The organism is Aminobacter sp. 01T433, from assembly GCF_056398585.1.
This window is the reverse complement of sequence record NZ_JBFTPR010000001.1, coordinates 221439-276554: the sequence shown is the minus strand read 5'-3', so window position 1 is coordinate 276554 and position 55116 is coordinate 221439. Positions and strand designations below refer to the sequence as shown.

Here is a 55116-nt window from a genome sequence, read left to right as displayed (position 1 = left end):
GTGGCGCCGCCCCTCATCCGGCCCTGCGGGCCACCTTCTCCCCGTGAACGGGGAGAAGGAAGAGAGTGTTGATCGCCCGCCTCAGAGCCCGATCTTGACTGCCGGCGGTCCGGGGAAGCGGGAATAGTCCGGTGCGCCGTTGGGCGTACCGAGCAGGTCGCGGACCGCACGAACGCCCTGGTCGATCGCCGAATGGGCATAGGCGTAGGCGCCGCTGTCGGCATTGGCGATGGAGATGCGTCCCCACGGCTTGCGTGCCGCCTCGATGGGTAGCGGGCCATCTGGCCAGAAGCGATCGCCCGGGCGCATGTATTCGAAGGCGTAGCCGTGCGACCAGCGATTGCAGGTGATGGCCTCGATGTCGCGGGCGGGATCGAAGCCGCCCCCACCAAGAGCGCGGCCGAGCAGGTCGCGGATCGAGCGCTCCATCTCCTCGAAGCTCAACACCATCAGCGCCCGCCGGCCGGCCAGCGCCTGATCTCGGGGCGCGAGTCCCGGACTGGTCATCACCTTGGAGAGGTGCAGGATGACGGGATCCCCAGGCTTGTCGGCGAATTTGTAGTCGCCCATCGACACCGGAAAATCGATGTCGGCGCCGCTCCAGAAATCGCCGCGGGCCCTGAAACCGTCGATCTTGAGCTTGTCAAAAGCCTCCCAGTTGCGGAGCTGCACGTTGGTGTAGATCAGCGGCACCTTCTGCTGGTCGTTCATCGCGGCAACCTGATCCGCACCGAGCTCGCCGGTGAGATAGGGAATGACGCGGTGCCAACAGGCAAGCACGACATTGCCGGCCTTGACGCTGACGGGCTTTCCGGCTGCGTCTGCATAGGTGACGGTGACCGACTTGGCGGCATCGGGCGCGCCGTCATGGGCAACCTTGATCACTGTCGAATGCAGCCTGATGCGGACCGGACTGTCGGCCTTGTCGAGGGCGGCATAATCGACCTTTTGGGTGACGAGCTCTTCCATCGTGGAGCCGGCCAGCGCGCCGGGCACCAGCGCGCGCACCAAGGCGCGGGCGATGCCGGCATTGCCATCGGGGAAGTGGTAGATGTAGTCGTCGGGATCGGTGAAGGACAGCCGGCCCGAGGGGCTGTTGTATTTGGACACCGCTTCGCCGAGATCCATGCCGTCGAAACCGGGATTGCCGTTGGCGCGGGCGTCAAGCGCACTGGCGGCATCGATGCCAACGCCGAAGTAGCCGTTGGTGGAGGTGGCGAAATAGTCGGCCACCTGCGGGTCGACCTTGGCGTGGTCGAGCAAGAACGCCTTGTAGGTGATCTCGGACAGCTTCTCCAGGCGCTGCTCCCTGGTCATGCCGGGCAGATAGTCGCCGGGCGCATCGATCAGTGCGATCAGGTCGGCCTTGGCCTTGTCATTCAGCGGCGTCAGCGCAACCCATTCAGGCGCCTTGCCCTTTCGAATGACCAGCTTGTCTTCGCCCCATTGCTCCTTGGAGAAGAAAATAGAGCTCGAAAGCCCGCGATCCTCGGACCATTTCTGGTCGTAGAAGGTTTCGAAGCGCTTGGGATCGATGCCGATGTCTGCGAGCAGCGCGTTGACGGCGGGGCTGAAGAAGCTCGGCGTCTGCATCGACTGGCTGCCGCCATAGCCGATAAGCTTTGCGCCGTTGCTGGCGGTGAACTCGTTGCGCTTGGCATGCCCACCAAAATCCTCGAGCGGATCGATGATCAGGACACGTTTGTCCGCACCTGCCTGCTTGCGAAAGGTATGGGCCGCCGCAAGGCCCGAAATGCCGGCACCGACGACGACCAGATCATAGGTCTCACCGCTGTCTGTAACCGGGCCGGCGCTCGACCAGTAGGTGCCGTCGCGCACCGAGTGCATGACATGCTGGGCGACATCGGTTTGGCCGCGCAACCCGCTGCCGGCGGGCGGATATGCTACGGTCGCGTCTTGAGCTTGCGCAGAACCAGGCCCCATGGCGCGCAACGCCATCGCTCCGCCAATAGCCATCGCCACGCCGTCCATGAAATCGCGCCTAGATATGGGGCGGTCCATACCCAGTTTCTTGTCTTTTTCAGTCCACTTCATGATTTCCCCTCTGAAGAGTACAGACGGGAGGCTAGCCATCTTCACGGCGTCAGTAAATCGACAGAACAGTCGAAGACGCGGCGCGGCGAATAATTCGACGCTGCGGTGCAATACACGTTTGCAATGCGGGATGACTGTGGGTGGGGGTGGTGGCGAGTGTTGAGGACGCGGAAAGGCCGGTCGCCATTCGGCGTGAGGCTTGAAGAAGCTGCTTGGGGCGTTAGCGCCGCCCCTCATCCGGCCCTGCGGGCCACCTTCTCCCCGTGAACGGGGAGAAGGAAAAAGAAAACGCTAGTTATCGCCCATCTTGAGCGCCTGGATGAAGGCTTCCTGAGGGATGTCGACCTTGCCGAACTGGCGCATGCGCTTCTTGCCCTCTTTCTGCTTTTCGAGCAGCTTGCGCTTGCGGGTGACGTCGCCGCCGTAGCACTTTGCGGTGACGTCCTTGCGCAGGGCCGAAATCGTTTCGCGGGCAATGACCTTGCCGCCGATCGCCGCCTGGATCGGGATCTTGAACATGTGCTGCGGGATCAGCTCCTTCAGCTTCTCGACCATGACGCGGCCGCGTTTTTCGGCAGCCGTCCGGTGAACCAGCATGGAGAGCGCATCGACCGGCTCCTCATTGACCAGGATCGACATCTTGACGAGGTCGCCTTCCTTGTAGTCGGTGAGGTGGTAGTCGAAGGAGGCGTAGCCCTTGGAGATCGACTTCAGCCGGTCGTAGAAGTCGAACACGACTTCGTTGAGCGGCAGGTCGTAGACCAGCATGGCGCGCTTGCCGACATAGGAGAGGTCGACCTGGATGCCGCGGCGCTCCTGGCACAGCTTGAGGATCGAGCCGAGATAATCATCAGGCGTCAGGATGGTGGCGCGGATCCACGGCTCCTCGATCGAAGCGATCTTGACCACGTCGGGCATGTCGGCGGGGTTGTGCAGTTCCTTGACCGTGCCGTCGTTGAGATTCATCCGGTAAACGACTGAAGGTGCGGTGGCGATGAGGTCGAGGTTGAACTCGCGCTCGAGCCGCTCCTGGATGATCTCGAGATGCAGCAGGCCCAAAAAGCCGCAGCGGAAGCCGAAGCCGAGTGCGGCCGAGGTTTCCATTTCAAACGAGAAGCTGGCGTCGTTGAGGCGCAGCTTGCCCATGGCGGAGCGCAGGTCTTCGAAGTCGGCGGCGTCGACCGGAAACAGGCCGCAGAACACCACCGGCTGAGCCGGCTTGAAGCCCGGCAGGGCCTTGGCGGTGGGGCGCTTGTCTTCGGTGATGGTATCGCCGACGCGAGTGTCTGCCACTTCCTTGATCGAGCCGGTGAAGAAGCCGAACTCGCCAGGGCCGAGTTCGTCGACCTGGACCATCTTGGGGGTGAAGACGCCGGTACGCTCGACCAGATACTTCGCGTTGGTCTCCATCATGCGGATGGTCTGGCCCTTCTTGAGCTTGCCATCGATGATGCGCACCAGGACGATAACGCCGAGATAGGTGTCGTACCAGCTATCGACCAGCATGGCTTTCAGCGGCGCATCGATGTCGCCCTCGCGCGGGGGCGGCAGCTGGGTGACGATCGCTTCCAGCACGTCTGGGATGCCAAGGCCGGTCTTGGCCGAGATGTAGACGGCTTGTGACGCGTCGATGCCGATAACTTCTTCGACCTGCTCCTTGATGCGCTCGGGCTCGGCGGCAGGCAGGTCGATCTTGTTGAGCACGACCACGATCTCGTGGTTGTTGTCGATGGCCTGGTAGACGTTCGCCAGCGTCTGCGCCTCGACGCCCTGGGAGGCGTCGACGACGAGCAGCGAACCCTCGCAGGCCGACAGCGAACGCGACACTTCATAGGCAAAGTCGACGTGGCCGGGCGTGTCGATCAGGTTGAGGACATAATCCTCGCCATTGTTGGCGCGGTAGTTGAGCCGCACGGTCTGGGCCTTGATGGTGATGCCGCGTTCACGCTCGATGTCCATGTTGTCGAGGACCTGTTCGGTCATCTCGCGCAGTTCCAGCCCACCAGTGGACTGGATCAGCCGGTCGGCAAGCGTCGACTTGCCGTGATCGATATGGGCAACGATGGAGAAATTGCGGATGTGGTCGAGCGGTGTGGTCATAAGCGGCGCTTTAGCAGGGGCGGCAAAGCTTAACAAGCAGGGCTTTGCGCCGCGCGCTCACGCAGCGGAGGGCGCGCGGGCGGGCCGGTTGGCCGGCGCCGGCTCAAACAGCATCTTGACGAAGGCGCGGAAGGCCAGGACCTGCTGCTCGAGCCGGCGCGGATCGTCCAGAAGCTTGGACATGATGATGCCGCCATCGACGATGCACGACATCATGTCGGCGACGGTATCGATCTCGAGCGGCTCGCGCGGGGGATGGATCCTGGCGATCTCTTCGAGAGTGGCGCGGAAGCGGGCGTTCCACGATTGAACGGAACTGGTCGCGATGGCGCGGACCTCGCGGTCGTAGAGCCGCTCCTGGTAGCAAACCGAGGCGATGAGGCAGCCGGGATGGCCGTTGGGCAGGTCGGCCATGATTTCGGCCAGAAGCTTGAGGCCGATGAGGAAGGCCTGCAGCGGGTCGTCGGACAGTTGGCGGCCGCGGCCGAAGACGTCGTCGAAGAGCTGGTTGTTGGATTGGACGTAGCGCAGCAGCATGGCGCGGGCGAGTTCGTTCTTGTCGCGGAAATGGTAGAAGAAGCCGCTCTTGGTGATGGCGGCCTCGGCGATGATCTCGTCGATGGAGGTGGCGCCGAACCCCTTGGCGAGCACCGATGCCTCGGCGATCGCCAGGATGCGTTCGCGGGTTTCCAGTCCCTTGCCCATGTCCGGTCCCCAAAACACTGTACCTGAGGTACGGTTTTCGGCATCGCGACAATATCACCGATCGCGCATATGCTGCCACACGGTCCGCCAAGCCGTTGATGCCTCGTCATAATTTGCGTTTCCGCCACGACCGGACCGCGAGATTTCTAGTCTCGATCCATGAGTTGAGGCAAAAAAGCGGCATTCCCGATGCCGGGCCGTGCGGCAGGACGGGGGAGCTTGTTGGAGATTGTCATGGCCAAGTATCGCAACGACCTGCCGCAGATGAAGGGCGGCCTGTTCCTCAGCGACGGCGGCATGGAAACGACGCTCATCTTCCACGATGGTGTCGAACTGCCGCATTTTGCTTCCTTCGTGCTGCTCGACACGGCCGAGGGCCGGCAGCGGCTGAAAGGATACTACGAAAAATATCTCGATATCTCGCGTCGGCGCGGCACGGGTTTCGTGCTCGACAGCGCAACCTGGCGGGCCAATCCGGACTGGGGCGAGAAGCTCGGCTACGACCGCGCGGCACTGAAGGGGATCAATGCCGGCTCGATCCGGCTCCTCGAAGAACTGCGCGACGACTGGGAAACGCCTGAAACGCCGCTGGTGGTGAGTGGCGCGATCGGCCCGCGCGGCGACGGCTACAAGGCCGGCAACATGAGCGCCGAGGAGGCGGAGGCCTATCACGCGCCCCAGATCGCCGACTTTGCCGAGACCGGCGCCGACATGGTGGCGGCCTACACGATGAACAACATCGACGAGGCGGTTGGCATTGCGCGGGCGGCAAAGAGGCTCAGCATGCCGTGCATGATCTCGTTCACGGTAGAGACCGACGGCAGGCTGGTGACCGGGCGAACCCTGCGCGAGGCGATCGAAACGACCGACCGCGCAACCGGGGCCTATCCGCTCTACTACATGATCAACTGCGCCCATCCGAGCCACTTTGCCCCTGCTCTAGCGGCCGCTGAGCCTTGGCTGGGGCGCGTGCGCGGCGTGAAGGCCAACGCCTCGGCCAAAAGCCATGACGAACTCGACAACTCCGAGACGCTGGATCCCGGCGACCCGGCCGATCTCGGGCGGCGCTACAGGGCGCTGACGGCATCGTTTCCGACCATGCGCATCCTGGGAGGCTGCTGCGGCACCGACCATCGCCACATCGCGGCGATCTGCGAGGCCTGCCTGCCGGCGTGATGCGGATGGCCGCGGCCAACTGTTTTGGCGGATGGCCGCGGCTTACGCCGTGCCGGCAATTGGCATCAGGTGCAGATTTCGGCTTGAGCGGCGGCCGCAGGCGGCGAGCAGTGCCGAACATAGCATGTCGACGTCGGCCTCCTGGCGCGGACACCAGCCGCAGGTGCAGGCGGCGGGGCCCGAATGTGCATCCGATGTCTCGCGGTAGATCGAGCCCACTGCCTGGGCGGCAAGGCGCATGACGACCATCGGCGGCAGGCCGGTCTTGCGCATGACCTCGCAGAATTCGTTCATGATCGTGGCGCGGATATGCGCTTGCGCTTCCTCGTGACGCCGTTCGTCTTCAATCGCGTGTGCCAAGGCCAGATCTCCAGATCAATGTATGGGGTTAGCGACGGTTGAGCTGCGCGCCGCCTGCAGGGGCGATCGCCGCGGCAGCGATCCGCAAGGCTTCGCGCGCTGTTTCGAGCTGACGCATCGCCTCGAACAGCGCTTCCCTGTCGCGCCGGTGGATATCGAGCCGATCGACGAACATCGAGCTGTCGCCGACCTCAGGCTGGGGCAGTGCGTTGAGCCGGCCAAGGCTGTCATTGGCAGTGCGGCGAGCGCTGTCGACCTTTTGATTCAGCGCCTCGACACGGCCGAGAAGCGCGAGGTAGCTGCCGATGTCCGCCTCGCGGCGCTCGGTGAAACCAGCCATGGGAGCGACATGCATCATAGGTCAGCCTCCAGTTGTTGTTCGCGACCACGACCATGCATGTTTCTATGCATGGTCGTGGTGAGCTTAACCCGCCACCCAGGACGAGCAAATACAAAACTGGACTAAAAAAATCAAGTTTAAAAACACAACATTCCGACGTTCGGCAGCGGCGCGGAATGGACGCGTCGAGGTGCGCGAATGACGGCCCAAAGGGCTGTTGACTGAGGTGCCCCCGCGCGCTCCTATATGGGCGGCAGCTTGGGGTGGCTGCGCATGGGAGGAACGGTCATGGCCGAAAAGGCTGAGCATAGTGACGAGGGTTTGACCGCAGAAGCGCGCCCCGCCACCAAGGACGATGCGACCGTACTTGCCAAGCTGGTCAACATGGCCGGCCACGGGCTGCCGCTCTATCTCTGGACCAAGATGGCCAATGGCGGAGACCCGTGGGAAGTGGGCCGCCAGCGGGCGCAGCGCGAGCATGGCAGCTTTTCCTACCGTAACACGGTGGTTTTGGAGCATGGCAAGGTGCTGGCCTGCCTGGTTGGCTATCCCATCGTGCCAACCCCCGTCGATCCCGACACCCCCGCGATGTTCGTGCCGATGAACGAGCTCGAGGCGATGGCCGTGGGCAGCTGGTATGTCAATGTGGTGGCGACCATGCCCGAAGCGCGCGGCCGAGGCTTCGGCTCCAGGCTGCTCGCCATGGCCGACGTGATCGCCGAGGCGACCGGCTGCAACGGAACCAGCCTGATCGTGTCCGACGCCAACGCGAACGCGCGGCACCTCTATGACAGCGCCGGCTACCGCGAAGTGGCGACACGGCCGATGGTCAAGGAAGACTGGGACAATCCGGGCCAGAACTGGGTGCTGATGGTCAAGCCGTGAGCTGTATTTGCTAAACCCGCTCGCGCTTCGAGACCCAAATGCATGGTCCTTCAAACACGGAATATTGCGACGACACGGTGATGGGGTATGAGGCCGCCCGCCGGGTCTTCGTCCCAGGCGAGGCGCTGACATTCGACGCCGCCTACCGGCTCGCCCATCTGCCCTTGGTGGCGCCGGGCCATGCCGATGCCATAGCCAGCAAGGATGGGACCGATTATCTCAACGGAAAATATGCGGCACCGCGTCATTCGCTCGTTTTGCCAGTCGGCTCCAGGGAACTCAACAAATCTGAGGCGTTTCGACTGTTTGAGAAAGAGCTTCGCTCGTTTTCGTTCAGCGACAAGATTGAGTGGACCCTGTCTCAGGAGCGCGCATCGAAACTTCACGCGACAATCGTCAACGGCCTTGCCGAGCCAGAGTTCGCGCGTTGCGCAGACGCGGTTGCCACAACGCTCGCACCACTGGGAGAGCGTTCGGTACGGATCGGCGGACCATTTCTGGGCCAGTTCAACACCGGACGGATATATCTGCCGGTCTATCCGGAATGTCACAACGGCGAGGACATATTGGCTTTGATCCAGAGCGCGTGTGGCGCCAGGCTGACCCGCTTTTACGTGGTCGGCTATTATCATTTTGCCTCACCACTCACGCCCGCCGAAACGAAAGAGCTGGCAGGGCTGGTGGAGCGGTGGCGCCACCGCACTATTGCCCATCTGCCGGTCAAATCACTGGCCATTCAATCGACCAACGACGATCTGGCGCTTTCCGCGCGGATCGTCGCAACGATCCCGGTCGGCAGCCACCGCCGACAACCATAGAACTTGATTGCGCCAGAGCGCGGGCGCGCTTGACGCTTGGGGAGCATTCAGCGCAAATCGCGGACAGTTTCTCGGGAGCTTTTCAAAATGTCCGCCATCGGCCTTTCCCTGCTCGGTCTTTCGACCGTCATCTTCCTGATCGCGGCGATGGTGGCCAAGACCTGGGGTATCGAGCCGACGATCGGCAAGCTGGTGGTGACGCTGCTGCTTTATTCGCTGGGCAACCTGGTCATGCTGCGCCTGGTGCGCGATTTCGGCATGTCGGTGTCGTTCTCGCTCTCGGCGGTGATCCAGCTGATCGCCGTCAATCTGGTGGCAATCATCTATTTCGGCGAAAAGCTGAGCGGCATCCAGGGCATCGGCGTGGGGCTGGCGGTGGTGGCCGTGGCGCTGATCACGCTTGGGCCGGCACTGGCCGGAAAGTAGGCCAACGCATCCTTTCGATGTAGCTGCTCGCCGGACCAAGGTCTGATCTTCGCTGCGCTTTGGTCGGCAGCAGCAGCGTATGGGTCGCAGGACGCTCCACATCGGGAGAAGCCTGCGGCAGGGTGTTCCTTGCGGGAGAGCTAAGGCGTGGCACGCCTGCGCCCATAGAAGGAACCTGATGATGCGTACAAGATTCTCCCTCCACCTTACCTTGCTCATGCTGCGCGCCTCGGCTGCCTTGGCGTTGACCGCGCTCCCGCTGCACCTGAGCTTCGACGGCGCGATGCCCAAGCTGGTGGCTGCCGTTGCGATGGCCGACAATGACCATTCCGGCTCGGACAACAGCGGTAGTGGTAGCGACGATCACGGCGGCAGCGATAACGATGATGACAATGGCAGCGACGACCATGGCGGCGGCAACGACGATGGTGGCCATGACGACGACAATAGCGGGCCCGGCAACGGGCGTGATGATGATGACAGGGGCGACAACAACGACAACGACAACGACAATGATCGTGAACATGTGAACCCCGCCACCGGCGCTCGGGTCGAGGTCGGCCGCAACAGCATCGAGGTCGTTCATCGGGACGGCACCAAGGAAGAACTCGACAACGGTATCTACGAGATGAAGGACGCCAGGGGGCGCACCATCATCGAGCGCCGTGCCACGACAAGGGATATCGCCCGCATGAACAATCTCGCGAGATAAGCGGCAGCGCCAGAGCTCAGGTGACAGGCTGGAAGGGCGAAAGCCTTTCCAGCCTTCTTTTTGGGTCGTTGAGGGGCGGCGCTCTATCCGGCACGATCCTGGTAATCGCGCAGCATCATTGCCGCTTCGGTGCGGTTGCGCACGTTGAGCTTGGCCAGAACCCTGGTCATGTGGTGCTTGACGGTCTTTTCCTGCAGTTTCAGTCGGGCGGCGACCTCCTTGTTGCTCAGCCCGCCCGACACCAATCGGAGAATTTCGCCTTCGCGCTCCGTCAGCTGCCGCAGCGGCTCGGCGTTCGGCTCCGCCGACTGGATGGCCTTGAGATCGGTGATCAGCCGTGCCGACACCACCGGCGAGACATAGACCTCGCCTGCCGCGACATTGTGCAAGATCTCCGCCAGCATCTTCGAGCCCACCCCCTTCAGCACATAACCGCGAACGCCGTGATTGAGTGCCGTGGTGACATCGTCGCGGGTTTCGGAAACGGTCAGCATCACGATCTTCTGGCCTGGGCGCAGCTCGAGGATGCCTTGCACAGCGTTCAGTCCGCCGCCGGGCAGGCTGATGTCGAGCAGGAGTATCTCGGGCACCGCCTCACTGATGATGCGCAGCGCGTCCTCAGCACTTGCGCCTTCACCAACGATTTCGAAGCCGCCGTGCTCAACGAGGCTGCGCGCCACGCCCTCGCGGAACAGCGGGTGATCGTCGACGACAGCAAGGCGCAAGGGAGCGGTCATGACTGTTCTTTATCCTCGACATTGAGGGTGACGGCGACGCGGGTGCCAGCCGCTGATGAGGTCAACGAAAACTGGCCGCCAATACTTTCCACCCGCTCGCGCAAGCCAGCAAGGCCAAGCCGGTCGGCGCGCATATTGGCAACGTCGAAACCCGACCCCGCGTCGGACACCTCGACGGTAAGCTTGCCGGCATTGACCATCACGGTGACCGCCTGGCCGCGCCCGCCAGCGTGACGGAAGGCATTGTTGAGCGCTTCCTGGACGAAGCGGTAGATGCAGATCTTTTCGTATGACGCCAACGCCAGTTCCGGCTGATCGCCTGATAGCGCAACCTTGGTGCCGGTGCGCTGCTCATGGGCGGAGACGGCGAGTGTCAGCGTCCCGCACAGGCTTGCCGCTTCGATTTGCGGCAGCACCAGCCCGCTGCTGATATCTCTGATATCGCGCATCGCCTCGTCGAGCCGCGACTTGATGGCGTCGACCTCCTTGTCGCGCTCAGGCTGGGCAATGTTGGTGCCGGTGATGGCCTTGCTGTCCATCCTGAGCGAAGCAAGCGCCAAGAGCTGTGCTGGGCCATCATGCAGATCGGCGGCGATACGGCGCAGATAGCTTTCGTTGAGTGCAGTTGCGCGACGCGATGCGCCCTGCACGCGCTGGCGCAACGAAGAATTCTGAGCGAGCAGCTCCTGCAGATCGGCAACGCGCTCCTCCAGCGCCTTGCGCTGGCTGTCGATGGTCTTGCTGCCGCGGAAGACGATGCCCCACAATAGCGAAAAGATCGCAAGCGTGGTGCCGGCGACGAACAGCCAGCTCGAAACGCGCGCGGCATTCAATGTCGAGCGGAACTCATGGGCGATCTCGTAGAATTCGGACACCGCCACGACCTGGCCCGACCAGGGCTCGCGGACGGGATTGTAGATCTCCAGGAGCGGCAGGCCCGTCGCCTTTTCGGGCGCACTCTCATCGTCGTCAAGCTGGTTGAACTCGGCCACGACACGGCCGTTCCAGGCGGCTTCCAGATTGGGCGAAGGCGGAAACTTGGCGCCTATCTGGGTGGCATCCTTGGAGTAGAGGATGGTGCCGTCGCGGCGCCAGAGGCGGAACGAGACGATACGGTCGCCGAGCCCGCCCTGATCGAGCGTCTCGTCGAGCGCGCGCTTGACGGTGTCGGTCAGCGTCACGCTCCTGCGCATGTCGGGCAGGATCGGCGCGATGACGCCGTCGACATAAAGTGCGGTGGCGGTGGCGTAATTGCGGGTGACGCCGTCCTCGATGCGCGAGGTGACCCAATAGCCGGCAAGAAACATCGCAGCGAGCAGCACAGCGCCCCCGGCGATCAGAAACTGGATCGCAAGCGACTGCCCGGCCCAGGCCCGGCGAAGTCTTTCGATGGCGCGCACCCGTCCTCCTCGCTGAAGGAGATCATAGGGGTACGGCGATAGTTGTTGAATTGGGCTTCGGTCGACAAACCCTCAGACTTTCGTCCGGTAGGCGAACGAAATACGGCCGACGGGAGAGCCGCCGGCCGTATGGTCCTTAGGAAATCAGACGGCGATCTTGCCGCCGCCCTGCCTGGTGATAACGACGACCGCCGGACGCACCGGCATGTCGGGCTTGAAGTCGGGCCAACGCGTCGACAGGTCCTCATAATAGGACGGGCGGCCAAAACCTTCCCAATCCTCGCCGCCGTCGCCCGGATGCTGGACGGCGACAAAAGCGGTCTGGTCATCGGGCGTGAAGAGCGGGCCACACATTTCAGCCCCCACCGGCACACGGAAGAACAGTTTCGAGGTAGCGCGCGCCTCACCTTCGGTGTCGACCGCCCAGAGGCCGTCGGTGCGGCCGGTGGCCTTGGGCGAATTGCCATCGGTCGAGACCCAGAGGCGGCCAGCCGAATCGACGGCGCAATTGTCGGGCATGCCGAACCAGCCGTTTTCGGTGGTCGAGGTCGAGAACGACGCACCGACTTCAGCGACGGAAGGGTCGCCGCATTTCAGCAGCACTTCCCACTTGCCCTTGGTGGCGGTGAAGTCGCCACCCTCTTCGATGAGCTCGATGATGTGTCCGAAGGCGTTTGCGGCACGCGGGTTGGCGGCGTCGACCTGATCGGCCTTGCGCTTGGAGTTGTTGGTCAGCATGACATAGACCTTGCCGTTGACGGCATTGGGCTGGATGTCTTCGGGCCGGTCCATCTTGGTGGCGCCGAGCAGGTCGGCGGCGCGGCGCGTTTCGATGACCACGTCGGCCTGGCTGGCAAAGCCGGCATCAGCCGTCAGTGGGCCTTCGCCCTGGACCAGCGGCAGCCACTCGAACGAGCCGTCCTCGGCGAACTTGGCGACGTAGAGCGTGCCTTCGTCGAGCAGGTCGAGATTGGCGGCGCGGTCGTTGGGGTTGAACTTGCCCTTGGTCACGAACTTGTAGACGTAGTCGAAGCGCTCGTCGTCGCCGAGGTAGAAGACGACGCGGCCGTCCGAGGCGACGATCGATTCGGCACCTTCGTGCTTGAAGCGGCCAAGGGCCGTGCGCTTCTTCGGCAGCGAGTTCGGATCGTTGACGTCGACCTCGACGATCCAGCCGAAGCGGTTGGGTTCGTTCGGCTCCTTTGAGACGTCGAAGCGGTCGTAGAACTTCAGCCATTCATAGGTGCCTTCCGGCACGCCGAGGCGCTTGTAGTTGGCGGCTTCGGGATGATCGGCCGGCAGCTCGCCGCCGAAATAGCCGTGGAAGTTTTCCTCGGCCATGATGTAGGTGCCCCAGGGCGTGACGCCGCCGGCACAGTTGTTGAGCGTGCCGAACACCTTGGTGCCGGAAGCGTCCGCATTGGTCTTGAGGCGGTCGTGGCCGGCGGCGGGGCCGGTCAGCTGCATCTCGGTGTTGGAGGTGATGCGGCGGTTGAGCTTGCCGTCGCGCACGACCTGCCACTTGCCGCCTTCCTTGCGGATCTCGACGATCGAACCGCCATGTGCGGCCATCTCGATGTCGACACGCTTCTGGTCTGCTGCAGTCACGTCGATCTTGCCTTCGACGATCTTGACGATGCCGGGGAACATCAGATGATCGTTGGTGTATTCGTGGTTGACGACCAAAAGGCCGTGCTCAGACGAGCCGTCGAGCTCGATATAGCCGACATAGTCGTTGTTGTAGCCGAACTGCCGGTTTTGCGCTTCCGCCGTCTGGTTGAGCGGATCGAATTCGGGTGCGTCAGCAAAGATCGGATCGCCCCAACGCAGCAGGATGTCGGCGTCGTAGCCGCTAGCGACATGGTGCTTGTCGTCGATGCCTGCCTCGACCTCGTCGAAGACAAAAGCGGATGCCGTGGCGGCGCGGGCGTCGTCGGCGAGCAGGATGGCGATGGGGCTGACGGTTGCGGCAATGGCCGAAACGGCGAGCGAGCCCTGGAGGAAGCTCCGGCGGGAAAAGCGCTTGGCGATGATGTCGCCCATGGTGCGATTGTCGGTCGGGTTGTGGCCGGGGCCGTCATTTTCCTCGAGCATGCTCGTGCGGAATTTCTGATCGCCTGGTGTGTGCTGGTTCATTGTCTCGACCTCTGGCTGGTGTTCGGCTTGGGGTTCGCCGAGACCGCTAATCGGACGAGATAACAGTAGCATGACAGTTTCGCCGGAAATCGGCCTTGATTATAGAGCCCATCGGCGTTCGTCGCGATTCAGGCGGGACAAGTTCCGATTTCTTGTTTGAGCATCTTCTTTTCCCAAAAGCGCTCCCCATTTTCTCGGCGCGAACTGAGGTTCGGAACGTGCTCTCAAACACATAAGGCAAACGGCAAGACGATGCGGCAGACACTGTGGAACAGGCTTGAATTTTCGCTGCTGGCGGCGGGCATCATCATTGCCGGCGGCTTGTGGGGGTTCGTCGAACTTTCCGAAATCGCCCGCGACGCCGCCCCACACGCTTTCGACACCGACATATTGCTGGCGTTTCGCGTGGCTGGCGAGCCCAACAACCCGATCGGGCCGCTCTGGCTCGAAGAAGCGATGCGCGACATCACCGCACTCGGCAGTGCCTCGGTGCTGATCTACATCACCGCAATCACCATCATTTTCCTGGGCATGACAAAACGCTGGGGACCAGCACTGTTCGTGTTCGTTGCCGTCGCCGGCGGACAGGTGCTGTCGAGCGTGCTGAAGCTTGGCATCGACCGGCCACGTCCCGACCTCGTCTCGCATCTGGCGCAGGTCTACACGATGAGCTTTCCAAGCGGGCACGCGATGTTGTCGGCGGTGACCTACCTGACGCTGGGCGCGCTTTTGGCTCGTTTCCTACCGGGGCGCGCGACGACTGTCTTCGTTTTCGCAATTGCGGTGCTGACGACGCTGATGGTCGGCATCAGCCGTGTCTATCTCGGCGTGCACTGGCCTTCCGACGTGCTCGCCGGCTGGTGCGCAGGCTTTGCCTGGGCGACCCTGTGCTGGGTGGCCAGCCGCTACCTGCTGAAGGACGAAGGTGCCGACCACGGCATGCGGCGACAGTGAACAACTGACACGAGCTGCTCAAGGCCGATACGACGGCTAAGCGATAGAACCTGTCTGCTCCTGGTCGCCCCAGCTGACCTGCTTGTAGTCGAAGCCATATTCCAGCGTCGGCTTGACGATGCGGAAATAGGGCGACAGGTCGAAGTCGCGCGGCGTGTAGAGCGAGTGGTGGCGAATGTGCATGATCTCGCGGCGCATATAGTTCGACTGGGCCGACGCGCGGCCCGGCGCACGGGTGATCTCCGGCAGGATCGGATAGCGGATCTGGCCATAGGCCTCGGCGATCATCGTCGAGCAGATGGCGCGGGTTGGATCGCCCGAGCCGAAGGCGATCATGCGGCGGCGCCAGCGCACCGGCACCGGTGGCCTCGGCACCAGGTAGCGCAGCATGTCGAAGATGTTCTTGAGGTCATATTTCAAACCAAGGCGCTGGGTCATGAAGCTGACGACATGGTCGCGGTCCTCGGGCGACAGGCCGTTGGCCCGGCAGATGCGGGTGTTGTAGGTGCGGTATTTCGACAGCGGCACGGCAACGCAGCCCTGGCCGAGATTGACCTCGATGAGACGTGGCCGCTCGGAGCCGTCTTCGGGCAGCGGCAGCGCATCGCCGACATAAAGCGCTGAATGCGACCAGGTCGACTGGGTCAAATATTTGATGACGGCCGAAATGCGCTGGTTGCCCTCGATCAGCAGGATGTCGCCGGGCTCGAGCGTGCGGCGCAGCGTTTCGGGATCGGACGGCGTGTAGGGCTCGTAGCCGGACGATTCCACCTGCAGGCGTGAAGCAAGCCAGCGGCCGATGCGGTCGAGCAAGGGGTCGGTCTTCTCAGTCATGACGCAGAGGACGTAACATGAGGCGGACGGGCAACGCCAGTCGGCGAACTATTCGTTGCCTGGGGCCTCGGTCTCTGCGCTGAGATCGTTGGTGCACTTGCTGGCGAGCCCGCGCACCGTGCGCCTGGGCTTGTCTTCGAACAATTCGGCGGCATCGGTGAGGCACAGCTTGCGCAAGGCCCTTTCCGAGCGTTTGAGCAGACGCACCAGATGCTTCGGCTCCGCACCGTCGAAAGGCGCCTCTCTAGCCTCGATCAATGCGCGCATGACGAAGATGTCGTGCAGTTCGCCCAGGCTTTCGCCAAGGGCGTCAAGGCGCTCGCGGCGCGGCTTGACCGGCGATGGCCAGAGCTTGCGCAGCAAGGAGAGATGGTCGGCGTGCGTCTTCACCGACTTGCGCAGGTCGTGGAAATCATCAGGCTCGCCGCGCTCGCGCGCGTGACCAAGCGCCTTGCGGGCGTGCCGCAATGTGGCAAGCGCGCCATCGACGAGCACATCGGCGGCATTCTCCGGCAGATCGGGAAGTACAAGCTTTTCGAGTGCGGCAAGACATGACTGGCATTCGGCAACCGCGCTGTCGAGCGTGGTGCCGAGCCCGGTCCCGCCATAGGCGCTTTCAGTGCGATGGCGCGCCAGCATCGCGCGGATGCCGGCAAGGCCGGCGGCGTCCGCCTCATGTGGGAAATCGGCGATCAGGCGGTCGATCGTCTCGATCAAGGCCGTTGCCTGGCGCGGACCGGAGATCGATTTGGAGATGTCGCGAAAACGGGTGTTTTCGGCTTGGCAGAAGGCTTCGTCGCCCGGGCGAACGAGGCGCAGCAGCGCACGCAAAGACTTGATGCGCTTGCGGGCGCTGTGCAACGCCTTTTCGGGACTGTCGCGGGCGGTGTGCAGATGCGTGACGATCTTGCCGATCTCCTCGCCGGCGATACGGCGAACCTCTGATGTCAGCGGCCGTTGGGGATCGATGCGAAAGCTCATGCGGCGGCCTCCGGGACGTCGCTGAGGGCCAGTGACGCGTTGTAGTAGCGCGGATCGCCAGTGACCTCCTGGCCGAGCCATGCCGGCAATTCCGAATCCGGAACATCCTCCGGTGTCTCGAGTTCGGCGATGACCAAGCCGCTCAGCTCGCCGCCGAAGACGTCGATCTCATAAAGACGGCCACGATGGCTAACATGATGGCGTGTCTTCTCGATGACACGGCCGATGGCGAAATCCTGCATCTCCTCGGCATCGGACAGCGGCACAGGATATTCGAACTCGTCGCGCTCGCGGCCCCTGGAGCCGAATTTGAGCGTCAGCGTCGCCACCTCGCCATCCGAGATGCGCATACGGACCGAGCGTCCTTGGTTGGAGCCCAGATAGAACTGCCGGATTCGGATCTCGGCTTCGACAAAGCTCCGCCATTCCGGTCCCGCTACCAGGAACTTGCGTTCGATTTCCTTTGCCATGGGACCAGTAAAGCGCGGCGCACGACGCAGCGCAACATCGATCTTGACTTTAATCAATCGATTGATTAAATTTGTCGCCATGAGCAAGGCACCAATCCCGCAAACCACCTCGGCCGCCGACGCCACCCGCACGGCGCTTGTGCTTGCCGCGCTGAGGCTGTTCGGACGCCAGGGCTTCGACGGAACCTCGACCCGCGAAATCGCCACCGCCGCAAACGCCAATATCGGTTCGATCGCCTATCATTTCGGCGGCAAGGAAGGCCTGAGGCTTGCCGCCGCCGACCATATCGTCGCAACGATCCAGTCGATTGCCGGACAGACGCTCGCCGCCAACCCGCCAGGCCAGCCGCAGCCGGTTACCGCCGAAGAAGCCGAGGCCCAGATCGAAGCAGCGATAGAACGCATGGTCGGCTTCATGGTGGCGCGCCCCGAGGCCGGCGAGATCGTGCAATTCGTGCTGCGCGAGCTGTCGATGCCCACCGACGCGCTCGACCGCATCTACACCGGCGTGTTCGAACCGGTGCACCGCAGGCTCTGCCAGCTCTGGTCCGCCGCCACCGGCGATGAAGCCGAGAGCGAACGCACCCGCATCACCGTGTTCATGATGATCGGCCAGGTGCTCTACTTCCGCATCGCGCGCGCCGCCGTCCTGCGCCGCATGGGCTGGGCGGATGTCGGTCCGGCCGAGGCCGTCAAGGTGATTGGCATCGCCAAGGAAAACGTCGCAGCCATCATCGCTGCGCGGAAAGCAAGAGAGCCATGAGCATTCTTTGTTCAATCCCCTTTGCGGCTGCGCTGTTTTCTGCGTGCGCAGGCCCCACGCCGCTGGCTGTCGGTTATGTCGAGGGCGACTATGTCTTGCTTGCGCCCATCGAGGTTGCCCAGGTGAACGCGATCGCCGTCAAGCGCGGCGACCGCGTTGAAGAAGGTAAGCCCGTGGCCCTGATGGAAGCGGCCGACGCCAGCATTGCAGTGGCGCAGGCCGAAGCAGCACTGGCGCAGGCGAAGGCTTTGCTTGCCGACCTCAAGATCGGCAAGCGGCCAGAAGAGATCGCCGTGCTCGAAGCCACCGTGCGCTCTGCCCAGGCCCAGGTCGACGAGACGCAGCGCACCTTGACCCGCACACAGGATCTGACCAAGCGCGGCGTCGCGACCCAGGCGCAGCTCGACGATGCAACCACACAGCTCGAAGTCGCCCAGGCAGCCATCGGACAGGCCACGGCCAATCTTGCGGTCGGCCGCCTGCCGGCCCGCGTCGAGACGATCAACGCCGCCGAGAACGCCGTCAAGGTCGCACAGCAGCAGCTAAGCCAGGCTCAGTGGCGCCTGTCGCAACGAACCATCGCAGCACCCGCACCGGGCCGTGTCACCGACGTCATCCGAAATCCCGGCGACCTTGCCGGCCCTTCGGCGCCGGTACTGGAAATGCTGCCGGACGGTGCGGTCAAGCTGACGGTCTACATTCCCGAGACCGACTTTTCCAAGGTCAGCATCGGCACCCGGCTTGCCGTGCGCTGCGACGGTTGCCCAGACGGGCTGACGGCCAAGGTCAGCTACGTCTCGCCCGACCCCGAGTTCACCCCGCCAGTCATCTACTCGCTCGAGAACCGCCAGAAGCTTGTCTACCTTGTCGAGGCACGTCCGGAAGACGCCAACTCGGCGTTGCAGCCGGGGCAGATCGTGGATGTGGCAATTGCGAAGGGAGTGGGGGAGTAAGGCAGTAGGGCAATATGTTCGGCAGCCGCTTACTGCCTTATTGCCCTATTCCCCTACTGCCCTGCCTACGGCACCCAATGAACGCCATCGAAGTCAAAAACCTGGTCAAGCGCTTCGGCGACAAGACCGTCGTCGACCACGTCACCATGACGGTGGCCGAAGGTGAGATCGTCGGCTTTCTCGGGCCTAACGGTTCGGGCAAGACCACGACCATTCGCATCATGTGCGGGCTGCTCACGCCCGACGAGGGCGAAGGCCAGGTGCTGGGCCACGATCTGCGGACCGACAGCCTGAAGATCAAGCGCGAAGTCGGCTACATGACGCAGAAGTTCTCGTTCTACGAGGACCTGACGATCGGCGAGAATCTCGAATTCGTCGCCCGCCTCTACAAGCTCAGGCCGGTCGAGGAACATGTCGCGAAAACGCTCGAGGAGCTTGGCCTGACCAGCCGGCGCAACCAGCTCGCCGGCACGCTGTCAGGAGGCTGGAAGCAGCGCCTGGCTCTCGCCGCCTGCATCATGCACAAGCCCAAGCTCTTGCTGCTCGACGAGCCGACGGCGGGCGTCGATCCCAAGGCACGGCGCGAATTCTGGGACGAGATCCACCGCCTCGCCCGTGGCGGGCTGACCGTACTGGTGTCGACCCACTACATGGACGAGGCCGAGCGCTGCCACCGCATCAGCTACATTTCCTATGGCAAGATGCTGGCCACCGGCACTGTCGAGGACGTGGTGCGCAATGCCGGGCTGACCACCTTCGTGGTGTCGGGGCAAAGGCTCGACCAGGTCGCTTCCGCGCTCGAAGGCCGGCCAGGCATCGACCAGGTCGCGCCTTTCGGCGCCACGCTGCATGTCGTTGGCTCCGACCGCAAGAAGCTCGAAGCAGCCCTTGCCGACATACGCGGCCAAGACGGCGTGACCGTCGAGCCCGGCGAAACCAGCCTGGAAGACGTGTTCATCCAGTTCATGTCCGGCTCCAAGGACAACATGTCATGAAGAGCGTCAGCAACGGCTTCTTCTCCTTCGCCCGGCTCGGCGCATTGCTCATGAAGGAGTTCATCCAGATGCGGCGCGACCGCATCACCTTCGCCATGATGCTGGGCGTGCCCTTGATGCAGCTCGTGCTGTTCGGCTTTGCCATCAACAGCGATCCCAAGAGCCTGCCTGCGGCACTGCTTGCCATGAACAACGACCAGTACACCCACGCCATCGTCGCTGCCCTGCAGAACACCGACTACTACCGCTTCGACCATGTCGCCACGACCGCCGCGGAGGCAGAGGAACTGATGGCCAGCGGCGCGGTTGCTTTTGTCGTTACCATCCCGGCCGATTTCGGCCGCAGGGTGGCGAGCGGAAACTCGCCCCAGATCCTGATCGAAGCGGATGCCACCGACCCCTCGGCATCGAGCGGCGCGGTGTCGACGCTCAGCACGGTGGCCAGCCAGGCGCTGCTCAGGGCGCAAGGCATGCAAGCGGCGGCAGCCGAGACGGCCAAAGGCCAGCTCGAGGTCGTCGTGCACCGCCGCTACAACCCCGAGGGCATCTCGCAATACAACATCGTGCCCGGCCTGCTCGGCGTCATCCTGCAAATGACCATGGTGATGATGACCTCGATGGCGCTGACGCGCGAAACCGAGCGCGGCACGATGGAGAACCTGCTTGCCATGCCGGTGAGCCCGGCCGAGATCATGCTCGGCAAGGTGCTGCCCTATCTCGTGGTCGGCGCGGTCCAGGTCGCGGTCGTGCTGCTTGCTGCGAAACTGTTGTTTGCCGTCCCCTTCGTCGGCTCGCTGCCGCTGCTGTTGTCGGCGATCCTGGTCTTCGTGCTTTCGCTGGTGCTGCTCGGCTACACCATCTCGTCGGTTGCCCGCACACAGATGCAAGCGATGCAGCTGACCGTCTTCTTCTTCCTGCCGTCGATCCTGCTGTCGGGCTTCATGTTTCCTTATCGCGGCATGCCCGACTGGGCGCAGGCGTTGGGCGAGTTCCTGCCGCTGACGCATTTCCTGCGCATCATCCGCGCTGTCATGCTGAAGGGGGCCGAGTTCCCGGCAATCGCGACTGAAGTCGGCATCCTCGGCCTGTTCGTCATCTTCTTTGCCGGGTTGGCGCTGCTCAGGTTCCGCCGCACCTTGGACTGATCTTTTTTACGGGCAGCCGCTCTGATAGCTTGCAGCCTCCGAACGGAGAGTGAGGCATGCTTCGCGGCGGAATCGGGCTTGGAACGACGCTGTGGGTCATGGCTTTGTTGCTTGGCCCGGCGATAGCGTCCAACCTTTATACCACCCAGACCATCACCAGCGGAACGGCTCCCGAGCGCCGCGATATAGGTTTCGCCCAGTGCCTGCGTGACGTGGTGGTGAAGGTGACGGGCGACAGCCGGCTGCTCAACGACCCGCGCGTGGCGGAACAGGCCGGGCATGCCGGCGACCTCATTGCCAGCCATGCGTTTCGCGATCGGATGGGCGGCACACCTATCCACGACGAGCAAGGCAGCTACGACCGGCCGCATGACCTGACCTGCGTCTTCGACGAGGCAAAACTCGACGCCTTTTTGAAGTCGCTTGGCCGCGAGCCGTGGCTCAAGCGTCCACGGCTCGTCGCTGTCGTTGGCATTCGCGACAAGAAGGGTGTCGAGAGCATGCTTGCCGGCGACAGTTCTGGTCCGCGCGACCGGGACATGCTGACAGCGCTCGCGCGTGCCGCCGACAAGCTGGCGCTGCCGATGGTGGTGCCCAGCCAAAGGCAACTGTCGCAGGCAGGGTTGAACACCAGGACGTTGGCGACAGCCGATCCGGCGCGGCTCAACACCTTGGCAAAGATGGCCAGTGGTGACGTCGCGCTCACCGGCACCATCATTTGGAGCGACAAGGATCTCGGCTGGGTCGCCAACTGGCGGACGGAGGCCGATGGCGAAAACCAAAGCTGGGGCGTAACTGGTGTCGGCTTCGACGAAGCGTTCCGCAATGCGGTGGCTGGTGCAGCGCAAGTGCTGTCTGGGCACGGCGCGTTGTAGGGGCGCTTTCACCTTCTCCCGCAAGGGGAAAAGTATTGTGACGCTCTTCGTTCACACGCACCCCGGCCCTTCGACAAGCTCAGGGCCTCCGGGCGTTCGAGCACTTCCAAAGGTCCACCGGACCTTTGGATTCGCCTTCGGCGAACCGTGCCCTTACCCCAGCAGCGACCGTACCCGCTTCTCTCCGCCTGCCTTGCGCCAGGCGTTGAAGCGGTGGGTGGCGGCGGCGAAGGAAATCTTCATGGCGCGGGCCACCGAGTAGCGCGAATTGCCTTCGTCGAACATGCGGTAGCAGCACTCCACGCCATCCGGCGTCAGCTTGCCGTCGCCGGTCTTGTTGTGCGGGTTGGCTGGGTCGAACTGCTCAACATGCAGCTCGAGCATGCCCTTGAGGCGCTGCAAATCGGCTTCGATGCTGGCGACCAGTTCGAGCACGGGCGTGGGATCGAAGTCGGGTGTTTGTTTGGCCGCCATCGGGACATCCTTCTATCAGCTGAGATTAGGCTATATAGCTAAACATTCCGCTATAACAAGAAGCCGCGCGAGATGTGCGAACGACGCGGCAAAAAAGTCGCATGCCACGCTCACGCATTGACCTGAAAGCGCCGCGCTTCTAGTTTAGAACGATTCTAAACTGAGGGAATTTTCTCATGTTATCCCGCGTCTTCGGCTTTGGCCGCCGTGCCTTCGATTCCCTGTCCGAGCAGGAGATCCTGGCTCTCGCCATCTCGTCGGAGGAAGATGACGCCCGCATCTACCGGGCCTATGCGGACGGGCTGCGCGACGAATTTCCGCAGTCGGCCAAGGTGTTCGATGGCATGGCCGAAGAAGAAGACGGGCATCGTGCCGCGCTGATCGAAATGCACCAGGCACGGTTCGGCGAGCGCATCCCGCTGATTCGGCGCGAGCATGTGCGGGGCTATTACGAGCGCAAGCCCGACTGGCTGGTGAGGCCGCTCGGCATCGACAAAGTGCGCTACCAGGCCGAGGCGATGGAACAGCAAGCCTATCGCTTCTACATCGAGGCGATCAAGCGGACGAGCGATGCCTCGACCCGCAAGCTGCTTGGCGACCTTGCGGCGGCCGAACAGAGCCACGAGTCGCTCGCCCACAAGCTCGGCGACAAGCATGTGCCGGAGGATGTGAAGGAAGAAGAGGCGGCCGGCGAGCGCCGGCAGTTCATCCTGACCTATGTCCAGCCGGGCCTGGCCGGGCTGATGGACGGCTCGGTTTCGACGCTGGCGCCAATATTTGCCGCAGCCTTCGCCACCCAGGACACCTGGCAGACATTTCTCATCGGCCTGTCGGCTTCGGTCGGCGCCGGCATCTCGATGGGCTTCACCGAGGCCGCGCATGATGACGGCAAGCTTTCTGGTCGCGGTTCGCCGCTCAAGCGCGGCCTTGCCTCCGGCATCATGACCGCGGTCGGTGGCCTGGGCCACGCGCTGCCTTATCTGATCCCGCATTTCTGGACAGCGACGACGGTCGCAGTGATCGTCGTGTTCTTCGAGCTCTGGGCCATCGCCTTCATCCAGAACCGTTTCATGGAGACACCGTTCCTGCGTGCTGCCTTCCAGGTGGTGCTCGGCGGCGCGCTGGTGCTTGCGGCAGGCGTGCTGATCGGGAATGCGTAAATCCTTAGCGCTGCCCCTCATCCCCCTGTCGGGACCTTCTCCCCGTATAGTGACGGGGAGAAGGGACACTGCCGCAACGCTGACGCCTCCCTCTCCCCGTTCTCACGGGGAGAGGGTAAGGGTGAGGGGCCGCACTTAGCGTCTCACCCTTGCACCTTCCGACTATCCGCAGGCGCTTCGGCGCGCTCGGTCAGGCCATAGTCGCGCACGACTTGTGCGATGCGCAGCCGGTAGCCTGAGAGAACCCCTCCCCGGCCGGCCATCTGTGCCTGCCGGTGTTCTTCTGTCATACGCCAAGCCTTCACCGCTTCCTCGTCGCGCCAGAACGACAACGACAAAAGCCGCTTCGGATCGGCTAGGCTCTGAAATCGCTCAATCGATAGAAAGCCGTCCACGCTGTCGAGCAGCGGGCGCAGGTCAGCGGCGATGCCGAGATAGGCCGCGCGCTGGCCTTGTGCCGGCTCGACCTCGAAGATGACGGCGATCACGGCTGCCTTACCAGCGATGAATGCGGGCCCGACGCCAGCTTCAGGAAGATGCGGTCCTCTTTGAGGATGAACCTTTCATTCTTTGCGAACTCGTAGTTTTCGCGTCCGAGCGGATCGGCCGCGAGGCGTGCGCGATAGGCCTCGTAGGCGGCGAGATTTTCGATGTTGTAGACGCCGTAGGCGGTCGTCGCCGAGCCCTCATGCGGCGCGAAATAGCCGATCAGGTCAGCACCGCAGCGCGGGATCGCCTGGCCCCAGTTGCGGGCATATTGCTCGAACGCCGCCTTGCCGAACGGGTCGATCTCGTAGCGGATGAAACAGGTGATGGTCATCGTTGTCTCCATGATGTGTTGGCAATGGTTCGGCCGGCATCGAAGCGCCCGGCCGAAATGGTGTGTTAGCGCCAGAAGGGTTTTACGCTTTCGCGCTCTGCGTCGCGGCGGGTGAGGCCAATGTCGTCCATCTGTTCGTCGGTCAGTTCGGAAAGGTCGAGCCGTTGCAGATGGCGGTCATAGCCGCGAGCGAGGAAGCGGAGCACACGGCCAAGCGCTCCGAGGGCCAGGCGCTTCGGTGAGGTTGCGAGTTCGGTCTTCATCGTCATGGCGGGCTCCTTTCTCTGGTCGGAGAATACGCATTGCCTGACGAGAACGCTTCGACTACCATCGAACCATGGAGGTGCCATGAAGGAAGGTCCCGACATCGCCCGCATCGCCAGCCTGGTCGGCGACCCGGCGCGTGCGAACATGCTGACCGCGCTGATGGATGGCGGCGCGCTGACGGCAAGCGAACTGGCACTCGAAGCCGGCATCTCGCTGCCGACGGCCAGTTCCCATCTCGCCAAGCTGATGGACGGCAAGCTTTTGACGGTGGCGAGCCAGGGCCGGCATCGCTACTACGCGCTTGCCGGCTCCGAAGTGGCGGCGATGATCGAAGCGATCAGCGGCGTGGCCGCCCATTTGGGGCCGCAACGCGTCCGGCCGGGTCCGCGCGACAAGTCGATGCGCGAGGCCCGCGTCTGCTACGACCATCTCGCCGGCGAACACGCGGTTTCGATGTTCGACCGCTTCATTGCCGAAGAGATCATCGTGCGCGACGACGATACGGTTCGGCTCGGGCCGTCAGGTGCGAGCTTCTTTGCCGGTGTCGGCATCGACACGTCGGGGCTCAGCAATTCGCGCCGGCCGATGTGCCGTGCATGTCTCGACTGGAGCGTGCGGCGTTCGCATCTGGCGGGCTCGCTGGGCACCGCGATCCTCGACAAGATCCTCGCCGAGAAATGGGCGCGCAGGCCTGCCGGCAGCCGCGTCGTCGAGTTCACCCCGCCAGGACGCCAGGCGTTCGAGAAACTCTTCCTCTCCTGAGAGAGAATTCAGCCCTCAGGGGCCTGTTTCGACGTAACCGCCCCTGAAACCTGTGGATAGCTGCACGGCAATATGCGGATACATCCGTGGCGCAAAAGACACATATTAACCAATGTCGCCCGATCAGGCCTAAATGCCTAGAAAAGAACGCAATTCAGCCGCGATCGGGCGCATTTTCACACGAAGATTAACATCGCGTTCACCTAAGATTCACAACCGCCGACTATGATCACTTCCACGTTCGGGACGAGCCCCGAAGGGACAGGGATAAGAACAATGGCTATCTGGAACCACCTCACTCACGCCGCTGTGGCGTTTCGCGAATTCATCGCACCGACTTACCGCCCCGAGCGCCACTATATGCGTGGTCCCGGACCGGCCTGCGCGCGCCGCACCAACACGCTCCAGGCCCGCGTGACGTTCCACTGATCATGACTGTTACCGGACGTCACGAAAGCCGCATCGCGAAGCCGACCAGCGATCACCGCTCGACCACCTTGCGCGGCGAACGCCGGGCGATTGCTTCGACCCGCCTGTAAGACGGGCCAAGCCCGCCGGGGGCTCAAGCCCGGCTGCACCATCAAAAGCTGGCCTGCAACGCCCTGGAGCGCAGCTCTAGGCTCACCACATCTCGTGGCTGGCGTTGAGCTGCTTGAGCACGGCGTGCTTGCGCTGTGCTGCGCAGACGCGTTCGATGTTCGGCCAGGTCGCAGCGACCTTGCCGGCCTCGGGGTGCCAGTGGGCAAGCATCAGCAGATAGACATCGGCGATCGACATGCGCTCGCCGGCTAGCCAGTCGCGACCCTCGAGTGCGGCATCGACGATACCAAAACCGCGGTCGCTCTCCGCGATCGCCGCGACTTTCACCGCTTCGTTGCCTTGCGGGTCAACCGTATAGCGCCGCGCATAATAATAGCGCAGGAGTGCTGGATACATCACCGACGCCAGGAAGGTGAGCCAGCGCAGGAAGTCGGCGCGTCCGGGCGCTTCTGCTGCGGGCGCAAGCCGGGCATAAGGATAACGCTCGGCGATCAGCTGGCACATGGCCGCCGACTCGGTCATCGCATGGCCGTCCGGCAGGACCAGCGCCGGCACCTGGCCCAACGGGCTGATCCTGCGGAATTCCGCGTCTGGCTCGATGCCCTTGACGACCTCGATGCGCTCATATGGCACGCCCGCCAGTTCGAACGCCGCTTCGACGGCAAAGCCGCCGCTGCCGGCGCGCGTGTAAAGTCTGTACATGCATATCCCCCAAAGCCAGGTCTTCCCCGGCGGGGATATGACATGGTGCTGTCTCGCTGCTCAAGCCGGGCAAACACCCGCCAGAGCCGAATTTTCACCGGTCCAGCCAGCCATTTCCATGTGCTAGGCTCGCGCTGGCCAAAAAATTTTGCTGGCTTGTCTGAATCGGCTTTCGCCAGGCGACTTCCGTTTGGCCCGCGACATGCGGCCTGGAAACTCAGGAGACGACAATGCAGTACATGCTTCTGCTCCACCACGACGACACGCCCTTCGCATCGGCAAGCCAGGACGAGCAGGCGAAGATGAGCGCGCCTTACATGGCCTACAACGAAGCGCTGATCAAAGCCGGCGCGATGGTGGCGGGCGAGCGCCTTCGAGGCCCATCCACCGCCACCACAGTGCGTGTGCGCAACGACAAGACCGAAGTGCTCGATGGGCCCTTTGCAGCCACCAAGGAACAGCTTGGCGGTTTCTACATCATCGAAGCGCCCGATCTCGACGCAGCCATTGGCTGGGCGGCGCGGTGCCCCAGCGCCAGCTTCGGCACCGTCGAAGTGCGGCCGATCTGGCCGACGCGCTAAGACATGACCGCAGGCGCCGACCAGGCACGGGCGGCGGCGGAAGCTGCTGCCCGCCACAGCTATGGCAGGCTCGTCGCCTATCTGGCGGCGCGCACCCGCGACGTCGCGGGTGCCGAGGATGCACTCGCCGACGCCTTTGCCGCGGCTCTGTCCAGATGGCCGGAGACCGGTGTGCCCGACCACCCCGAGGCCTGGCTTTTGACGGTGGCGCGGCGGCGCTCGATCGACCAGCAGCGGCGGCGCATCACCGGCGAGGCGGGCCAGGCCCACCTCAGGCTGATCGGCGAAGAACTGGAGCAGGAGATGGCGCGCGAGAAATTTCCCGACGACCGGCTCGGCCTGATCTTCGCCTGCGCCCATCCGGCGATCGACGCGGGTGTTCGCGCGCCGCTGATCCTGCAGACAATTCTCGGCTTTGACGCCGCGACCATCGCCTCGGCCTTCCTGGTTTCGCCTTCGACCATGAGCCAGCGCCTGGTGCGGGCCAAGTCGCGCATCAAGCAGGCCGGCATTCCCTTTCGTATCCCGGAGCAGGCGGAACTTGGCGAGCGGCTGTCGGCGGTGCTGGAGGCGATCTACGCTGCCTTCGCCGAAGGCTGGAGCGATCCTGAGGGCGCGGAATCCAGAAGGCGCAACCTTGCCAGCGAAGCGATCTGGCTTGGCCGGCTGGTGGTGCAGCTGATGCCGCAGGAGCCGGAGGCGCTGGGGCTTCTGTCGCTGATGCTGCATGCCGAGGCGCGCCGCACGGCACGCCGCGATGCCGATGGCGCGTTCGTGCCACTCAGCGAACAAGACACGCTTTTGTGGAACGCCGAGATGATTTCCGAGGCTGACGCGCAACTTCAGCGCGCCGGCGCCTTTGACGGCATCGGCCGCTACCAGATCGAGGCGGCGATCCAGTCGGCACATGCGGCGCGGCGCTTTAGCGGCCGCACCGACTGGGCGGCGATCGCAACGCTTTATGCCGGCCTGATGACGATCTCGGCCTCGCCGGTCGTCGCCGTCAACCATGCCGTGGCAGTCGCCTATGCGGATGAGCCGGCCGAAGGGCTACATCTGCTCGATAAAATCGATGACGCCAGGCTCAATGAATACCAGCCCTATTGGGCGGCGCGTGCCGAACTCCTGTCGCTGGCAGGCAATGTTGCGGAAGCCGACACGGCCTATCAGCTCGCCATCGGCCTTGAGACCGACCAGGCCGTGCGCGACTTCCTCAAGCGCAAGCAAGCGGCGCTGGCTGGCAGGTGAAGAATTAGAACCTTGGCGGAAGGTCGCGCCGCCCCTCATCCGCCTGCCGGCACCTTCTCCCCGTAATGACGGGGAGAAGGAAGAAGCTTCAACGCCGACGCCCCCCTCTCCCCGTTCTTCACGGGGAGAGGGTAAGGGTGAGGGGCAGCTTTTATCTATCCCTAGTTACCCAACCCCTCGAACAGTACCGTCGAAAGGTAACGTTCGGCGAAGGACGGGATGACGACGACAATGTTCTTGCCGGCGTTTTCCGGGCGTGAGCCGACGATGACGGCGGCTTGCAGCGCTGCACCCGACGAGATGCCGACCGGGACGCCTTCGAGGCGGGCGACAAGCCGCGCATTGGCCACTGCGTCCTCGTTCGAAACCTTGACAATCTCGTCATAGACTGATGTGTCGAGCACCTTGGGGGCGAAGCCGGCACCGATGCCCTGGATCTTGTGCGGGCCGGGCTGGCCGCCCGACAGAATCGGCGAACCTTCCGGCTCGACAGCCACGACATGCAGCGAAGGCTTGCGCTTCTTGATGACCTGGCCGACGCCGGTGATGGTGCCGCCGGTGCCGATGCCGGCAACGAAGATGTCGATTGAGCCTTGCGTGTCGTTCCAGATTTCTTCGGCGGTGGTCTCGCGATGGATCTCGGGGTTGGCCGGGTTTTCGAACTGCTGCGGGATAATCGCGTTGGGGATTGTCTGCGCCAGCTCCTCAGCCTTGGCGATGGAGCCCTTCATGCCCTTGGCGCCTTCGGTCAGCACCAGTTCGGCACCGAGCAGCGCCAGCATCTTGCGGCGTTCGATCGACATCGTCTCGGGCATGGTGAGGATCAACTTGTAGCCCTTGGCGGCGGCGGCGAAGGCAAGCGCGATCCCGGTATTGCCCGAGGTCGGCTCGATCAGCGTGCTCTTGCCGGGCGTGATGCGGCCATCGGCTTCCAGTGCTTCGATCATGGCGACGCCGATGCGGTCCTTGACGCTGCCGATCGGATTGAAGAACTCGAGCTTGGCGATGAGGTTCGCCACCACGCCCTTTTCCCTGGCGAATTTGTCGAGCCGCACAAGCGGCGTATCGCCGATGGTCTCGGTGATCGAGCCATAGACGCGGCCACGGCCGGGCGCACGCGTGGAGGTAACGGGCTTGTTCATGAATTTCGCTCCCGAAATAGGCCTGAGATTTGAACTGCGAAGATAGGGTGTCGCCGGGCAAATTCCGAGTGGGCGCCTTGCTGATTAGCGGCAGTTCACGGAAACATGTTTCCGTGAACGCCAATTCGGGAGAATGAAATTCCAGCCGTCGTCGTTACTGGCGGACGGCGATCGCGGCGGCAGCACCCACCATGAAGCCAGCTGCAGTGCGGTTGAGCAGCTTGAGCGCCCGCGGCGTCTTGAGGAACCAGCGCGCCTTGGACGCCAACAGTAGATACGGCACCAGAACGATCATCAGCACCGCAACCGTGATGGCAACGAGAATGCCGTAGTCGCCAAGCGTCAGCGAATGCAGGTCGACCACCGTCGGCGTGATCGCCAGGTAGAAGATCATCGTCTTGGGATTGCCCAAAGTCACGGTTAGCCCGGCGAGGAAGCTCGCCAAAAGGCCGCCCTTGCCTTTCTTCGCCTCGACCGTCTCGGGCGTAATGCCGCTGGTCCAGAAGTTCCAGGCGAGATAGACGAGATAGGCGACACCGAGCCATTTGATCGCCAGAAACACCAAGCCGAAGGACTGGGCGACAAGCGCCAGGCCAAGCACGACGGCGGTGAGATAGGTGAGATCGCCGACCACAAGCCCAAGCGACATGGCAAGCGAGGAGCGGAAGCCCGAGCCGAGCGCGCGCGCCACGAGTGCGGTCACCCCGGGACCTGGAATGGCGGCGGCAATGGCAAGCGCGCCGCTATAGGCGAGAAATCCTGTAAGGGTCATGTGAGCTGCTCGGGGTGAGTTGGATGGGGCTGATATGACACGAAAGCCGTATCCTGGGAATGTCGCGAGGGTTGGGCCAGCGATCACATTTTGCAGAAAATGCCCTCAAGACATCGACATTCGCCGCCCCGTCGTGTAGGCGCACGGTCCGATTGCGACCCCGGTAGAAGCTCGAGGGTCGCCCACCCATGCAGAAAATTCAGGACTCAACGATGCGACCGGCTTTCGGCGGCATAGACTTCGGCACTTCCAATTCGACCGTCGGCGTTATCGAGAACGGCCGTCCGCGTCTCGTGGCACTTGAAGGCGACAGCGTCACGCTGCCCTCGGCCATCTTCTTCAATTTCGAAGACAACCAGACCGCCCTTGGCCGTCGCGCCATCGGCGAATATACCGACGGCGCAGAGGGCCGGCTGATGCGCGCGCTGAAGAGCGTGCTCGGTTCGTCGCTGGTACATGAAAAGACCCGCATCAAGGCACGCCAGATCGCCTTCACCGAGATCATCGGCATGTTCGTCGGCCATCTCAAGGATCGGCTCGAAGGCCATGTCGGCGAGCCGGTGGAAAACGTCGTGCTCGGACGCCCGGTCCAATTCGTCGATGACAATCCCGGTGCCGATGCCGCGGCCCAGAGCGAGCTTGAAAAGGCCGCGCGCGCCCAAGGCTTCAAGCATATCGACTTCCAGTTCGAGCCGATCGCCGCCGCTCTCGACTACGAGCGCACGGTGACCCGCGAAGAGCTGGCGCTGATCGTCGACATGGGCGGCGGCACGTCGGACTTTTCCATCGTTCGGGTTTCGCCTGAGCGGGCGACGTCCAGCGACCGCAAGGCCGACATCCTCGCCAATCGCGGCGTGCACATCGGCGGCACCGACTTCGACCGTTTGCTCTCGATCGCACATGTCATGCCCGAGCTCGGCTATCTCACGGCGACCAAGGACGGCAAGCGCAACCTGCCGGCAGGCTATTTCATCGACCTCGCGACGTGGCAGCGCATCAACCTGCTCTACACGCCCAAGGCCAAGCTCGATTTGCGCCAGATCCGCTTCGAGGCGGCAAGGCCCGACCTCATCGACCGGCTGATCGAGGTCGTTGACCAGCGTTTCGGCCACGCATTGGCGACCAAAGTCGAAAAGGCCAAGATCGAGCTGACCGATGCCGACCAGGCGGCTATCGACGTTTCGCTTCCGGCGGCAAAGTTCACCGCGTCGCTGACCAGGCAGGGGCTTGAAGACACCATTCGCAGCGCGGTCGACCGTGTCACGGCGACCGTCGCCGACACGTTGGCTGAAGCGCAGGTGCAAGCCCAAGACATCACTGCCGTGTTCTTGACCGGCGGCTCGACCGCCATCCCGCTGGCGCGCCAGAGCATCCTGGCGCTCGTGCCCGGGGCCAAGATCGTCCAGGGCGACGCTTTCGGCAGCGTGGGCCTTGGCCTCGCGCTCGATGCGCAGCGGAAGTTCGGCTAGGAGCCCTGTTCCATTCCGACTAGATCGGAATGGAACACTTTCTCCCTGTGCACATAGTCTCTTTTTCAGAAAACCGGTTCCACGGCCCGCCGTAACCTTCGGCTGGGATCATGTTCAAGTTGCTAATGTATTAGCCACAAGTACAACCGAGTTTTCGCAAGTCGATAGCGGTTTATTTTTCCTTAGCTTTTTCCAGCGACAGTTGTCTCGAAGATTTCATGCCGCTTCGCCGGATCGCCTGGGAATGCACAGATGCTGAAAATTCATTCGCCGACCATTTCCTATACCTCCGTCTCGGTAAAACTTCTTCAGCAGGCGAATTCAGGCGATGGGCAACAGCCCGGCGCGGCAGGCAAGAACCAGCTGCTGCCCGGCGTCAAGAACTCTCCGAGCGCCGCCGCGTCCGCCATCATGCGCATCTTGTTGCAGGCTGAAGGTTTGAAAGCCTCGGTGACTGCGACCGGCGACGCCGTTGGCATGGAAGTCGAACATTATGATTTCCGCGAGGCTATGGGGAACAACATTACTCAGGTCAGGGCATCCGGCTCCGGTAACCTTGGCGTGTCGGTCAGTTCGTCCAACGAGGACTATATCTCCGTTGGCAGCGCCGACGGCGACGATGTCATCCAGGTCCTCGGATCCCGCATCATGGGCGTTGCTGGAGAGAAGGGCAACGACAACATCATCGTCTTCGCACGTTCCGCCAGCAGATCGGATAGAAATTTTGACCACTCCGTATGGGGCGTCGACGGCGGCGAGGGCAACGACACCATCGCCGTCTTAAGCCGAGGCAGCGTGGATGTTACGAACGGCGGTGACGGCGACGACAAGCTCGTCATTGTAAGCCAAGGCGATGTGGATCGCACGAGCGGCGGTGCTGGCCGCGACAACGTTGCGATCACGACAACAGGCTCCATTTGGCACGCTGAAGGCGGCGAAGATGCCGATACCATCAAGATCGCTGCCGCCGGCAGGGTCGATAGTATCTATGGCGACGAGGGCAACGATACGATCGCAATCGCTGCGCGCAGCGTTTCCGGTGTTCACGGCGGGACTGGCGATGACGTCATGAACATATCCGCCGACAGCGCAGACAGGATCACCGGCGGCGAAGGCAACGATACCATCCGTGTCACCGCCAAATGGGAGGCGTCAGCGAACGGGGGCGACGGCAATGACGTCTTGCAGTTGTCCGGCTCCAGCGTCGGTGCGACGGGCGGCAAGGGCGACGACCTGATCAAAATCGACAGCACGGCTGGCCGCGCGGCACTTCTGCACGTCGCGGAAGGCGACGGCAACGACACCGTCGAGACGAACGCACCGCTGAGCATCCACCGCTTCAGCGAAGATGGTGCACGCAGGTCAAATCTCGACCTCGGCACGGCGACGCTTGCGCGCAATGACGACGGCACGGTCACCGTCAGGTTCGAGGGCAGCAACGACAGCATCACCGTCAAGTTCACAGGTGCCATGGCCGGCCGCGAGATCGTCGCGAAGGTCGAAAACGGTGCGCTTGTGATCGGCCCAGCCAGCAGCGAAGCCTAGTGAACGGCTAGGCCAGTCCGCGGTCAGACAATGCCACGGCGTATCAGGCGCCTGCTTTGTAGAAATCCTCGTCGAGACGCTTTTCCAGTTCGACGAGGTCGGCGGGCACCGGCAAGCCTTGCGCCCGCAATTCGGCCAGCTTCTCGCGCAGGCGCTCGTGCAGTTCGTGTTCGTCTTCGGGCTGGTTAACCATCTCCTGCAAGAGGACCGCAATCTCGGCCTTGATCTGTTCGAATGCCATTGCATCCTCCTGAGTATGACTGGGCGATTATCTCACCTGAGCATGCGCGAGATCAACTGCGCCGTATAGTCGACCATCGGCACGATGCGCGCATAATTGAGCCTTGTCGGGCCGATGACGCCGAGCGCGCCGACAACACGGGCATCCTTGTCGCGATAAGGGGCCACGACCAGCGACGAACCGGAGAGCGAAAACAGCCGGTTTTCCGATCCGATGAAGATACGCACGCCCGAGCCTTCCTCGGCGAGGTCGAGAAGCTGGATCAACCCGTCCTGGGTTTCCATGTCCTCGAACAGATGCTTGAGCAGCTCGATGTCGGCCTGGGCGGTGACGTTTTCGAGCAAATTGGCGCGCCCGCGCACGATCAGCCGCGACGGCAGGCCGCTTTCGGCTCCGGCCCAGACGGCAAGGCCCTTTTCGACGAGATCCTGCGACAGCGTATCGAGGGCTGCCTTGGTCTCGTCCTTGATGCGGGCGATCTCGATCCGGGCCTCGGCCAAGGTGCGGCCACGGATATGGGCGTTGAGGAAGTTGGACGCCTCGTGAAGCTGGGAGACGGTGACGCCGAGCGGCAGCTCGACGACGCGGTTTTCGACATCGCCATTTTGCGACACCAGCACGGCGAGAGCTTTTGTCGGTTCGAGCTGGATGAACTCGATATGCTTGAGGGCGACCTCGTTCTTGGCAGCGAGCACCAGGCCCGCACCGCGCGACATGCCCGACAGCATCTGGCTCGCCTCGGTCAGCATGTGCTCCAGCGAAGCACCCTCGCCCGAGGCCTTGACCTGGGCCTCGATGGTGCGGCGCTCCTCGTCGGAGAGGTCGCCGAGTTCCATGAAGGCGTCGACGAAAAAGCGCAGGCCCTTTTGGGTCGGTAGGCGGCCGGCGGAGATATGCGGCGCAAAGACGAGACCGAGATGCTCCAGGTCGCTCATCACATTGCGCACGGTTGCCGGCGACAGCGACGAAGGCAGCATGCGCGACAGGTTGCGCGAGCCGACCGGCTCGCCATCCCTGAGATAGGAATCGACGATGCGCCGAAAGATGTCGCGCGAGCGCATGTCGAGCGATTGCAGCGTGGGATCGGGTACCGCTTTGGTCATCTGCTTCATGGACTCCGTCCAAAATGATATAGACCGCACGGCAGCGAACACAACAGCTCCAGCAGCGGAACCGGTTTTCCTTTGCGCTGGTCCTGCCATGGAGCTACAAGCCGGCAACAATTTTCCGATTTCGCCAGAGAAAGTAGCCGTATGCGCCCCTCCAAACGCCAATTCGACGAAATGCGCGCCATCTCCTTCGAACGCAACGTGTCCAAGCACGCCGAAGGCTCGTGCCTGGTGAAGTTCGGCGACACCCATGTGCTTTGCACGGCGAGCCTGGAAGAAAAGGTGCCGGGCTGGATGCGCAATTCCGGCAAGGGCTGGGTCACAGCCGAATACGGCATGCTGCCGCGCTCGACCGGCGAACGCATGCGCCGCGAGGCTTCGGCCGGCAAGCAGGGCGGCCGCACGCAGGAAATCCAGCGGCTGATCGGCCGCAGCTTGCGCGCCGTGGTTGACATGGGCGCTCTCGGCGAGCGCCAGATCACCGTCGACTGCGACGTGATCCAGGCCGACGGCGGCACCCGCACGGCTTCGATCACCGGCGCCTGGATCGCGCTTCACGACTGCCTGCGCTGGATGGAAGCGCGCCAGATGGTCAGCGTCGACAAGGTGTTGAAAGATCATATCGCTGCGATCTCGTGCGGCATCCATGACGGCCAGCCGGTCATCGACCTCGACTATGTCGAAGACTCCTCGGCCGGCACCGACGCCAATTTCGTCATGACCGGCAAGGGCGGCATCGTCGAGATCCAGGGCACCGCCGAAGGCGTGCCGTTCTCGGAAGAGGAATTCCTGGCGCTGATGAGCCTCGCCCGCAAGGGCATCACCCGGCTGGTCGACCTGCAGAAGATGGCGGTGGGCTGAGGCATTCGCCATGCGGCTCTCGGCGATCCTCGAATCCGCGCTCTACGTCACCGACCTCGATGCCGCTGAGGCATTCTATGGCAAGGTGATGGGGCTGGAGCGGATCGCCAAGGTGCCGGGGCGGCATGTGTTCTTCCGCTGCGGCCAGGGCGTGCTGTTGTTGTTCAACGCCGAGGCGACGCGGCAGCCGCCGAAGCCCGATGCCAAGCTGCCGGTGCCGCCGCATGGCACAGCAGGCCCAGGGCATCTGTGCTTTGCCGCGACGGCTGAAGAAGTCGAGCAATGGAAGACAAGGCTAGAGGGCGAAGGCGTCGCCATCGAAGCCGATTTCGAGTGGCCGAATGGTGGCCGTTCCATCTATTTCCGCGATCCGTCAGGCAATTCGCTTGAAATCGCCGAGCCGAAACTATGGGGCCTTTGATGCGCAAGCTTGCCGACAACGAGATCGTGATCGCCAGCCACAATGCCGGCAAGCTGCGCGAATTCGCCGACCTGATGGCGCCGTTCGGCATCGCCGCCAAATCGGCCAAGGAATACGGCCTGCCCGAACCCGACGAGACCGGCACGACCTTCGAGGAAAACGCCTACATCAAGGCGCTGGCGGCGGCGACCGCCACAGGCCTTCCGGCGATGTCGGACGATTCCGGGCTGGTGGTTGACGCGCTCGACGGCGCGCCGGGTGTCTACACCGCCAACTGGGCCGAAAAGCCCGACGGCACGCGCGACTTCGCCATGGCGATGCAGCGCACCGAAGACGCCATGCAGGAGCGTGGCGCCAAGGTGGCCGACCAACGCACCGGCCGCTTCGTCGCGGTGATCTGCCTGGCCTGGCCGGACGGGCACGCCGAATATTTCCGTGGCGAGGCCGAGGGCAATCTCGTGTGGCCGCCGCGCGGCGAAAAGGGTTTCGGCTACGACCCGGTGTTTTTGCCTGAAGGTTTCGACAAGACCTTTGGCGAAATGAGTGCTGAGGAAAAGCATGGCTGGAAGCCCGGCCAGGCTGACGCGCTTTCACACCGCGCCCGCGCCTTCCAGAAATTCGCCCGCGCTATGCTCGGTTCGGCCTGATGGGCGTTACGTCGCTCAGCCGCGACCCCGGCTTCGGCGTCTATGTGCACTGGCCGTTTTGCGCGGCCAAATGCCCTTACTGCGACTTCAACAGCCATGTCCGCCACCAGCCGGTGGACCAGGAACGTTTCGCCCGCGCCTTCGCCACCGAGCTTGCCACGATGCGGGCCCGCACCGGCCCGCGCGAGGTGACGAGCGTCTTCCTCGGCGGCGGAACCCCGTCGCTGATGAAGCCCGAAACGGTGGGCGCGGTACTCGACGCGATCGCCGCCAACTGGACCATTGCTGGCAATGCCGAGATCACGCTTGAGGCCAACCCCTCGTCGGTCGAAGCCGAACGCTTTCGCGGCTATCGCGCCGCCGGCGTCAACCGCGTGTCGCTCGGCGTGCAGGCGCTGAACGATGCCGATTTGCGTTTCCTTGGCCGGCTGCACAATGTGCCGGAGGCGCTGCACGCCATCGGGCTTGCGCGCGAGATCTTTCCGCGCCTGTCATTCGACCTGATCTATGCGCGGCCGGGCCAGAAGCCCGACGCCTGGGCGAAAGAGCTTGAACAGGCGATCAGCTATGCGGTCGATCATCTGTCGCTGTACCAGCTGACGATCGAGGAAGGCACGCGCTTCTTCCAGCTCTACAATGCGGGCAAGTTCGAAATCCCCGACGGCGAACACGCAGCGGAGCTCTATGCGATCACCCAGGAGGTGACGACAGCGCACGGCTTGCCCGCCTACGAGATTTCGAACCACGCCAGGCCGGGTGCTGAAAGCAGGCACAATCTGACCTACTGGCGCTATGGCGAATATGTCGGTGTCGGCCCCGGCGCGCATGGCCGTTTCCTCGAAAACAACACCCGCATGGTGACGATCGCTGAGAAGTTGCCCGAACGCTGGGCCGATCTGGTCGAGGAGCGTGGCCACGGCATCACCGGTGGCGAGATACTGAACCGTTCGGAAGAGGCCGACGAATTCCTGCTCATGGGCCTGAGGCTCGTCGAAGGCATCGACCTCGCGCGCTACGAAGTGCTGTCGGGCAAGTCGCTGTCTTCGGCGCGGCTGTCGATCCTGCAGGACGAAGGCCTGGTGGCACCGATCGGCAATTCGCGCCTGCGCGCCACGCCCCAAGGCATGATCGTGCTCGACGCCGTCGTTGCCGATCTGGCGCGGTAAGCCGCGCTTCGGTACCAACCGCGGTAGCATTTGACCGTGGCGGCAACCGCAACTTCACGGCATGGATCCCCGGGTCTCCGCATTCGCTGCGCTCCTGCTCCGCCCGAGGATGACGAGCTTGGGTGGGCGTCACCGCCAATCGCCAGCCGTGGCGCAAAGGCCGACATTCCCTAAGTCTCGGATTTTCCGGCGCAACGTTTGTGACTAGCGGCGCGAAGCCCTCCCCCCGTCATCCTCGGGCGAAGCAGGAGCGCAGCGAATGCGAATACCCGGGGATCCATGCCGCGACAGATCGACCGGTCTCGACGGCTCAGGATGCTCCTGCATTCAGCGCCGCGCTGACAGCGCCGGTCCTTCAGCACGGTACGGACAGTACCAAGACGCCGGCGCCATGCCGGCGAATGCGCCGACCTGAAGTCCAATCGATCAGGCCGAACGCCGCATCGAAAACACGTTCGTGCCCTCGACGTCGTCTTCGATGCGTTGCCAGCCCATGCCTTCGTAATAGGCAGTCAGGTGTGGCTTGGCGCAGAGATAGACGGTCTCGAAACCTTGGCTGAACGCGGCCTCTGCCCCTGCCCGCGCAAGTGTGGTGCCGACGCCTGACTTGCGTGCGGCTTCGTCGACCCACAACGCAGCTACCCAGGGCGCGTATTGCGGGCGCGATTCAAGATCGTTGTCGATCAGATGAGCGGTGCCGAGGAAGGTGTCGCCATCATGGGCGACGAACGCCATGGGCAGTCCCGAGGAGGAAAAATTCTCGTTCACCAGTCCCTGGATGAAGTCGAGCTGGTGGCCGTCGTCGCGCCACCATGCATTCCAGATGCGATCAGCAACCGTTTCGGCAAATTCCGGCCTGTCGCGAAGATCAGAGATCGAAAACTTGTGGTCCTTGTCGTTCGTCATCATGCGGACTGCTGTGCTTTCGACTTTCGGAAAGTCGGCGATTGAAAAGGCTGAGGTAAACGTCCATTCAAAAGCCAACAAGTCCATTTCACGGAGCCAGACATGAATTCCGCCGTCGCATACTGGCAGTTCTGGGCCGTTCTTTCGGCCATCTTCGCGGCCCTGACGGCGATCTTCGCCAAGGTCGGCATCGAAAACATCAATTCCGACTTCGCCACGCTGATCCGGACGGTGGTGATCCTTTTGGTGCTGGGCGCGATCATCACCGCGACCGGGCAGTTTCAGCCGCTCGGTGAGATTTCGCGCAAGACCTATGTGTTTTTGGTGCTGTCGGGGCTTGCCACGGGGGCATCGTGGCTATGCTACTTCCGCGCGCTGAAACTCGGCAACGCGGCGCAAGTGGCGCCGATCGACAAGCTAAGCGTCGTTCTTGTCGCGGTGTTTGGCGTTATCTTCCTTGGCGAGCGACTTAGCACGGCGAACTGGCTCGGCGTCGCGCTGATCGCGGCGGGAGCGGTTCTGGTCGCCTACAAGGCGTGATGGCGGTGCCGCTTTGGTGGTTGCGTCAAGGCGGGAGATGAAGGCGTCGAAGCGATGGGACATGGCCAATACTATTGCCTCTGTTTACGAATCTCTGTGTTCCGATCCGCGGCGGCGATTTGTTTCCCGCACTGTGGCAAAGCCAAGGCAAAAGCGATCACATCCTTTTGCAACTGCTCCGTCGCCATGCCAATGAAGGGCTGAAAGCGAGGCGGCGTGCAAAACAACGAAAACAAGCGGGTCTATGTCATCGGCCAGACCGAGATCGCGGCACGGCCGCTGACGCCAGCGCTCTATCTGGTGGCGACGCCGATCGGCAATCTCGGCGACATCACGCTGCGCGCGCTCGAAACGCTGGCTGCGGCCGACCATGTCGCCTGCGAGGACACGCGGGTGACACGCGTTTTGCTCGAACGCTACGGCATCCGCCAGCGGCCGACCGCCTATCACGAGCACAATGCCAGCGAGGCCGGGCCGCGGCTGATCGAGGCTTTGGAGAACGGCCGCAGCGTGGCGCTGGTTTCGGATGCCGGCACGCCGCTGGTTTCCGATCCGGGGTTTCGGCTGGTCGGACAGGCACAGGAACGCGGCATTCGCGTCGTACCGATCCCCGGGGCTTCGGCCGTGCTCGCGGCGCTGACCGCGTCGGGCCTGCCGTCGGATGCGTTTTTCTTTGCGGGTTTCTTGCCGGTCAAGGACGGTCAGAAGCGGACGCGGCTAGAAGAGGTGAAGGCGGTACCGGGAACGCTGATCTTTTTTGAATCGCCGCGCCGGTTGGCCGACACGCTCGCCGCCATAGCCGACGTGCTCGGCGCGCGCCAGGCAGCGATCGGGCGCGAACTGACCAAGGCCTTCGAGGAGATCCGCACAGGTACCTTGGCCGAACTCGCCGCGCATTATGCCGATGCTGACACCCCCAAGGGCGAGGTCGTCATCTGCGTGGGGCCGCCCGAGGAGCGGACCGAGACGGCCGACGATGTCGACAAGCTGCTGTTGTCGCTGGCCAAGGAAATGCCGGCGTCCAAGGCCGCCGCCGAGGCCGCGCGGATGACCGGGCAGCAGAAGCCCACTCTTTACCGGCGGCTGCTGGAACTGCGCGAAGGATCAGATGACTGACCGCCTTGCCCGCCAGCAAGCACATCGCCTGGGATATCGCGGCGAGTGGCTGGCGGCATTGGCGCTGATGCTCAAGGGCTATCGGATCGTTGCCCGGCGCTACAAGACCAAGCTCGGCGAGATCGACCTGATCGCCCGGCGCGGCGACCTTGTGCTGATCGTCGAGGTGAAGGCGCGGCGCACGCTGATGGAGGCGATGGACGCGGTGGCCTACGGTTCGGAGCGGCGCATCGAAGGCGCCGCCGATCTGTGGCTGGCGCGGCAGCCGGACTATGGCCGGCTTTCGGTGCGCTTCGACATGGTGGCGGTGCTGCCAAGACGCTGGCCGGTGCATGTCGAAAACGCGTTTTACGGGCGGAATTGAGCATAGAGCGACGTGCGTCCGAATGGACGCACAAAGGCCGCTCTAAGTCTTTGAACCGACGCATCGTGCTTTCCGAAAATCGATTCCGATTTGTGGGCCGATGCGTTAGGCCTTTACGCCTGCGGCCAATGCCCTTAACAGCGCTCGCAAAGCTTGCGGCGCAGGCAAATTCGTTTGGCGCCCGCATGAACGCCTAGCACTACTGGAGATGGCAATGACCCTTCCCGACCGCCTGAGCAACGATCCGCGCAGCCCCTTTTTCAACGCCGAGGCGCTGGAGCAAGGCGTCGGCATCCTGTTCAACGGCAAGGAGCGCCAGGACGTCAGCGAATATTGCGTCAGCGAAGGCTGGATTCGCGTGCCGGCCGGCAAGTCCAAGGATCGCTTCGGCGAGCCGATCACCATCAAGCTCAAGGGCACGGTCGAGCCGTTCGCAAAGCCGTAAGGCCGACCTCGGCCAACTCCAGCAAACGTGCATCAGGGGAGCGTATTAGATCGCTTCCCTGTCAGCACCCTTCTTTTCGAAGGCAGCTTTGATGTGAGTGATGCGACCGTCGGCCTTCGAAACCGACATGATCACTAAAAGCTTGTCCTCGGCGATTCCGACGCGGAGGAGGAACGGCCTACCGCCGTAAACCCCACCGAAGTTAGGCTTCCAACTGCCCTCACCGAGTGCGGCGACTGTTCCATCTGGACTCGGCCGCAAGACGGCCGACCAGCCATTGTTCGCCGTAACGCTGAAGCCGATCCATTCCGTTCGATCGAGATGCGGCAGTCCGCGCATCTGCCGGCATTGGATGTGACTTGTTGCCATTCGCCAGGCAAAGAAACAGTTTCAGCTCTCACCTGCAGAGACCACATCACGCCGACAGCAAAAAGGAACAAGGCGAGGACGACGCGCATGACAATCTCCACAGCAGGCAAGCGTTTATCCAAGATGGACTATTAACATATCGAGTATTCGGTAGCCATCCGTCCAATATACGCGGCTCATACTTCCAGATCATTTAAAGAAATAAGCGAATTTTCCGCATCTAACTACGGCGAAGAGCGCCGACGTGGGGCAATCCTGCCTCCCAAGAACGACCACGCAACTCGGTGATGGGGCAGAACATCAGCCGGTGATGTTGAAGCCAACAGGCGCATCGGCTGGGTCGGCCGTCTCGGGCACGACGCTGCGGACATCGGCGCCGCGCGGACCTTGCCAGAAGGCGTCGAGCATCGAGGCCACCGCCTCAGCGGAGCCTGAGATCAGGGCGCTGACGGAGCCATCGGGCTCGTTGCGCACCCAACCGTTCAGGCCAAGACGCCTTGCCTCGCGCTGCGTCCAGACACGGAAGCTGACGCCCTGGACGCGGCCGGAGATGCGGACGAGAGCGGCCTTCTGATCGATCGGCATCGAAATCTCCTAGCCCGTCAAAGTGGGCGCTGCCCCTCATCCGCCTGCCGGCACCTTCTCCCCGTGAACGGGGAGAAGGAAGCTATCACCGCCGCGTCACGCGCATCGGCAGGCCGCCCTGCGGCTGGGTGGTCAGCTTCTGCACCGGCCATGGTTTGGTTTCGGCGATCGTGTCGAAGCGGTAGCGTGAGAGCAAAATGGCGAGCGCGATGATCGCTTCCTGCATGGCAAAGCTCATGCCGATGCAGACGCGCGGGCCAGCCCCAAAAGGCAGATACTGGTAGCGGTCGATCTTGTCACGGTTTTCGGGATGGAAACGCTCGGGCATGAAAGCGTCGGGCCGGTCCCACAGCTTGCGGTGGCGGTGCACCGTCCAGGGCATGACCAGCACCTGCGCCTTGCGCGGGATTTTCAAACCCTTGTATTCGTCATCGGCGATCGGTTCGCGGTTGATCGAGGGTGCGGGCGGATAGAGCCTGAGCGCTTCCTCGAAGACTGCGCGGGTGTAAGGCATGGCGTCGAGCCATTTGACAGGGTCAGGCTCGCGAGCCAGCACCGCGTCGATCTCCTGTTCGACCCGGTCGCGCTCCCAGGTCGCCTCGGCGAGACAATAGATCGTCCACCCCAAAGCCCGCGCCGTGGTTTCGTGGCCGGCGCCAATGAAGGTGATGATGTTGTCTTCGATCTCTCCCCGCGTGAGCCCGTCGGGGCCTTCGGCACGAAGCAGAAGGGTGAGAAAATCTTCCGGCGCGTTGCCGGGGTCGCGGGCCAGTTTTTCGCTGCGCATCGCCACCGTGTCGGTGACGATCTTGCGGAAATAGGACATGGTCTTGCGGCCGCGCAGGCGGGTGAAGCGCGGCAGCCATTCCGGAGCCCGCAACAGGTCGAATGGATCGACGCGGCCCATGGTCTCGAACAGCCGGTCGATCTCATGGGCAAAGCTGCCAGGCTCGCCCGCGATTTCGCCCGAAAACAGTGTCTCGGCCAGGATATCGTAGGTCAGCATGGTCATGTCCTGGGCGACATCGACCGGCTCCAAGGCATTGTCATAGCGTTTGACGAAATCGAGCGTGCAGGCAAGCATCGGCTTGGCGAAACCGAAGATGTGGCGCGGCGTGAAAACCGGCGCCATGGCCTTGCGCGAGCGCTTCCAGACATCGCCTTCGGCGGTCAAGAGCCCGTCGCGCAGGATCGGCCGCAGGATCATCTGCCGGACGGTCGCCATCTTGTAGTTCTTGGCGTTGTCGACCAGCACGTGGCGGATCAGGCCCGGATCGTTGGCGATGACCAAAGGGCCGCCAATGCCCGTCACCGAAATCCAGGGCTCGTTGTAGGATGGCTCGCCCCACAACTCGAGCGGATTGCGGTAGACGATGCGCATCATCTCCAGCGTCGAGGGCGGCTTAGTGCGCGGTATCGGTGCTGGGGGAACGAAGGGTTCTGGTCTGGTATCCATCAGATGCTCTGCCTCACAGGCCCAATGTAGGCGCAGGGGATGCAGGCGTCCATGCAGCTGGTATACCAAAGGCACTGACGCGCCGAGGTAACCAGGATGTGACCCAGTCACCAACAGGTGCCTTCTTGCCACTGGAGGGTTTCCCGCCCTATCTCCCGCCGGTCACCATTCGATACCTGCCCACCAAGGACTGAAATCTTGAAACACCAGCTCAACATCGTCGTTGCCAGCACCCGGCCTGGCCGCGTCGGCCCCGTTTTCGCCCGCTGGCTCGAAGCCTATGCGCGCGAGCACGGCAAGTTCGAACCCGTCATCACCGACATCGACGCCTTTGGCCTGCCGATCTTCGATGAACCCAAGCACCCGCGCCTGGGCCAGTACGAAAACGAACACACCAGGCAGTGGTCGGAGGCGATCAAGCCCGCCGACGCCTTCGCGTTCGTAACGCCCGAATACAACTACTTCGCCGCCCCCGCGCTGGTGAACGCCATCGACTATCTCTCACGCGAATGGAACTACAAGCCGGCCGGTTTCTTGAGCTATGGCGGCGTTTCGGCCGGCCTGCGCGCCGTGCAGTCGGAGAAGATGCTGCTGACCACGGTCAAGATCATGCCTATTCCCGAGGCGATCGCTATTCCGGCCTTCGCCCAGCATCTCGACGAGAATGGCGAGTTCAAGTCGAACGCCCTGATCGACGACAGCGCCAAGGTGATGCTCGACGAGTTGTTCCGCTGGAGCGAAGCGCTGAAGCCGATGCGGGCCGGCTGAGCCGCCCAAAGCCAAAGCAATCCGCCATCAAAAACGGCGGATTGCCGCGCTGTTGCCAAGGCTCGTGACGCGGTCGCCCGTCCCCAGCCAAAAACCCCGTAAAACTTGGAAAAACCACACTTAACGCCTATATCTAGGTGATCTATGGGCGTGCGATTCGGGGCAGATTCTGCCGCGTCCTCCCGCGGCAGTCAGACGAAAGTTTTTCATGAGCGACCAGTCCGAGAACCTTCCCGGCGCAGATGCCGAGTACGGCGCAGATTCCATCAAGGTTTTGAAGGGGTTGGACGCTGTCCGCAAGCGCCCTGGCATGTATATCGGCGACACCGACGATGGTTCGGGCCTGCACCACATGGTCTACGAAGTCGTCGACAACGCCATCGACGAGGCGCTGGCCGGCCACGCCACGCTTGTCACCGTGTCGCTCAATCCCGATGGTTCGGTGACGGTGACCGACAACGGCCGCGGCATTCCGACCGACATGCATGAAGAGGGCGTGTCGGCGGCCGAGGTCATCATGACGCAGCTGCATGCCGGCGGTAAGTTCGACCAGAATTCCTACAAGGTTTCCGGCGGCCTGCACGGCGTTGGCGTATCCGTGGTCAACGCGCTCTCGGTCTTCCTCAGACTCAAGATCCGCCGCAAGGGCAAGATCTATGAGATGAGCTTCACCCATGGTGTGGCCGACGCGCCGCTGCGCGAAACCGGCGATGCGGGCAGCGAGACCGGCACGGAAGTCACCTTCATGCCCTCGCCCGAAACCTTCACCATGGTCGAGTTCGATTATGGCACGCTGGAGCACCGGCTGCGCGAACTCGCCTTCCTCAATTCTGGCGTGCGCATCGTTTTGTCCGACAAGCGCCATGCCGACATCAAGGTCCAGGAACTGCTCTACGACGGTGGCCTGATCGAATTCGTCCGCTATCTCGACCGGGCGAAAAAACCACTCATCTCGGCGCCAATCGCCATCCGGGCAGAGCGCGACGGCATCACCGTCGAAGTGGCGATGTGGTGGAATGACAGCTACCACGAAAACGTGCTGGCCTTCACCAACAACATCCCGCAGCGCGACGGCGGCACCCATCTGGCCGGCTTCCGCGGTGCGCTGACGCGCCAGGTGACCGGCTATGCCGAAACCTCCGGCATCGCCAAGAAGGAAAAGGTCTCGATCACCGGCGACGACAGCCGCGAGGGCCTCACGGCGGTGCTTTCGGTCAAGGTTCCCGATCCGAAGTTCTCGTCGCAGACCAAGGACAAGCTGGTTTCGTCGGAAGTCCGCCCTGTCGTCGAAAGCCTGGTCAACGAGGCGCTCGGTACCTGGCTTGAGGAACATCCGGCGGAAGCCAAGACGTTGATCGCCAAGGTGGTGGAAGCGGCTGCTGCGCGCGAAGCGGCGCGCAAGGCGCGCGAGCTGACACGTCGCAAGGGGGTGCTCGACATCACCTCGCTGCCCGGCAAGCTCGCCGACTGCCAGGAACGCGATCCGGCCAAGTCCGAAATCTTCATCGTCGAGGGTGACTCGGCAGGCGGTTCCGCCAAGAGCGGGCGCTCGCGCCAGAACCAGGCGATCCTGCCGCTGCGTGGCAAGATCCTCAACGTCGAGCGCGCGCGCTTCGATCGGATGCTGGGCTCCGAGATGATCGGCACGCTGATCACCGCGCTCGGCACCTCGATCGGCAAGGACGAGTTCAACGCCGACAAATTGCGCTACCACAAGATCATCATCATGACCGACGCCGACGTCGACGGCGCCCACATTCGTACGCTGCTGTTGACGTTCTTCTTCCGCCAGATGCCGGTGCTGATCGAGCGCGGGCACCTCTATATCGCCCAGCCGCCGCTCTACAAGGTGGCGCGCGGCAAGAGCTCGCAGTACCTCAAGGATGAAGGCGCCTTTGAGGAATATCTGGTCGATGTCGGCCTCGATGAAGCGTCGCTGACCCTGACGTCGGGCGAAGTGCGGACCGGCCAGGACCTGCGCGCGGCGGTGACCGACGCGCTCGGCGTGCGCACGTTGATCGACGGCCTGCACACGCGTTATTCGCGCTCGGTGGTCGAGCAGGCGGCAATTGCCGGTGCGCTCAACCCTGATATCTTCAACGATCTCGGCCGCGCCAAGGCGATGGCCGAAACGATCGCCCAGCGCCTCGACCTGATCTCGGAAGACATCGAGCGCGGCTGGACCGGGCACATCTCGACCGACAATGACGGCACGGGCGGCTATGTCTTCGAACGCACGCTGCGCAGCGTCAAGGAGAGCGTCCATCTCGACATGGCGCTGATCAACTCGGCCGATGCGCGCGCGCTCGACCGTTATGCCGGCCGCCTCAACGAACTCTATTCCCAGCCGCCGGTGCTGCGCCGCAAGGATGTCTCGGAGACCATCGCCGGACCGATGGCGCTTCTGGCCGCGGTCTTCGCATCGGGCCGCAAGGGCCTGACCATGCAGCGCTACAAGGGTCTGGGCGAGATGAACGCCGAGCAGCTGTGGGAAACGACGCTCGACCCGAATGTGCGCACGCTGCTGCAGGTCAAGGTGAACGACGCCACCGACGCCGATGCGCTGTTCTCGCGCCTGATGGGCGACGAGGTCGAGCCGCGCCGCGACTTCATCCAGGAAAACGCGCTCAGCGTGGCCAACCTGGACGTGTAAGCAAAAAACTTTGGGCGCGCTCCAAAGGAGTGCGCCCTCCGGCTAAAGCAGGTCCGCTTCGCGCAGCCTGTAGCCGACGCCGGTTTCGGTGGTGATGTATTGCGGCTCGTCGGGCGTCTTTTCGATCTTCTGGCGCAGCTGGCGGACATAGACCCTGAGATATTGCACGTCTGCCGACCCGCCCCAGACATGCTCGAGCAGGAAGCGGTGGGTCAAAACCTTGCCGGCGTGCTGAACCAGCACGCGCAGGATGTCATATTCCTTGGGCGACAGCTTCACTTCCTGACCACCCACCCTGACGATGCGCTTGACCAGGTCGACCGACAGCTCGCCAGTCTGGAACACCGGCTTTTCGCCCTGCTGCTGCAGCCGGTGGCGAAGGGCGGTGCGAATGCGCGCGGCAAGCTCGTTCATGCCGAAGGGCTTTGAGACATAATCGTCGGCGCCAAGTTCCAGCGCCTTGACGATGCCAGCCTCGTCGGTGCGACTCGACAGGATGAGCACCGGCACCTGCAGGCCCTCGTTGCGCCAGGTGGCCAACAGGTCGTGGCCGGCGATATCGGGCAGGCCGAGGTCGAGCAGGATCAGGTCGGGCTTTTCTTCCTTGACCAGCGCCATGGCCGTCTTGCCATTCGGCGCCTCGCTGATGGCATAGCCTTGGGTGCCGAGACCGACGCGCAACAGCTTGCGGATCGGCGGCTCGTCATCGACGATCAGGATCTTCACCGCAGCGTTGGTCATGCAATTCCGTCCAGGTTTGGTCCGTCCAAGTTTGGTCCGTCGAGGTTTGGCCCGCCAAGATTTGGCCGCTCGGCCGGCACCGGCATGGTGATGGTGAAGACCGCGCCCGATCGGTCGGCCCGGTTCGAGGCGACAATGGTGCCGCCCATCGCTTCGACGAAACCACGGCAGATCGACAGGCCAAGCCCCGTGCCGGCACGGACATGGTCGCCCTTGCGGACGCGATAGAACGTATCGAAGACCCGCTCCAGATCGGCCTGCGGAATACCCGGACCCTCGTCCATGATCTGGATCGCGACCGATGCACCATCGGCCCAGCCGCGGATGCGGATGGTCGATCCCTCAGGGGCATATTTCGCGGCATTGTCGAGCAGGTTGAACAGCACCTGTTCAAACAGCACCGGGTCAAGCTTCAACATCGGCAGGTCGGCCGGCATGTCGACTTCGGTCTTGTGCTGGGCGGTGATCTTGGCGGCACGGCGCAAAGCACTGCCGACGATGTCGCCGGGGTAGTGCAGCGCATAGTTTGGCTCCATCGCGCCGGACTCGATCTTGGTCATGTCGAGCAGATTGGCGATGAAGCGGTTGAGGCGTTCGGATTCGTCGAGCACCGTCGAGACCAGCTCCGCCCTGCCCTCTTCCGGCAAGGAGGTGCCGAACTCGCGCAGGGCGCCTGCGGCGCCCATGATGCTGGCAAGCGGGGTCTTGAGGTCGTGCGAGATCGAGGTCAGCAGTGCCGAGCGCAGCCGGTCGGCTTCGACGGCAAGGCGGGCGCGGTCGACGTCCGCGACAAGCTGAATACGCTCGATGGCCACCGCCGCCTGGTCGGCGAGGGCATCGAACAAGCGTTGCTGTTCGGGCGTCAAAAGCGGGCCCTGGCGGTCATTGTCGAGACCAACGACACCGACCGCCATGCGCCCGGTGCGCAGTGGCAGATAAAGACGCTTGGCGCCCGGCAAGGTGTCAGCACCTCGGCCCGCGGCACGGTTGTGCTCCCATGCCCATTTGGCGGCGGCGATATCGGCATCGACAAGCGTGTCGTCGGGCGGATAACCGGCCTTGACGGCAATGGTGCCATCCTCGGGCAAAAGAAGCACGACTCGGACCTTGAGCATCGAGGCGATCTGGAAGGCGGTTGCCCACAAGACGTCGTCGAGCGTGCCGGTGCCGGCGAGCTTTTTCGAGAAGAGGTAGAGGTCCTCGGTCAGGCGGGCGCGCTCGCGCGCGGCGGCCGCCTGGCGCTGGACACGTCCGGTCAGATTGGAGGCGATGACCGCGACGATGAGGAAAAACAGCAGCGCAACAACGCTTTCGGGGTCGGAAATGTCGAGCGTGTAGAGCGGCGGCAGGAAGAAGAAATTATAGGCGACGGCACTGAGCAAGGAAGCGAACAATGCCGGCCACAGGCCGAACGTCACCGCCGAACTCAGCACCGCCATCAGGAAGACCAGGGCGATGTTGCGAACGTCGAGGAACTGCTGCAGCGCAATGCCGACAAAGAGCGCGCCAACGACATGGAGCGTGGTCGTCAGATAAGGCCACGGATCGAAACGCCGGCGCTGGGGAGCGGTCTTCACGCCCTGCGCCGCAAGAGCCGCATCCTGCTCGCTGCCCGTGGTGACATGGACGCTGATGTTGCCGGCCTGGCGGATCAGATCGTGGGTGATCGAGCCTTCGAAATATTCGCGCCAGCGCGGCTTGCTCGCCTTGCCGACGACGATGTGGGTAAAATTATGTGTGCTGGCATGGCGGACAATGTCTTCGGCGACCGACTGGCCGGGAATGGTGACCGCCTCGCCGCCGAGCTGTTCGGCCAGGCGCATGGTGGCGGCAAGCCGGTCCTTGTCGGCATCTGGCAGATTGGCCGAACGCGAGGTCTCGACATGGATCGCCGCCCAAGGCGCGCGCAAGCGATCGGCCTGGCGGCGGGCGTAACGAACCAGCGAGACGCTGCGCGGATCCTCGTCGACGGCGACAAGCAGGCGATCGCCGGCGGCCCAAGGCCCCTCGATGGCATGGGCCTGCATGTGGGTGAGCAGCTGCTCGTCGACGCGCTGGGCGGTGCGGCGCAGCGCAAGCTCGCGCAGCGCGGTCAAATTGCCGGGCGAAAAGTAGTTCTCGATCGCCTGGCGCGCCGTGGTCGGCACATAGACCTTGCCTTCACGCAGGCGCTTGATCAGGTCGTCGGGCGTGAGGTCGATGATTTCGACATCGTCGGCGCGGTCGATGATCGAGTCGGGAACCGTCTCGCGCACAGTGACGCGGGTGATCTGGGCGACGATGTCGTTGAGGCTCTCGACATGCTGGATATTGAGCGTGGTGTAGACGTCGATACCCTGGGTCAAAAGCTCCTGGACATCGAGATAACGCTTGGGATGGCGGCTGCCGGGCGCGTTGGTGTGGGCGAGCTCGTCAACAAGAGCAAGTGCCGGCCTGCGCGCGATGATGGCGTCGAGGTCCATCTCCTCGAGCTTGCGGCCCTTGTAGTCGACTGCCTTGCGCGGGATGACCTCGAAACCTTCGACAAGCGCCTGGGTTTCACGGCGGCCGTGTGTCTCGACCACGCCGATGACCACATCGGTATGGTCGGCGAGCCGGGCACGGCCCGACATCAGCATCTCGTAGGTCTTGCCGACGCCGGGAGCAGCACCGAGGAAGATCTTCAGCCGGCCGCGCCCTTCGCGTGCTGCCGTCTCTAGCAGCGCGTCCGGCGAAGGCCTGCCTTCCTTGTCCCTGATATCGTCTGGCATCTATTCTTTACAGTCTGCGGCGCCGGAGTTCTTGCAGAGCGAGAACTCCGGCGCGACCTTGTCAGGGTGCAATCGCTGCGTCGAGTGCCAAATTCAGCCTGAGCACATTGACCACCGGTTCGCCCATGAAGCCGAGTTCGCGTGCCTCGACATACTGGTCGACGAGGCTGCGGATGACAGCTTCGTTGGCGCCGCGCGCCTTGGCCACCCGTGCCACCTGGAAGTAGGCGGCCTCTGGCGACAGGTGCGGATCAAGGCCGCTGCCCGAAGCGGTGACCAGATCCATCGGCACCGGTGCACCCGGATCGGTCTGCTTGAGCGTGTCCGCCTCGGTCTTGATGCGTTCGATCAGCTTGGCGCTGGTCGGGCCGAGATTGGAGCCGCTGGAGCCGGCGGCATTGTAGCCATCGCCGGCGGCCGACGGACGGCCATGGAAGTAGCGCTCGCCGGTGAAGGCCTGGCCGATCAATTCGGAGCCTATGACCTTGCCGTCCTTGACGATCAGGCTGCCATTGGCCTGGTGCGGGAACAGCGCTTGCGCGATGCCGGTCATGCCCAGGGGATAGATGAGACCGGTGATCACGGTGAGTGCCACGATCATGACAAGTGCAGGTCTGAGTTGCTTCAACATGGTGAAGGTCCTTTACACGAGGCCGATGGCGTTGATCGCCATGTCGATGGCCTTGATGCCGACGAAGGGCACGATGATGCCGCCGAGCCCATAGACGAGCAGGTTGCGGCGAAGCAGCGAGCCAGCACCGATCGGCCGGTATTTGACGCCTTTCAGCGACAGCGGGATGAGGGCGACGATGATCAGCGCGTTGAAGATGATCGCCGACAAGATGGCGCTTTGCGGGGTCGCGAGACCCATGATGTTGAGCGCGCCAAGCTGCGGGTAGAAGGCCAGGAACATCGCCGGGATGATGGCGAAATACTTGGCGATGTCGTTGGCGATCGAAAAGGTGGTGAGCGCGCCACGGGTCATCAGCAACTGCTTGCCGATCTCGACGATCTCGATGAGCTTGGTCGGATCGCTGTCGAGGTCGACCATGTTGCCGGCCTCACGCGCTGCGACAGTGCCGGTGTTCATGGCGACACCGACATCCGCCTGGGCGAGCGCTGGGGCGTCGTTGGTGCCGTCGCCGCACATGGCGACCAGCTTGCCCTTGGCCTGCTCTTCGCGGATGAGGCTGAGCTTGTTCTCAGGCGTTGCCTGGGCGAGGAAATCGTCAACGCCGGCTTCGGCTGCGATAGCCGCTGCCGTCATCGGGTTGTCGCCGGTGATCATCACGGTGCGGATGCCCATGCGGCGCAGCTCGGTGAAGCGTTCCTTGATGCCGCCCTTGACGATGTCCTTGAGGTAGATGACGCCGAGCAGGCGGGCATCGCGAACGACTGCAAGCGGGGTGCCGCCGAGCTTGGCGATCTCGTCAGCTATCGCCTGGATGCCACGGACGGCTTCGGTGTCGACACGCGTGCCCGACGCCGAGGTGGCGCTTGATTTGACGTAGTTGAGCACCGAATCCACAGCGCCCTTGCGGATGGTGGAGCCGTCGAAATCGACGCCGCTCATCCGGCTCTGGGCGGTGAAGGGCACGAAATGGGCGTGCAGCGAGCCCATGTCGCGGGCACGGATGCCATAACGTTCCTTGGCGAGCACGACGATCGAGCGGCCTTCCGGCGTTTCGTCGGCGAGCGAGGCGAGCTGGGCGGCATCCGCCAGTTCCTGCTCGGTGACGCCCTTTACGGGACGGAATTCGGTCGCCTGACGGTTGCCGAGCGTGATGGTGCCGGTCTTGTCGAGCAAAAGCGTGTCGACGTCGCCGGCGGCTTCGACAGCGCGGCCCGACATGGCAAGCACATTGAAACGCACGAGACGGTCCATGCCGGCGATGCCGATAGCCGAAAGCAGCGCGCCGATCGTGGTCGGGATCAGCGTGACGAACAGCGCGACCAGCACGATGACCGGGATGTAGCCGCCGGCATAGGTGGCGAAGCTCGGGATGGTGGCAACGGCAAGCACGAAGATAAGCGTCATGCCGGCGAGCAGGATGTTGAGCGCGATTTCGTTCGGCGTCTTCTGGCGCTCGGCGCCCTCGACCAGCGAGATCATGCGGTCAAGGAAGGTCGAGCCGGCGGCAGCGGTGATGCGCACGCGGATCCAGTCGGACAGCACCTGGGTGCCACCTGTCACAGCCGAGCGGTCGCCACCCGACTCACGGATCACTGGAGCGGATTCACCCGTGATGGCGGCCTCGTTGACCGAAGCGACACCTTCGATGACTTCGCCATCGGATGGGATGATGTCGCCGGCCTCAACGAGCACGACCTGGCCGACCTTGAGGCCATTGCCGGGCACCATCTTGTAAGCAGTGCGGCTTTCGCCTTCGAGCAGCTTGGCCTGGGTTTCGGTCCGCGCCTTGCGCAGCGAGTCGGCCTGGGCCTTGCCACGGCCTTCGGCAACGGCCTCGGCGAAGTTGGCAAACAGCACCGTGAACCACAGCCACAGGATGATCTGGAACGAGAAGCCAAGGCCGCCCGCACCAGTGATCAGATCCTTGAAGAACAGCACCGTGGTCAGTGCCGAGACGACGGCGACGACGAACATGACAGGGTTCTTGGCCAGGCTGCGCGGGTCAAGCTTCTTGAACGCATCGCCTATGGCAGGGAGGAGGATACGAGCGTCGAGCAGGCTCGCAGATTTGTGGGTGCTCATGTGAGAGGCTCCAGTTCTTTTGTTTTGCGGCGCTGCATCAGAAGGTCTGGCCAACGATCATGGCGAGGTGCTCGACGATCGGGCCGACGGCGAGTGCCGGGAAGAAGGTCAGGCCGCCGACGATGACCACGACGCCGGCAAGCAGGCCGACGAACAGCGGAGAGTCGGTCGGGAAGGTGCCGACGGAAGCTGGAACCGTCTTCTTCGTCACCAGCGAACCGGCGATGGCGAGTGCCGGGATGATGACCAGGAAGCGCCCCATCAACATGGCGATGCCGATGGTGATGTTGTACCAGGGCGTGTTGCCCGTCAGGCCGCCGAAGGCCGAGCCGTTGTTGGCCGTCGCCGAGGTGTAGGCATAGAGGATCTCGGAAAAGCCGTGCGGGCCAGGCGTTCCAACCGAGGCGACAGCGCTCGGGATCAGAACCGAAATCGCAGTGAAGCCGAGCATGGAGAGCGGCAGGCACAGGATGGCGAGCATGGCCATCTTGACCTCCTTGGCCTCGATCTTCTTGCCGAGATATTCCGGCGTGCGGCCAACCATCAGGCCAGCGACGAAGATGGCGATGATGACGAACATCAAGATGCCGTAGAAACCAGCGCCGACGCCGCCGATGATGACTTCGCCCAGCTCCATGTTGATGAGCGGGATGAGACCGCCTAGTGCCGTGAACGAGCCATGCATGGCGTTGACCGCGCCGCAGGAGGCAGCGGTGGTGACGACAGCGAAGAGTGCCGACAAGACGATGCCGAAGCGTGCTTCCTTGCCTTCCATGTTACCGCCATCGATGCCGAGCGCATGGACCAGCGGGTTGCCTGCGGCTTCGGCCCAGTAGGTGACGGCGACGCCGGCGACAAACAGGATGCCCATGGTGGCGAAGATCGCCCAGCCCTGGCGCTGGTTGCCGACCATGCGGCCAAAAACGTTGGTGAAGGCGGCGCCTATGGCGAAGATCGAGACCATCTGGAGGAAGTTGGAAATGGCGTCAGGATTTTCGAACGGATGCGCCGAGTTGGCGTTGAAGAAGCCGCCGCCATTGGTGCCGAGCATCTTGATCGCCAGCTGCGAAGCAACCGGACCGACAGCGATGGTCTGCTGAGCGCCTTCGACCGTGGTCGCGGCAACGTAGGAGCCGATTGTCTGCGGTACGCCGAGCCAAACATAGGCTAGCGTCAGCAGCACGCAGAGCGGCAGCAGCACGTAAAGCGTGGAACGGGTCAGGTCGACCCAGAAATTGCCGATCGACTTGCCCGAGGCGCGAGCAAAGCCGCGGATTAGCGCCATGCCGATGGCGATGCCGGTCGCGGCAGAAACGAAGTTCTGCACCGTGAGGCCAGCCATCTGCACGAGATAGGACATCGTACTTTCGCCGCCGTAATTCTGCCAGTTGGTGTTGGTGACAAAGCTGACGGCGGTGTTGAAGGAGAGCTCGGCCGGCACCGCACCCATGGCCGCCGGGTTGAAAGGCAGCGAGCCCTGGAACCGCTGCAGCGCGTAAAGCAGCAGGAAGCCGGCGATGTTGAACGACAGCATGGCGGCGGCATAGCCGGTCCAGTGCTGGTCCTCGCGCTCGCTGGTGCCGGCAAGCCGGTAGAGCACGCGCTCGATTGGGCCGAGAACGGGCGACAAAAGCGTGCGCTCGCCACTAAAAACGCGCGTCATGTAGCCGCCGAGCGGCTTCACGAGCAGAATGATGATCCCGCAGAATGCCAGGATCTGTATCCAGCCATTGATGGTCATTTGAGAAACTTTCCGTGCGAGCGCTGGACGGTCAGAACCGTTCGGGGCGGATGAGCGCGTAGGTCAGGTAGGCAAGCAGGAACACGGTCACTGCGCCGCCGAGGATGTATTCGAGCAACATGTTGGCGTTCCTTCAGAGGATGTCGCAGGCTTTGACGTAGGCAAAACACAAGGCGAAGAAGACGACGCCTATGGCGAGAACGAAGATGTCCATCTTCG

General features: G+C 63.2%; 58 protein-coding genes. 28 read left to right on the top strand and 30 right to left on the bottom strand.

Annotation, left to right across the window (positions count from 1 at the left end; all coding sequences use genetic code 11):
- Positions 1–81: 81 nt before the first annotated feature.
- From AC1DLV_RS01415 to AC1DLV_RS01405, 3 genes are all read right to left on the bottom strand, one after another.
- The gene (locus AC1DLV_RS01415) at positions 82–2055 is read right to left on the bottom strand and encodes an NAD(P)-binding protein (protein ID WP_476836101.1); all 1974 of its coding nucleotides are present in this window, start codon (positions 2053–2055) and stop codon (positions 82–84) included.
- Between the two features lie 291 nt (positions 2056–2346).
- The gene (lepA, locus tag AC1DLV_RS01410) at positions 2347–4155 is read right to left on the bottom strand and encodes a translation elongation factor 4 (RefSeq protein WP_476800338.1); all 1809 of its coding nucleotides are present in this window, start codon (positions 4153–4155) and stop codon (positions 2347–2349) included.
- A gap of 57 nt (positions 4156–4212) precedes the next feature.
- Positions 4213–4860, bottom strand: coding sequence for a TetR/AcrR family transcriptional regulator (locus AC1DLV_RS01405; RefSeq protein ID WP_476800339.1), 648 nt, complete (start codon positions 4858–4860; stop codon positions 4213–4215).
- Between the two features lie 234 nt (positions 4861–5094).
- On the opposite strand from AC1DLV_RS01405, the gene AC1DLV_RS01400 reads away from it, so the two are divergent.
- The gene (locus AC1DLV_RS01400; protein WP_476800340.1) at positions 5095–6036 is read left to right on the top strand and encodes a homocysteine S-methyltransferase family protein; all 942 of its coding nucleotides are present in this window, start codon (positions 5095–5097) and stop codon (positions 6034–6036) included.
- A 42-nt stretch (positions 6037–6078) separates the two neighbouring features.
- On the opposite strand, the gene AC1DLV_RS01395 is transcribed toward AC1DLV_RS01400, so the two are convergent.
- Positions 6079–6396, bottom strand: coding sequence for a hypothetical protein (locus tag AC1DLV_RS01395; protein WP_476800341.1), 318 nt, complete (start codon positions 6394–6396; stop codon positions 6079–6081).
- A gap of 28 nt (positions 6397–6424) precedes the next feature.
- On the bottom strand, positions 6425–6754 hold the full coding sequence (locus AC1DLV_RS01390; RefSeq protein ID WP_476800342.1) for a hypothetical protein: 330 nt from the start codon (positions 6752–6754) through the stop codon (positions 6425–6427).
- 270 nt (positions 6755–7024) lie between these two features.
- Between AC1DLV_RS01390 and AC1DLV_RS01385 the strand changes: the two genes are divergently transcribed.
- The 4 genes from AC1DLV_RS01385 to AC1DLV_RS01370 all read left to right on the top strand — a co-directional run bounded on the left by AC1DLV_RS01385 (position 7025) and on the right by AC1DLV_RS01370 (position 9577).
- The gene (locus AC1DLV_RS01385) at positions 7025–7621 is read left to right on the top strand and encodes a GNAT family N-acetyltransferase (protein ID WP_476800343.1); all 597 of its coding nucleotides are present in this window, start codon (positions 7025–7027) and stop codon (positions 7619–7621) included.
- Positions 7622–7698: 77 nt separating this feature from the next.
- Positions 7699–8439, top strand: coding sequence for a hypothetical protein (locus tag AC1DLV_RS01380; RefSeq protein WP_476836100.1), 741 nt, complete (start codon positions 7699–7701; stop codon positions 8437–8439).
- A gap of 87 nt (positions 8440–8526) precedes the next feature.
- Complete coding sequence (locus AC1DLV_RS01375) at positions 8527–8865, top strand: hypothetical protein (RefSeq protein ID WP_476800345.1); 339 nt, start codon at positions 8527–8529, stop codon at positions 8863–8865.
- Positions 8866–9043: 178 nt separating this feature from the next.
- Positions 9044–9577, top strand: coding sequence for a hypothetical protein (locus tag AC1DLV_RS01370; RefSeq protein ID WP_476800346.1), 534 nt, complete (start codon positions 9044–9046; stop codon positions 9575–9577).
- A gap of 83 nt (positions 9578–9660) precedes the next feature.
- Here AC1DLV_RS01370 and AC1DLV_RS01365 read toward each other — a convergent pair whose 3' ends face one another.
- From AC1DLV_RS01365 to AC1DLV_RS01355, 3 genes are all read right to left on the bottom strand, one after another.
- The gene (locus AC1DLV_RS01365; RefSeq protein ID WP_476800347.1) at positions 9661–10314 is read right to left on the bottom strand and encodes a LuxR C-terminal-related transcriptional regulator; all 654 of its coding nucleotides are present in this window, start codon (positions 10312–10314) and stop codon (positions 9661–9663) included.
- Complete coding sequence (locus tag AC1DLV_RS01360; protein ID WP_476800348.1) at positions 10311–11714, bottom strand: sensor histidine kinase; 1404 nt, start codon at positions 11712–11714, stop codon at positions 10311–10313. Before AC1DLV_RS01360 ends, AC1DLV_RS01365 begins: the two co-directional genes overlap by 4 nt.
- 144 nt (positions 11715–11858) lie before the next feature.
- A complete protein-coding gene (locus tag AC1DLV_RS01355) occupies positions 11859–13850 on the bottom strand; it encodes a PhoX family protein (protein WP_476800349.1) in 1992 nt (663 codons plus the stop codon).
- Between the two features lie 252 nt (positions 13851–14102).
- On the opposite strand from AC1DLV_RS01355, the gene AC1DLV_RS01350 reads away from it, so the two are divergent.
- Positions 14103–14804 carry a phosphatase PAP2 family protein gene (locus tag AC1DLV_RS01350; RefSeq protein WP_476800350.1) on the top strand — a complete coding sequence of 234 codons (702 nt, stop codon included), beginning with the start codon at positions 14103–14105 and terminating at the stop codon, positions 14802–14804.
- Positions 14805–14840: 36 nt separating this feature from the next.
- Here the strand turns inward: AC1DLV_RS01350 and AC1DLV_RS01345 are convergent, their stop codons facing one another.
- Genes AC1DLV_RS01345 through AC1DLV_RS01335 form a run of 3 tightly spaced genes read right to left on the bottom strand, consistent with a single transcriptional unit; the run spans position 14841 to position 17089 of the window.
- Complete coding sequence (locus AC1DLV_RS01345) at positions 14841–15638, bottom strand: YiiX/YebB-like N1pC/P60 family cysteine hydrolase (protein ID WP_476800351.1); 798 nt, start codon at positions 15636–15638, stop codon at positions 14841–14843.
- A gap of 48 nt (positions 15639–15686) precedes the next feature.
- Complete coding sequence (locus tag AC1DLV_RS01340) at positions 15687–16619, bottom strand: CHAD domain-containing protein (protein WP_476800352.1); 933 nt, start codon at positions 16617–16619, stop codon at positions 15687–15689.
- Complete coding sequence (locus AC1DLV_RS01335) at positions 16616–17089, bottom strand: CYTH domain-containing protein (protein ID WP_476800590.1); 474 nt, start codon at positions 17087–17089, stop codon at positions 16616–16618. The genes AC1DLV_RS01340 and AC1DLV_RS01335 overlap by 4 nt, the downstream gene beginning before the upstream one ends.
- 79 nt (positions 17090–17168) lie before the next feature.
- Between AC1DLV_RS01335 and AC1DLV_RS01330 the strand changes: the two genes are divergently transcribed.
- The 5 genes from AC1DLV_RS01330 to AC1DLV_RS01310 all read left to right on the top strand — a co-directional run bounded on the left by AC1DLV_RS01330 (position 17169) and on the right by AC1DLV_RS01310 (position 21820).
- On the top strand, positions 17169–17852 hold the full coding sequence (locus AC1DLV_RS01330; RefSeq protein WP_476800353.1) for a CerR family C-terminal domain-containing protein: 684 nt from the start codon (positions 17169–17171) through the stop codon (positions 17850–17852).
- The gene (locus AC1DLV_RS01325) at positions 17849–18805 is read left to right on the top strand and encodes an HlyD family secretion protein (protein WP_476800354.1); all 957 of its coding nucleotides are present in this window, start codon (positions 17849–17851) and stop codon (positions 18803–18805) included. Before AC1DLV_RS01330 ends, AC1DLV_RS01325 begins: the two co-directional genes overlap by 4 nt.
- Before the next feature lie 77 nt (positions 18806–18882).
- The gene (locus AC1DLV_RS01320; protein ID WP_476800355.1) at positions 18883–19800 is read left to right on the top strand and encodes an ABC transporter ATP-binding protein; all 918 of its coding nucleotides are present in this window, start codon (positions 18883–18885) and stop codon (positions 19798–19800) included.
- Positions 19797–20945: an ABC transporter permease gene (locus AC1DLV_RS01315; protein WP_476800356.1), complete on the top strand. Its 1149-nt coding sequence runs from the start codon at positions 19797–19799 to the stop codon at positions 20943–20945. Before AC1DLV_RS01320 ends, AC1DLV_RS01315 begins: the two co-directional genes overlap by 4 nt.
- A 56-nt stretch (positions 20946–21001) precedes the next feature.
- Positions 21002–21820: a DUF2066 domain-containing protein gene (locus AC1DLV_RS01310; RefSeq protein WP_476800357.1), complete on the top strand. Its 819-nt coding sequence runs from the start codon at positions 21002–21004 to the stop codon at positions 21818–21820.
- A gap of 153 nt (positions 21821–21973) precedes the next feature.
- On the opposite strand, the gene AC1DLV_RS01305 is transcribed toward AC1DLV_RS01310, so the two are convergent.
- A complete protein-coding gene (locus AC1DLV_RS01305; RefSeq protein ID WP_476800358.1) occupies positions 21974–22294 on the bottom strand; it encodes a hypothetical protein in 321 nt (106 codons plus the stop codon).
- A 176-nt stretch (positions 22295–22470) separates the two neighbouring features.
- Between AC1DLV_RS01305 and mbfA the strand changes: the two genes are divergently transcribed.
- Positions 22471–23454 carry an iron exporter MbfA gene (gene mbfA / locus AC1DLV_RS01300; RefSeq protein WP_476800359.1) on the top strand — a complete coding sequence of 328 codons (984 nt, stop codon included), beginning with the start codon at positions 22471–22473 and terminating at the stop codon, positions 23452–23454.
- 143 nt (positions 23455–23597) lie between these two features.
- On the opposite strand, the gene AC1DLV_RS01295 is transcribed toward mbfA, so the two are convergent.
- The 3 genes from AC1DLV_RS01295 to AC1DLV_RS01285 all read right to left on the bottom strand — a co-directional run bounded on the left by AC1DLV_RS01295 (position 23598) and on the right by AC1DLV_RS01285 (position 24543).
- The gene (locus AC1DLV_RS01295) at positions 23598–23942 is read right to left on the bottom strand and encodes an antibiotic biosynthesis monooxygenase family protein (protein WP_476800360.1); all 345 of its coding nucleotides are present in this window, start codon (positions 23940–23942) and stop codon (positions 23598–23600) included.
- Positions 23939–24274, bottom strand: a complete 336-nt coding sequence (locus tag AC1DLV_RS01290; protein WP_476800361.1) for an NIPSNAP family protein — start codon at positions 24272–24274, stop codon at positions 23939–23941. Before AC1DLV_RS01290 ends, AC1DLV_RS01295 begins: the two co-directional genes overlap by 4 nt.
- Positions 24275–24339: 65 nt before the next feature.
- The gene (locus AC1DLV_RS01285; RefSeq protein WP_476800362.1) at positions 24340–24543 is read right to left on the bottom strand and encodes a DUF1127 domain-containing protein; all 204 of its coding nucleotides are present in this window, start codon (positions 24541–24543) and stop codon (positions 24340–24342) included.
- 79 nt (positions 24544–24622) lie between these two features.
- On the opposite strand from AC1DLV_RS01285, the gene AC1DLV_RS01280 reads away from it, so the two are divergent.
- Entirely contained in the window at positions 24623–25303 is a 681-nt protein-coding gene (locus AC1DLV_RS01280; protein ID WP_476800363.1) for an ArsR/SmtB family transcription factor, read from the top strand.
- Between the two features lie 276 nt (positions 25304–25579).
- Positions 25580–25732, top strand: coding sequence for a hypothetical protein (locus tag AC1DLV_RS01275; RefSeq protein WP_476800364.1), 153 nt, complete (start codon positions 25580–25582; stop codon positions 25730–25732).
- A 192-nt stretch (positions 25733–25924) separates the two neighbouring features.
- Here the strand turns inward: AC1DLV_RS01275 and AC1DLV_RS01270 are convergent, their stop codons facing one another.
- Positions 25925–26545, bottom strand: a complete 621-nt coding sequence (locus AC1DLV_RS01270; protein WP_476800365.1) for a glutathione S-transferase family protein — start codon at positions 26543–26545, stop codon at positions 25925–25927.
- Between the two features lie 230 nt (positions 26546–26775).
- On the opposite strand from AC1DLV_RS01270, the gene AC1DLV_RS01265 reads away from it, so the two are divergent.
- Positions 26776–27126 (top strand): YciI family protein, encoded by a 351-nt coding sequence (locus tag AC1DLV_RS01265; protein WP_476800366.1) that lies wholly within the window; start codon positions 26776–26778, stop codon positions 27124–27126.
- Between the two features lie 3 nt (positions 27127–27129).
- The gene (locus AC1DLV_RS01260; protein ID WP_476836099.1) at positions 27130–28374 is read left to right on the top strand and encodes an RNA polymerase sigma factor; all 1245 of its coding nucleotides are present in this window, start codon (positions 27130–27132) and stop codon (positions 28372–28374) included.
- A gap of 161 nt (positions 28375–28535) precedes the next feature.
- On the opposite strand, the gene cysK is transcribed toward AC1DLV_RS01260, so the two are convergent.
- Together cysK and AC1DLV_RS01250 are read right to left on the bottom strand one after the other, a co-directional pair.
- A complete protein-coding gene (gene cysK, locus AC1DLV_RS01255; RefSeq protein WP_476800368.1) occupies positions 28536–29516 on the bottom strand; it encodes a cysteine synthase A in 981 nt (326 codons plus the stop codon).
- Positions 29517–29670: 154 nt separating this feature from the next.
- Positions 29671–30288 (bottom strand): LysE family translocator, encoded by a 618-nt coding sequence (locus AC1DLV_RS01250; RefSeq protein ID WP_476800369.1) that lies wholly within the window; start codon positions 30286–30288, stop codon positions 29671–29673.
- 212 nt (positions 30289–30500) lie between these two features.
- Between AC1DLV_RS01250 and AC1DLV_RS01245 the strand changes: the two genes are divergently transcribed.
- Positions 30501–31757 (top strand): Hsp70 family protein, encoded by a 1257-nt coding sequence (locus tag AC1DLV_RS01245; RefSeq protein ID WP_476800370.1) that lies wholly within the window; start codon positions 30501–30503, stop codon positions 31755–31757.
- A 252-nt stretch (positions 31758–32009) separates the two neighbouring features.
- The gene (locus tag AC1DLV_RS01240; RefSeq protein ID WP_476800371.1) at positions 32010–33302 is read left to right on the top strand and encodes a hypothetical protein; all 1293 of its coding nucleotides are present in this window, start codon (positions 32010–32012) and stop codon (positions 33300–33302) included.
- A gap of 43 nt (positions 33303–33345) precedes the next feature.
- On the opposite strand, the gene AC1DLV_RS01235 is transcribed toward AC1DLV_RS01240, so the two are convergent.
- Both AC1DLV_RS01235 and hrcA read right to left on the bottom strand, forming a co-directional pair.
- Positions 33346–33543: a hypothetical protein gene (locus tag AC1DLV_RS01235; protein WP_109575939.1), complete on the bottom strand. Its 198-nt coding sequence runs from the start codon at positions 33541–33543 to the stop codon at positions 33346–33348.
- A 32-nt stretch (positions 33544–33575) separates the two neighbouring features.
- Entirely contained in the window at positions 33576–34646 is a 1071-nt protein-coding gene (hrcA, locus tag AC1DLV_RS01230; RefSeq protein ID WP_476800591.1) for a heat-inducible transcriptional repressor HrcA, read from the bottom strand.
- Between the two features lie 150 nt (positions 34647–34796).
- Here hrcA and rph point away from each other — a divergent pair, with 150 nt between their 5' ends.
- Genes rph through hemW form a run of 4 tightly spaced genes read left to right on the top strand, consistent with a single transcriptional unit; the run spans position 34797 to position 37747 of the window.
- Positions 34797–35513 carry a ribonuclease PH gene (gene rph, locus AC1DLV_RS01225; protein ID WP_476836098.1) on the top strand — a complete coding sequence of 239 codons (717 nt, stop codon included), beginning with the start codon at positions 34797–34799 and terminating at the stop codon, positions 35511–35513.
- Positions 35514–35523: 10 nt separating this feature from the next.
- Positions 35524–35934, top strand: coding sequence for a VOC family protein (locus AC1DLV_RS01220; RefSeq protein WP_476800373.1), 411 nt, complete (start codon positions 35524–35526; stop codon positions 35932–35934).
- Positions 35934–36581: an RdgB/HAM1 family non-canonical purine NTP pyrophosphatase gene (gene rdgB / locus AC1DLV_RS01215; protein ID WP_476800374.1), complete on the top strand. Its 648-nt coding sequence runs from the start codon at positions 35934–35936 to the stop codon at positions 36579–36581. Before AC1DLV_RS01220 ends, rdgB begins: the two co-directional genes overlap by 1 nt.
- On the top strand, positions 36581–37747 hold the full coding sequence (gene hemW / locus AC1DLV_RS01210; RefSeq protein WP_476800375.1) for a radical SAM family heme chaperone HemW: 1167 nt from the start codon (positions 36581–36583) through the stop codon (positions 37745–37747). The genes rdgB and hemW overlap by 1 nt, the downstream gene beginning before the upstream one ends.
- Before the next feature lie 426 nt (positions 37748–38173).
- Here the strand turns inward: hemW and AC1DLV_RS01205 are convergent, their stop codons facing one another.
- Positions 38174–38653 (bottom strand): GNAT family N-acetyltransferase, encoded by a 480-nt coding sequence (locus AC1DLV_RS01205; RefSeq protein WP_476836097.1) that lies wholly within the window; start codon positions 38651–38653, stop codon positions 38174–38176.
- Positions 38654–38755: 102 nt separating this feature from the next.
- On the opposite strand from AC1DLV_RS01205, the gene AC1DLV_RS01200 reads away from it, so the two are divergent.
- The 4 genes from AC1DLV_RS01200 (at position 38756) to AC1DLV_RS01185 (ending at position 41118) form a co-directional block, all read left to right on the top strand.
- A complete protein-coding gene (locus tag AC1DLV_RS01200) occupies positions 38756–39193 on the top strand; it encodes an EamA family transporter (protein ID WP_476784636.1) in 438 nt (145 codons plus the stop codon).
- A gap of 216 nt (positions 39194–39409) precedes the next feature.
- Positions 39410–40309, top strand: coding sequence for a 16S rRNA (cytidine(1402)-2'-O)-methyltransferase (gene rsmI / locus AC1DLV_RS01195; RefSeq protein ID WP_476800377.1), 900 nt, complete (start codon positions 39410–39412; stop codon positions 40307–40309).
- A complete protein-coding gene (locus tag AC1DLV_RS01190; RefSeq protein ID WP_476800378.1) occupies positions 40302–40673 on the top strand; it encodes a YraN family protein in 372 nt (123 codons plus the stop codon). Before rsmI ends, AC1DLV_RS01190 begins: the two co-directional genes overlap by 8 nt.
- Positions 40674–40881: 208 nt before the next feature.
- Entirely contained in the window at positions 40882–41118 is a 237-nt protein-coding gene (locus AC1DLV_RS01185; protein ID WP_476800379.1) for a DUF3297 family protein, read from the top strand.
- A gap of 45 nt (positions 41119–41163) precedes the next feature.
- Here the strand turns inward: AC1DLV_RS01185 and AC1DLV_RS01180 are convergent, their stop codons facing one another.
- The 3 genes from AC1DLV_RS01180 to AC1DLV_RS01170 all read right to left on the bottom strand — a co-directional run bounded on the left by AC1DLV_RS01180 (position 41164) and on the right by AC1DLV_RS01170 (position 43528).
- A complete protein-coding gene (locus tag AC1DLV_RS01180; protein ID WP_476800380.1) occupies positions 41164–41457 on the bottom strand; it encodes a hypothetical protein in 294 nt (97 codons plus the stop codon).
- Between the two features lie 330 nt (positions 41458–41787).
- On the bottom strand, positions 41788–42072 hold the full coding sequence (locus AC1DLV_RS01175) for an acylphosphatase (protein WP_476800381.1): 285 nt from the start codon (positions 42070–42072) through the stop codon (positions 41788–41790).
- 85 nt (positions 42073–42157) lie between these two features.
- Positions 42158–43528 carry a cytochrome P450 gene (locus AC1DLV_RS01170; RefSeq protein ID WP_476800382.1) on the bottom strand — a complete coding sequence of 457 codons (1371 nt, stop codon included), beginning with the start codon at positions 43526–43528 and terminating at the stop codon, positions 42158–42160.
- A gap of 198 nt (positions 43529–43726) precedes the next feature.
- On the opposite strand from AC1DLV_RS01170, the gene AC1DLV_RS01165 reads away from it, so the two are divergent.
- Both AC1DLV_RS01165 and gyrB read left to right on the top strand, forming a co-directional pair.
- Entirely contained in the window at positions 43727–44296 is a 570-nt protein-coding gene (locus tag AC1DLV_RS01165) for an NADPH-dependent FMN reductase (RefSeq protein ID WP_476800383.1), read from the top strand.
- Between the two features lie 208 nt (positions 44297–44504).
- Positions 44505–46949, top strand: coding sequence for a DNA topoisomerase (ATP-hydrolyzing) subunit B (gene gyrB / locus AC1DLV_RS01160; protein WP_476800384.1), 2445 nt, complete (start codon positions 44505–44507; stop codon positions 46947–46949).
- 42 nt (positions 46950–46991) lie between these two features.
- Here gyrB and AC1DLV_RS01155 read toward each other — a convergent pair whose 3' ends face one another.
- The 6 genes from AC1DLV_RS01155 to kdpF form a co-directional block, all read right to left on the bottom strand.
- The gene (locus AC1DLV_RS01155) at positions 46992–47690 is read right to left on the bottom strand and encodes a response regulator transcription factor (protein WP_476836096.1); all 699 of its coding nucleotides are present in this window, start codon (positions 47688–47690) and stop codon (positions 46992–46994) included.
- Positions 47687–50440: a DUF4118 domain-containing protein gene (locus tag AC1DLV_RS01150; RefSeq protein WP_476800386.1), complete on the bottom strand. Its 2754-nt coding sequence runs from the start codon at positions 50438–50440 to the stop codon at positions 47687–47689. The genes AC1DLV_RS01155 and AC1DLV_RS01150 overlap by 4 nt, the downstream gene beginning before the upstream one ends.
- 61 nt (positions 50441–50501) lie before the next feature.
- Positions 50502–51071 (bottom strand): potassium-transporting ATPase subunit KdpC, encoded by a 570-nt coding sequence (kdpC, locus tag AC1DLV_RS01145; RefSeq protein WP_476800387.1) that lies wholly within the window; start codon positions 51069–51071, stop codon positions 50502–50504.
- A 12-nt stretch (positions 51072–51083) separates the two neighbouring features.
- Positions 51084–53156 carry a potassium-transporting ATPase subunit KdpB gene (gene kdpB / locus AC1DLV_RS01140; RefSeq protein WP_476800388.1) on the bottom strand — a complete coding sequence of 691 codons (2073 nt, stop codon included), beginning with the start codon at positions 53154–53156 and terminating at the stop codon, positions 51084–51086.
- 37 nt (positions 53157–53193) lie between these two features.
- Positions 53194–54897, bottom strand: coding sequence for a potassium-transporting ATPase subunit KdpA (kdpA, locus tag AC1DLV_RS01135; RefSeq protein ID WP_476800389.1), 1704 nt, complete (start codon positions 54895–54897; stop codon positions 53194–53196).
- 31 nt (positions 54898–54928) lie between these two features.
- On the bottom strand, positions 54929–55018 hold the full coding sequence (kdpF, locus tag AC1DLV_RS01130; protein ID WP_067954606.1) for a K(+)-transporting ATPase subunit F: 90 nt from the start codon (positions 55016–55018) through the stop codon (positions 54929–54931).
- Positions 55019–55116: the final 98 nt, after the last annotated feature.

Bases quoted from the DNA above. Each gene is read 5' to 3' on its own strand.
- AC1DLV_RS01240 (WP_476800371.1), top strand. From the start codon at position 32,010: ATGCTGAAAATTCATTCGCCGACCATTTCCTATACCTCCGTCTCGGTA.
- lepA (WP_476800338.1), bottom strand. From the start codon at position 4,155: ATGACCACACCGCTCGACCACATCCGCAATTTCTCCATCGTTGCCCAT.
- AC1DLV_RS01235 (WP_109575939.1), bottom strand. From the start codon at position 33,543: ATGGCATTCGAACAGATCAAGGCCGAGATTGCGGTCCTCTTGCAGGAG.
- AC1DLV_RS01180 (WP_476800380.1), bottom strand. From the start codon at position 41,457: ATGCGCGGACTGCCGCATCTCGATCGAACGGAATGGATCGGCTTCAGC.
- AC1DLV_RS01285 (WP_476800362.1), bottom strand. From the start codon at position 24,543: ATGACGATGAAGACCGAACTCGCAACCTCACCGAAGCGCCTGGCCCTC.
- kdpA (WP_476800389.1), bottom strand. From the start codon at position 54,897: ATGACCATCAATGGCTGGATACAGATCCTGGCATTCTGCGGGATCATC.
- AC1DLV_RS01275 (WP_476800364.1), top strand. From the start codon at position 25,580: ATGGCTATCTGGAACCACCTCACTCACGCCGCTGTGGCGTTTCGCGAA.
- AC1DLV_RS01335 (WP_476800590.1), bottom strand. From the start codon at position 17,089: ATGGCAAAGGAAATCGAACGCAAGTTCCTGGTAGCGGGACCGGAATGG.
- AC1DLV_RS01385 (WP_476800343.1), top strand. From the start codon at position 7,025: ATGGCCGAAAAGGCTGAGCATAGTGACGAGGGTTTGACCGCAGAAGCG.
- hemW (WP_476800375.1), top strand. From the start codon at position 36,581: ATGGGCGTTACGTCGCTCAGCCGCGACCCCGGCTTCGGCGTCTATGTG.
- AC1DLV_RS01320 (WP_476800355.1), top strand. From the start codon at position 18,883: ATGAACGCCATCGAAGTCAAAAACCTGGTCAAGCGCTTCGGCGACAAG.
- AC1DLV_RS01375 (WP_476800345.1), top strand. From the start codon at position 8,527: ATGTCCGCCATCGGCCTTTCCCTGCTCGGTCTTTCGACCGTCATCTTC.
- AC1DLV_RS01175 (WP_476800381.1), bottom strand. From the start codon at position 42,072: ATGCCGATCGATCAGAAGGCCGCTCTCGTCCGCATCTCCGGCCGCGTC.
- AC1DLV_RS01150 (WP_476800386.1), bottom strand. From the start codon at position 50,440: ATGCCAGACGATATCAGGGACAAGGAAGGCAGGCCTTCGCCGGACGCG.
- AC1DLV_RS01315 (WP_476800356.1), top strand. From the start codon at position 19,797: ATGAAGAGCGTCAGCAACGGCTTCTTCTCCTTCGCCCGGCTCGGCGCA.
- kdpC (WP_476800387.1), bottom strand. From the start codon at position 51,071: ATGTTGAAGCAACTCAGACCTGCACTTGTCATGATCGTGGCACTCACC.
- AC1DLV_RS01245 (WP_476800370.1), top strand. From the start codon at position 30,501: ATGCGACCGGCTTTCGGCGGCATAGACTTCGGCACTTCCAATTCGACC.
- AC1DLV_RS01200 (WP_476784636.1), top strand. From the start codon at position 38,756: ATGAATTCCGCCGTCGCATACTGGCAGTTCTGGGCCGTTCTTTCGGCC.
- AC1DLV_RS01415 (WP_476836101.1), bottom strand. From the start codon at position 2,055: ATGAAGTGGACTGAAAAAGACAAGAAACTGGGTATGGACCGCCCCATA.
- AC1DLV_RS01205 (WP_476836097.1), bottom strand. From the start codon at position 38,653: ATGACGAACGACAAGGACCACAAGTTTTCGATCTCTGATCTTCGCGAC.
- AC1DLV_RS01270 (WP_476800365.1), bottom strand. From the start codon at position 26,545: ATGTACAGACTTTACACGCGCGCCGGCAGCGGCGGCTTTGCCGTCGAA.
- AC1DLV_RS01405 (WP_476800339.1), bottom strand. From the start codon at position 4,860: ATGGGCAAGGGACTGGAAACCCGCGAACGCATCCTGGCGATCGCCGAG.
- AC1DLV_RS01190 (WP_476800378.1), top strand. From the start codon at position 40,302: ATGACTGACCGCCTTGCCCGCCAGCAAGCACATCGCCTGGGATATCGC.
- AC1DLV_RS01390 (WP_476800342.1), bottom strand. From the start codon at position 6,754: ATGATGCATGTCGCTCCCATGGCTGGTTTCACCGAGCGCCGCGAGGCG.
- AC1DLV_RS01220 (WP_476800373.1), top strand. From the start codon at position 35,524: ATGCGGCTCTCGGCGATCCTCGAATCCGCGCTCTACGTCACCGACCTC.
- AC1DLV_RS01260 (WP_476836099.1), top strand. From the start codon at position 27,130: ATGACCGCAGGCGCCGACCAGGCACGGGCGGCGGCGGAAGCTGCTGCC.
- AC1DLV_RS01250 (WP_476800369.1), bottom strand. From the start codon at position 30,288: ATGACCCTTACAGGATTTCTCGCCTATAGCGGCGCGCTTGCCATTGCC.
- AC1DLV_RS01345 (WP_476800351.1), bottom strand. From the start codon at position 15,638: ATGACTGAGAAGACCGACCCCTTGCTCGACCGCATCGGCCGCTGGCTT.
- AC1DLV_RS01400 (WP_476800340.1), top strand. From the start codon at position 5,095: ATGGCCAAGTATCGCAACGACCTGCCGCAGATGAAGGGCGGCCTGTTC.
- AC1DLV_RS01280 (WP_476800363.1), top strand. From the start codon at position 24,623: ATGAAGGAAGGTCCCGACATCGCCCGCATCGCCAGCCTGGTCGGCGAC.
- rph (WP_476836098.1), top strand. From the start codon at position 34,797: ATGCGCCCCTCCAAACGCCAATTCGACGAAATGCGCGCCATCTCCTTC.
- kdpF (WP_067954606.1), bottom strand. From the start codon at position 55,018: ATGTTGCTCGAATACATCCTCGGCGGCGCAGTGACCGTGTTCCTGCTT.
- cysK (WP_476800368.1), bottom strand. From the start codon at position 29,516: ATGAACAAGCCCGTTACCTCCACGCGTGCGCCCGGCCGTGGCCGCGTC.
- AC1DLV_RS01155 (WP_476836096.1), bottom strand. From the start codon at position 47,690: ATGACCAACGCTGCGGTGAAGATCCTGATCGTCGATGACGAGCCGCCG.
- AC1DLV_RS01310 (WP_476800357.1), top strand. From the start codon at position 21,002: ATGCTTCGCGGCGGAATCGGGCTTGGAACGACGCTGTGGGTCATGGCT.
- AC1DLV_RS01370 (WP_476800346.1), top strand. From the start codon at position 9,044: ATGATGCGTACAAGATTCTCCCTCCACCTTACCTTGCTCATGCTGCGC.
- AC1DLV_RS01290 (WP_476800361.1), bottom strand. From the start codon at position 24,274: ATGACCATCACCTGTTTCATCCGCTACGAGATCGACCCGTTCGGCAAG.
- AC1DLV_RS01330 (WP_476800353.1), top strand. From the start codon at position 17,169: ATGAGCAAGGCACCAATCCCGCAAACCACCTCGGCCGCCGACGCCACC.
- AC1DLV_RS01365 (WP_476800347.1), bottom strand. From the start codon at position 10,314: ATGACCGCTCCCTTGCGCCTTGCTGTCGTCGACGATCACCCGCTGTTC.
- AC1DLV_RS01355 (WP_476800349.1), bottom strand. From the start codon at position 13,850: ATGAACCAGCACACACCAGGCGATCAGAAATTCCGCACGAGCATGCTC.
- AC1DLV_RS01170 (WP_476800382.1), bottom strand. From the start codon at position 43,528: ATGGATACCAGACCAGAACCCTTCGTTCCCCCAGCACCGATACCGCGC.
- AC1DLV_RS01305 (WP_476800358.1), bottom strand. From the start codon at position 22,294: ATGGCGGCCAAACAAACACCCGACTTCGATCCCACGCCCGTGCTCGAA.
- AC1DLV_RS01340 (WP_476800352.1), bottom strand. From the start codon at position 16,619: ATGAGCTTTCGCATCGATCCCCAACGGCCGCTGACATCAGAGGTTCGC.
- AC1DLV_RS01325 (WP_476800354.1), top strand. From the start codon at position 17,849: ATGAGCATTCTTTGTTCAATCCCCTTTGCGGCTGCGCTGTTTTCTGCG.
- hrcA (WP_476800591.1), bottom strand. From the start codon at position 34,646: ATGACCAAAGCGGTACCCGATCCCACGCTGCAATCGCTCGACATGCGC.
- AC1DLV_RS01350 (WP_476800350.1), top strand. From the start codon at position 14,103: ATGCGGCAGACACTGTGGAACAGGCTTGAATTTTCGCTGCTGGCGGCG.
- gyrB (WP_476800384.1), top strand. From the start codon at position 44,505: ATGAGCGACCAGTCCGAGAACCTTCCCGGCGCAGATGCCGAGTACGGC.
- kdpB (WP_476800388.1), bottom strand. From the start codon at position 53,156: ATGAGCACCCACAAATCTGCGAGCCTGCTCGACGCTCGTATCCTCCTC.
- rdgB (WP_476800374.1), top strand. From the start codon at position 35,934: ATGCGCAAGCTTGCCGACAACGAGATCGTGATCGCCAGCCACAATGCC.
- AC1DLV_RS01185 (WP_476800379.1), top strand. From the start codon at position 40,882: ATGGCAATGACCCTTCCCGACCGCCTGAGCAACGATCCGCGCAGCCCC.
- AC1DLV_RS01265 (WP_476800366.1), top strand. From the start codon at position 26,776: ATGCAGTACATGCTTCTGCTCCACCACGACGACACGCCCTTCGCATCG.
- mbfA (WP_476800359.1), top strand. From the start codon at position 22,471: ATGTTATCCCGCGTCTTCGGCTTTGGCCGCCGTGCCTTCGATTCCCTG.